We start from the raw sequence: 57,671 nt of genomic DNA, 5'->3' as shown, positions 1-57,671 counted from the left end.
CGTTCATGCGCAGTAGACGGTCAGAACTCATGATGGTGGTCGACTCACGCAGCAGCAAACCTTCAGCAGCCAGTCCTTCACGCAGGTACTCAGGATCCTGCCGACCGCCGAAGTTAACCACCAGCGTTCGACTGCGAATGCGGCGGGTACGTCCCTCGTTCTCGACCCAGACCACATACTCGTCACCGTCCTTGATCACTTCGGTAACAGTCGTACTGTGCCAAAGCGTGACGCCATAACGCTGGACAATAAAGTCCAGCATCAGCTTCGAGGCTTCGGCCAGCAACTCACCGATGTCGGACAGCTGCGGTGCGCTATGGGCCTGACGACGGATACGCCAATAGATCGGCGAGTGCTCCAGCGGACCGAATACGTCAATCAGCGCAGGGTCGCGCAGACAGTCAAGGAAGACGTCCCCCACCGAATTGGCCGTGATTCGATAATCACCGAGACTCCCCGGCCCAGGGGCGGCACTGGAATCGACGATGATCAATCCCTCACGAGCAAGGTCCGGCAACGTTCCGTTTTTCAACGCATTAAACAGCAGCCCCATACCCGCAGGCCCTGCCCCCGCTATAACGCAACCGCAGATAGTTTCCAGATAGTCTCCAAGCATGGTGAGGCTCCTTCAAGTGATAGAGACGTAAACGCGATGCAACCAGGACTGAGTCCAGCAATCGAGCAGGCGAGAGCCTGTTATTGGCAGAGGAATATGTCAGGCACACAACTGCAGACCCCGAGCTGAATAGCCGGGGCTGGGATTTCTTATCGGGTGCAGAAATCTGGCGGAAGGCGTGATCGATATCGAAGGGCCACGCTACCGCAGAGGATTTACACGGGGTGGAGAAAGAGAGGCTATTGGCAAGGAATGGACGCAGGGATACACGTCCTGAAGGTGGAGGAGATAATTTCAAACATCCGGCAAAGTGTCAATTTCACGGCAAACCTTTACACCCAGCTATTTTTTATATAACTGACTGATTAATAAAATAATTATTTTTTGACGACATTAAACAGCTCTTTCACAAGCCACCTATGAATTTTTACACTCGTTTGACCCGGTCGATTCATGGAGATCCGGCCTGCCGAAGCCTGATCTCCAGCCCCGGCGCGCTGACCGGTAAACGTCCGATCAGCGGCGTGCTCCGCCTGTCTTCAAGGGAGAACTATCTGAAAGCGCGGGAATCAATGTCACAGGACGTAAAAAAAGCTTAATGGGTGCAGAGGCCGCAGACATGAACGTTGCAAAAAACAATCGCTCGAGTATCGCTGAAATCGACTATTCCCGTGAAACCCTGTTCGGCCCGATCCCCATGCAGGCTACCTGCAGGGTAAGGCTGACCACAGTTGAACAGAATGGCCAGAGCTTGCGGGAGCTGACAATTCTGGGCGAAGTTCCAGACTATCTGCTCAAATCTGCAGCCATCCGGGTAGCTCTGGAAGGAAGAATTGAGGCGGGTCCGATACGGGATTGCTGCGAAGCGAACAGTAATAGTGAAGAACCGTTCAAGTTACTGTTCGAAAATGAACATCGTCGGGCGATACATTAAGTTATCGTACAACTTGGATGTTCATGCATTGAAGTTGGCATAAGGATATATGCCGATAAGCGTCAGGCTATTAACACGTTGCAAAACATTACATCGTGTAACGCCACGAGACTCAACGTTCATGCCTACTAATGAACAGCCGACTCCCGCGCCGATCGGGTTGATGGGTATGTCCATCGTTTAACCGATACAACCCCACACATGCGAAAGCCGCCTATCGAGTCCCCTCAGGGTCTACCATGGCGGCTTTATCAGACGTTTTTTTCAGTTCAATCAAACAGCAATGCGGGCCTTGCCATGGTGGTGCCGGGTGTGTGCAAGGTCGTAGCGCAGCTCTGCTACCAGTTCGGATATATCACGGGTGGTGTTGAGGCGATCCAGGGAAATCCCGGTCACCAGCAATTCAACCTTTTCCGAATTAGGATCAATGATCTGCACGGTCATGGAATCCGGGGATACGCTACACGTGCAGCGCAGGGGTAAAAACGCACTCTCGATGATGCTTCTCAACTCGAGTGTGGAAAGTCTGTAGGCGATCATGTCCCTCTCCTTGTTAAATCGCGCGTGGCTGAATTCCTGCCACGATGGACACAGTGATACATCAATGTTTATTTTTGATTGCCGCCAAACAAACGTCGCCATTTAATTGAAGGCATGTTTACTTATACGCTTTGCACCACGTTGAAGCAACGGGCATTTCTGCGCCCTTTTTCAATCCTTTTCATGGACGCTTATATAAACAACCAGAAGAAACGGTTCACTTAACAATATTCATCACTTTGTTTACATGATTGGTATCAATAAAGTGCCAAAACAGTCCCTCGATACCCTCCCGCCAGCCGCTTTTGGCGACTGACGGTCAGTGTCAGGCTTCAGTCGTCATGACGGGGCAGTCGCAGATGAATCAATGCCACTCGTCCACCCTGCTTGTCCCGGCGCTCATCGATGGCGTAGGGCCGGAACCCCAGCTTCGGATAGAACAACAGACCCGGCACATTATGGTTGTAGCACGATGCTGTCATTTCGCTAGCTTCATGCTTGTCGAATGCCAATTCCATCATGCAACCGATCAGGTAACGCCCTACCCCGCGCGAACGCGCTTTAGGAGCAATGATCACATTGCCCAGCGAACAGCGTCCGCGAAAATCGCTACGAGCGAAATTGGCGTACCCCACGACCTCGCCATCCATTTCGATGACCGTCGAATCGGAATGATTGTGCAACGCGTCCAGCAACTGCGGAGGCGTCAGCGGCCAGATAGCGCGGGGGAACATGTAAAACAGCTCGTCGACATTCTGCGGCAGTGCACAGATGGCAGGGATGTCTTTTTCTTCCAGTGGGCGGTTCAAGAACATTGGGCAGAGACCTCTTGAAGATGGAAATAACAAGCGTGTGAACACTATATGCGAACTATCGCTCCGTGCACGTCTGCCCATGACAAAAATCCGGCACTGCTCGATCCGTTTTGATCATTTATCCCGTTGTTATGCTTTTAAAGGATGTGCGATTTGAAATGTCCTGTAGGAGCTGCCGAACGCTGCGAAGCATCTACCCTGACACACCGAAATCGCAGCCTTCGGCAGCTTCTACAGATCATTGATTGGGTGCGGGATAACGTTCTATAAGAACCAGAAAGATCGCTTATATAGAAAGCATTAGTCAGTCGATGCCGTTAATAGCCGTGTTCAAGAAAGTCGCGCAACGCTTTGATGCACCACTAAATCCCCACTCATGCAGAACGCCTGTAACAAATAGCGCATCCTTGCAGAATGCATGATTCAAAAATCCTTAAATAACTTAAACCATTGAATTATATGAAATTTAATTAAATGATTTTCTGGCATAACCACTGCAACGCTTTAAGGGACGCTGTAACAAAATCCTTCACGGAGCAGAAAAATAATGATTTCATCCCCGGACACTTTCAACTCTGCCGCGCAAGAATCGACAAACCACTCAGGTGTTTCCTGGGGGGCGATCTTTGCAGGTGCCGCTGGCGCCGCTGCGCTTTCCTTAATTCTCATACTACTGGGCTTCGGCTTGGGTTTCTCGGCAGTATCGCCGTGGGCCAACGAAGGCATCAGCGCCAAGGGCCTTGGTATTTCAACGGTCATCTGGCTGGCGTTTACCCAAATCATTGCTTCTGGTCTGGGCGGCTATATCGCTGGCCGTCTCCGCGTGAAGTGGGCAAATCTGCACGGTGATGAAGTGTATTTCCGCGACACAGCCCATGGTTTCCTGTCTTGGGCCGTGGCAACGCTGGTCGCTGCAACACTCATCGCCAGTTCGGTCAGCAGCATTATTGGCGGCGGCGTTCAAGCCGGTGCCAGTGTGGCGTCCGGTGCTGCGGGTGCAGTGACTCAAGTAGCAGGCAGCGCGGCGAGCAATAGCAACGCCGGCAGCCAGGACTACGGCTACTACATCGACAGCCTGTTCCGTGATGATCGCCCTGCTGCGGTGAGTGATGACGCTGCCCATGGCGTGGTCCTGCGCATCTTCAGCCGCACGCTGAGCAATGACGGTCAGATCAGCCCTGAAGACCGCACTTATCTGGCCCAGATGATTGCCCAACGCACCAACCTTAGCCAGGCAGATGCCGAACGTCGCGTTGATCAGGTTTATGGTCAGGCTCGCAAGGCCGTAGAAGACGCCAAAGTAGCTGCTAAAGAAGCGGCCGACACCGCTGCGAAAGTCGCCGCGATGACTGCACTGTGGACCTTCGTCTCGCTGCTGTGCGGTGCCTTCTTCGCCAGCTTCGCTGCCATTTATGGCGGTCGTCGTCGCGACGCAGTGACTTACCTCGACGAACGTCCTTACACCACTACAACAACGGCTCTTTAAGCCAAGGAGAACGACTATGCCTTCCATCCTTCTATGGTTACTCGGTGTCCCAATCCCGGTCATCATCCTGATTGCGATCCTGATGTAACGGATCGGGTCCAGGCCGCCTCCCCTTACGGGCAGGCGGCTTTTTTATGGGCGTCGTTCAGCGCCTGCGCAGGAATGGCAACCCGACCAGTGTCAGCGCCACACCCACTATTGCACCGGTACTCAAAGGATTGCCGAATTGCAGCCAGGCCCAGACCATCGTCGCGGGAGGGGTCAGAAACAACGCGCCACTGACGCTTTGCATGTTGAATCGCTTGAGGCACAGCCAGTAGAAGCCATAGCCACCAAGGGTTGAGCAGACCACCAGCCATAGCACGGCGCCGCCGAAGCCAGTGGACAGCACCGGAGTAATCCCACCCTCAAGGATCGACAATACAGCGAAGACCGGCAACGCCGCGCAGATCTGTATGAACAATGAAGTCATGGCAGGCACCGTGACGGGCGAGGTCTTCTTTTGATCTGTCTTTTTTTGATAGATCGTTGCCGCCGTCAACGACAGGACGGCCAGCGCCGGCAAACCGTAGGCCCACAGTGGCGCGTCGGACAGCTCGACACTCGCCCCACTGGCAATCAGCATGCCGGCGATGCACAACGCCACCCCAAGCCATTGCCAGCCACGCGTACGCTGTCCGGGGACGAGCCCCGCAGACAGTACAATGCTCAGTGGCAGCAAATTGGCGATCAGCGAACTGGTGCCCGGCGCCACGCCTAACTCAATGGACAAGGCAATCGCCGCGATGAAACCGGCGATAGCCAACAGCCCTACCAGCATCTGTTGACGCACGATGGCCCAAGTCAGTTCACGCAACGAGCCTAATACCCACGGAAACAGCAACAGCGCCGCCAGTACGAATCGCCAGAACGTTACCAACATCACCCCGCTGTGCTCCGAGGCAGAGCGATAGCCGATGAATCCCGAACTCCAGCTCAGCACCATGGCGGCCAACAGCACACCGCTTATCCATCTGGATCCGGAGACCGATGGGGTCCTTGACATGCTGGCCTCATCAACCATTTCAACCGTCTGCCCATTCATTGAACATCCCCTATTGCGCTGAATGAGTGTGATGTTAAGAATGGGGGCGTACTTCAATCAAACGAAATGATCAGCATCACTGATGCAGGATTTATAAATCATGCAAAGCACGCTGGATATTGATCTTCTGCGTACCTTTCAAGCGGTCGTGCGCTTCGAGCAGTTCCTCGCCGCGGCGACTTTTCTCAATCGCAGTCCTTCGGCGGTGAGCCTGCATATTCGCCGCCTGGAAGAGATCGCCGGTGGCCGCTTGCTGGAAAGGGATAACCAGACCGTCAACCTGACCTCGCTGGGCCGTCGGTTTGCCTTGCAAAGCGCCGAGCTACTCCATGTCCATGATCGACTGCTGGCCGGTTTCGCGAGCCCGACGATCAGCGGTCGAGTGCGACTGGGCATTTCCGAAGAATATGCAGCGGCCCTGTTACACAGCACGCTGAGCCCGTTGACCAGTGGCTACCCGCAGATAGAACTGGAAGTTGAAACCGCGTCCAGCGGTCGGCTGAACGAACAACTGCAGCGTGGCCAACTGGATCTGGCGCTGGTGGTGGTACCGGTGCATGCCGTGAGCGCTGATCGGCCATTGCACACCTTTGGCACCACCGAGCCCGTCTGGGTGGCCGCTCCGGGCTATCAACTGGCCCCTGACAAGCCAGCCCCGCTGGCCCTGCACGGCGAGGGCTGCCCTTACCGGAACGTCGCGGTCAATGCCCTGAATGAAATTGGCAGAGCCTGGCGTACGGTGGTGATGTCGGCGAGCTCCAGCGCTCTGGAGACGGCTATTTGCGCTGGAATGGCAATCGGCATCATTGACCGCGGGCGGGTCAGTGCGCAGATGCGCATTCTCGGTCGGGATGAAGGCTTGCCACCCCTTCCGCTACACGAACGGCAACTGGTCAAAGCTCCAGGAGTTTCAAGCGCAGCCTGCGACATCATGGTCGGCCTGATCGACGATCACTTCCGTCCATGAAACCCGACCGGCTGCGCCCGCAATATTCTGTAACCGATCTATCAATCGGTATCATGACAACGTCGTTACAGTCAGCCTTTCGCTTGAAAAGTCGGGGGAAGTAATCCATGGCCATGTTTTCTCTGGCTCGCATTCGGGCGCGCTGGCTTACCTGGACCTGCATGCTGATGTTCATCATCGGTTTGCCAGTGGGTTGCTCCGTCCTGCAACACACCGAGCGCGAACTGGTTTTCCGCATCGAACCCGGCACCGCCAGCTGGTACAGCGGGTTACCGGCCAATGTGCAGGAGCTGGAACTCAAAGCTCCGCAATTCGGCCTGTCGCAAAGCATTCACGGCTGGTGGTGGCCTGCCAATCGCAAAGATGCGCCGGCCGTTCTTTACTTGCACGGATCACGCTGGAACCTGACCGGCCAACTGTTTCGTATTGAAGAGTTGCACGCTCTGGGTTTCTCGGTGCTGGCGATCGACTACCGGGGTTTCGGCGAAAGCCGTGGTCCGCTGCCGTCAGAAAGCACCGTCTACGAAGATGCCCGCATCGCCTGGGAGCGCCTCAAGCTGCTGCAACCGGATGCCAGTCGTCGCCTGATTTACGGCCATTCGCTGGGCGGTGCAGTCGCCGTGGATCTGGCTGCCGAACTCGGTCGCGATACTCAGGATGGCACGCAACCCGCGCAGGCTCGCGGGCTGATCATTGAGTCGACCTTCACCACCCTGGCCGACGTCGCCACCGCGGTGGCGACTAACTACACCTCACTGCCAGTGCGCTGGTTGCTGTCGCAGAAATTCGACTCCGTCGACAAGATCGCCGACATTCATATGCCCGTGTTGATCGTGCATGGCATGGACGACCGCTATGTGCCGCCGCGCTTTAGCGAGGAATTGTTTGCCGCTGCGCAGGAACCGAAGAAGCTATTGCTGGTGCCGGGCGGTACTCATAACAACAGCATGCGCGTGGGCCGACAGGCATACAGCCAGGCTATTCAGGCATTGCTCAAGTCCAGTGTTGCCCCTGCGAACGCAGCGACGTCGGAAAATAGAACGCAGCAAGAGCAGCCTGCTCAAGCCAGCAATTTGCGCAGCAGTAACGCATCGTGAACGGCGTGCCCGCTGGCGGTGTTGTCGAAGACGCACCAGGTTTCCAGGCCAGCGTCGGCGGCGGTCTTTAATTTCACCGCCAGCTCCTGCAAACAGGCCGGTTCATAGGCGCTGTGATAGATGCGCGGCGAACCGTGGAGTCGCCAATACTGAACACCCGGCCAGCCGCCCGGCGCATTTGCACCGACAATGGGTGATGGGTCCGCCGCCACCTGGCCGACATGAAAATCCCTGAGCAGCAACCCGGCATCCTGCCAGCTGGCATGGCGGGGCTCTATCACCAGGCTGCCTTCATAGCCTTTGCGCAGGGCCTCAAAGAAGGCCGTTGCGGTTGTCGGGTCATAAGTCAGCGAGGGCGGCAATTGCACGAGAATACAACCCAGCTTGTCCTTCAGATGCAGGCACTGAGTCAGGAACTGCTCAAGCAGATGCTCACAGCCCTGAAGACGATGCTCGTGGGTGATGGATTTGGGCATTTTCACTGAAAACCGAAAACCGGCAGGCACGCTTTCAGCCCAGCGCTGCCAGGTTTGCGGGCGGTGCGGACGGTAAAAGGAGCTGTTGATCTCGACGGCAGATAGCGATGTGGCGTAGCGCTGCAAGTGCGTGCCCTCTGCGCCGAATTCGGACCAGTGCTCGCGGGGCAAACTCCAGCCCGCGCAACCAACCTGAATCAATACAACACCTCGCCCGCTTCGCGCATGAATATTTCGACGGTCTTCGGCCCTACTCCGTCGAACTCACCAAGACGCTTTTCGAATCCGGCGCGACTGTCACTGCGGCCATGGATTTCGCCCATCTTTCCGGAATACTCCTCAATGAGTTTTTTGCTCAGCGCCGTCAAACGTGTCGCGGTAGTTTCGTCATAACGGACGTAGTGCGCCTCACCGAGCATCGCGACCAACTGCCGATGTGACTGACTGGCCAGTTTGCGCGGCGAGTCGCAACCATGCTGATCGACAATGACCCGATAAGCCTGCGCCGCGATATCAGCCTGAATGCGCTTGCCCATCAGGAAGCTGGCGATAAACCATTTGAACAGGGCGACTTCACCACCGCTCTTCAAGTCGATCGCCAGGTCATGGGCCGTGATGACTTTACTCGCCACGGTACGTATCAGCTTGGCGTATCAGAAGCATCAACCCCAGCTACATCGGGATCATCGGGCTCGACTTCGTTGATATCGGCCTTACGCACATCATTGTCAGAAGTGGACCTTCCATCTGACTCGCTCGGGCTGGGATTCGGTCCTGGAGTCTGGGCGGCCTGGCTGTCTACAGGGTTTGTACTCATGATATTCCTCGCAAGGTCTTTTAATGAATGACCCGCTTTGGAAACGAGACCCGCTCACGAGTTCGGTTTATTGGATGATTGGTCCTGGCCTGATGAACCTTAGCCACGCTGAACCGCGATGCATTTGATCTCAAGCAGCAGCCCCGGAACAGCCAGCTCAGATACACCGATGGCGGTCCAGGCGCACAAACCGCGGGGGAACAGACGCTCTTTGACGTCACGAAATACGGCCATGTGCTCGCTCATCGACACGTGATAAGTGGTCATCTCCACGACGTCCTCAAAGCTGCAACCGCCTTCGGCAAGCACAGTGCGCAGGTTTTCCCAGCAGGCAATGAACTGCTGCTCAGGATCGGAAATAACCTCAAGATCCGGCGTGCGCCCGACCTGCCCCGCACAGTACAGCGTGCCTTGAACCTTCACCGCCGGAACGTAACCTGCGCGCTCGACGATATTGCCCATGGAAGGTGGAACAATGATTTCGCGGTCTGGCATGGGGTTACCTGTGGAGAGTTTTGCTGAGAAAGAGGGATTAAACGGGTCAGGGTAATCACCAGGCAGCGCGCAGTACAAACAGAACGTTGTGGGAGCAGAGCTTGCTAGCGATGAACGATTAGCCAATTGCCTGATACACCGAGGTGCCTGAATCACGGGCACGCAAGGCTCCCACTTCAATCACTGATGACGTGGGACCGGCTTCAGCCGGGAAGGCCGTATTTCTGCAGATAAAGATTCAGCGCCTGTCCCGGCCTCTTCCCGGCTGAAGCCGGTCCCACGTCGTCACATCAGACTGTAGGCAAACACAGGATCTCCCACTGAGACCGCAGCCGCCCTACGTCAGCCACCACCACAACAGCAACGTACCCACCAGCCCCACCACTGACACGATGGTCTGCAGCACCGACCAGACCCAGATCGTCTGCTTCAGTTGAAGGCCAAAATACTCGCGGACCATCCAGAAACCCGCGTCGTTGACGTGGCAGAAGAACACCGAGCCAGCACCAATCGCCAGGGCCACCAACGAACTTTGCGTTGCTGCCAGCCCCGCCATCATCGGCGCAAGAATGCCCGCCGTGGTGGTCGTCGCGACAGTCGCGGATCCGGTGGCCTGACGTAAGGCCACGGCAATCAGCCAGGCCAGCAGCAGATACGGGATATGTGCGCCCTCTGCGACCTTACTGATGGTCTGGCTCACACCGGCATCCAGCAAGGTCTGCTTGAGACCACCGCCCGCCCCGATGGTCAGCAGCAGAACTGCAATCGGTGCCAGACTTTTGCGCAGCGTACCGTTCACATGTTCGCGAGTCAGGCCGTTGGCCCAGCCCAGGCAAATGACCGCCGCTATTACCGCAATGCTCAACGCCACCAACGGTTCGCCGAGAAACTTCAGGGTCAGCGCCAGGGAGTTATGCGGGCCCATCAATATCTTGGCCAGCGTGCTGCCCAGCATCAGAATCACCGGCAGCAGAATAATGAGCAATGAAATGCCGAATCCCGGCTGGCGTGTGACGTCAGATTTGGTCGAAAACAGCTCACCCAGCTCAGCCGGTTCCTTGATGTCCATGCGCCTGGACAACCAGTTGCCATACAGCGGCCCGGCGAGAATCACTGCCGGAACGGCAATGCAGAATCCCAGCAGCATCGTCAGCCCTAGATCGGCATGTAAGGCACTGACCGCAATCAACGGCCCTGGATGCGGCGGCATCAATGCATGCAAAGTGGTCATGCCTGCAAGGGCCGGAATCGCGATTTTCAGTAAAGGCTGATCGGAACGCCGGGCCATGACAAAAATGATCGGCACCATCAGCACCAGCCCGACCTCAAAAAACAACGGCAGGCCGATGACCATTGCCACCAGCGCCATCACCCAAGGCAATGACCTGCCCTTGCCAAACTCCAGCAATGTAGTCGCGATTCGGTCGGCAGCCCCGGATTCGGCCATCAAGGCGCCGAGCATCGCACCCAGGGCGATAATCAATCCGGCCTCCCCCAAAATCCCCCCCGCCCCTTTGCTAAAAGCCTTGGCGACTTCCTCAGCAGGCAGGCCAGCACCGATTCCGGCGATGAACGTGCCGATGAGAATCGAAAGAAAAGGAGGGAGTTTTGTGGCGCTGATCAAGACAATGATCGTAGCAATTGCAATCAGACAGCAGACAATCAGGCGGGTGTCGTGCACCAGCCAGGCAGCAGAAGATACATCCAAGGCGCTCTTCCTTATCGTTGATTTCTGCAAGCGCGATCCAGCAGAAACATTTAGTTGTAATTACACAACACGATACCGGAACAGCCGACGCGCAAATATGAAGTTTGTGACAGTTTCACCGCTCCCCTCCCGGCCAGCCCCTTGATCTAGACGCTCGCTAACCCCGGCACCTGGGATTGCGCATACTCGATCAGCACCTCGCGCAATGCCTGAGCAGCGGCCGACAACTTGTGATCGGCGAGCATCATCAGGCCAATCGGGCGTTCAATCGTCGGCCCCACTAGCGCAATGCAATGCGCGCCCAGTTCATGCATCTGCTGAATACACAATGAAGGCACTGCGCTGACGCCCAGACCGCTGGCAACCATGCGGCCAATGGTTGACAACTGATGGCTTTCGAACGCAACAGACAACTTGCCATGCTGCGCTTGTAAATGATGCTCAAGCAGCAAACGCACGGCCGATGGGCGCTGCAAGGCGATGAAGTCTTCCTGCAAAAGCGCTTGCCAGGTGACTTCCTTACGTTGTGCCAATGGTGAATCCTGCGGCACCACTGCAACGAAGCGGTCGGTATAGAACGGCGTGAAGACCAGTGAGTTGCTGGACTCGGGTTCAAAACCGATGCCCAGTTCAACCCGCCGATGACGGACCATTTCCAGCACTTCTTCGTTAATCAGGTCATGAACGGCTACATTGACTCGTGGGTAGCGACTGCGGAACACCTTGAGCGCGCCGGGCAGCAAGTTACCGGCAAACGACGGCATGGCGGCCACCGATACTTTTCCCAATTGCAAGGTGAAGCGCTGGCGCAGCAATTCTTCAGCGTTGTCCCAGTCAGCCAGCAGTTGCCGGGCCAGCGGCAGCAGGGTTTCACCTTCGGGCGTAAGGCTGACCGTTCGCGTGGTGCGGCTGAGCAACTGCCCACCCAGGTCATCCTCCAGACTTTTAATGGTCAGGCTCAGCGCAGGTTGCGAAACATGGAGCCGCTCACCCGCCTGGGCAAAGCTTAAATGCTGTGCGACGGCCAGAAACGCCCTTAACTGTTTGACGTTCATATATTTGCTTTTCTTATTAATCGATCAGAAAAACAAAATTAACAAATCACTGCCTCCGAGAGAAGATGTCGCAACGCTCCCCGACGGCCGGACCGTCGACCACAACTATAAAAGGCGGATCATCATGGCTGGACTCGACAAGCGAGTGGCGACTTATCAGGAAGCCCTCGCCGGGCTGACCGACAACATGACGGTGTTATGCGGTGGCTTCGGCCTATGTGGCATACCCGAAAATCTTATTGCTGAAATCAAACGCATGGGCGTCAAGGGCCTGACTGTTGTTTCCAACAACTGCGGTGTCGATGGCTTTGGTCTGGGCATACTCCTCGAAGATCGCCAGATTCGTAAGATGGTCTCCTCCTACGTAGGCGAAAACGCGCTGTTCGAACGCCAGTTACTCAGCGGAGAGCTGGAAGTCGAACTCACCCCCCAAGGTACTCTCGCCGAAAAAATGCGCGCAGGCGGTGCGGGTATCCCGGCGTTCTATACCGCGACGGGCTATGGCACGCCGGTGGCCGAAGGCAAGGAAACTCGCCAGTTCAATGGCCGCAACGTCATCCTTGAGGAAGCCATTACTGGCGACTTCGCCATCGTCAAAGGCTGGAAAGCCGACCATTTCGGCAATGTGATCTATCGTCATACCGCACAGAACTTCAATCCGGTGGTGGCAACCGCGGGCAAGATAACGGTGGTCGAAGTCGAAGAGATCGTTGAACCGGGTGTGCTGTTGCCTTCGCAGATCCATACGCCGGGTATTTATGTTGACCGGGTCATTCTCGGCACTTTCGAGAAGCGTATCGAGCAGCGCACCGTCAGAAAAGCCTGACGTCATTCTGCTTCCGAATGCTGTCTTGTACAGCCAACGGCATAAAACAACAAAGAGATCAGACCATGGCACTGTCCCGCGAACAAATGGCTCAACGGGTTGCACGCGAACTTAAAGATGGCTACTACGTGAACCTCGGCATCGGCATTCCGACGCTGGTGGCCAACTATGTCCCCACCGACATCGACGTCATGCTTCAGTCGGAAAACGGCCTGCTGGGCATGGGCGAATTCCCCACCGAAGAAACCATTGATGCCGACATGATCAACGCCGGCAAGCAGACCGTGACGGCCCGCGTCGGCGCATCGATTTTTGACTCATCCCAATCCTTCGCAATGATCCGTGGCGGCCATGTGGACCTCACCGTTCTGGGCGCTTTCGAAGTCGATGTGGAAGGCAATATCGCGTCGTGGATGATCCCCGGCAAACTGGTCAAAGGCATGGGCGGTGCCATGGATCTGGTGGCCGGTGCCGACAATATCATCGTCACCATGACCCACGCGTCCAAGGACGGCGAGTCGAAACTACTCCCCCGTTGCAGCCTGCCACTGACCGGCGCTGGCTGCATTCGCAAGGTGCTGACTGACCTGGCCTACCTGGAAATCGAAAACGGTGCTTTTATTCTGCGCGAACGTGCACCGGGCGTAAGCGTTGAAGAAATCATCGCCAAGACCGCCGGTAAATTGATCGTGCCTGATGATGTGGTCGAGATGCATTTCTGACTGGGATCAATAGTCCCTTGTAGGAGCTGCCGAAGGCTGCGATAGCAGTGTGTCAGAGATGCCGTTTTCGCAGCCTTCGGCAGCTCCTACAAAAGCCACGCGTTACAGATTCAACCCCAATAATAAATACAAGAGGACAACCCCTGTGGCCGCCGATATCGAAGATAGCCGCTCAGCCCGCTTTGCCCTGCGTTGCGCCAAATGGGCGGAACGCTGGTTTCCTGACTCCTGGGTGTTTGCTGCACTGGCGGTAGTCATCGTCACGGTGGCGACCCTGGCCATAGGCGCCAGGCCTGCCGACGCCGCCAAAGCCTTCGGTGACGGGTTCTGGAGCTTGATTCCCTTCACCATGCAAATGGCCTTCGTGGTCATCGGCGGTTACGTGGTGGCCAGCTCGCCTCCTGCGGTAAAGCTCATTGACCGGCTGGCACGCATCCCCAAAAACGGTCGTTCGGCAGTGGCCTGGGTTGCGCTGATTTCCATGGTCGCCTCGCTGCTCAACTGGGGCCTGTCCCTGGTATTCGGCGGTTTGCTGGTCCGCGCCCTCGCCCGCCGTACCGACCTGCGCATGGACTATCGCGCAGCGGGTGCGGCGGCCTATCTGGGGCTCGGCGCCGTGTGGGCGTTGGGTCTGTCATCCTCCGCGGCACAGTTGCAAGCCAACCCCGGCAGCCTGCCGCCGTCTATTCTGGCTATCACTGGTGTTATCCCGTTCACCGAAACCATTTTCCTCTGGCAGTCCGGCGTGCTGCTGGCGGCGCTGGTCGTGGTATCGCTGGTAGTGGCTTATGCAACGGCTCCGGGCCCGAACAGCGCTAAAGATGCCCAAGCCTGCGGCGTCGATCCGTCGTTCAGCATGCCCGCGTTACCTGCACGTACCCGCCCGGGCGAATGGCTGGAATACAGTCCACTGCTGATCATTCTGATGGTGCTGCTGGCGTCCGGATGGATCTTCAACGAGTTTTCCACCAAGCCGGCCATTACCGCGATTTCCGGTCTGAATACGTATAACTTCCTGTTCATCATGGTCGGCGCGCTGCTGCACTGGCGTCCACGCAGCTTTCTTGATGCAGTGACTCGGGCAGTGCCCACCACCACGGGTGTGCTGATCCAGTTCCCGCTGTACGGTTCGATCGCAGCATTGATGACAACCGTAAAGGGTACGGACGCACAGACCCTGGCGCATCACATCTCGACGTTCTTCACCAGCATCGCGTCCCACGACACCTACGCGCTGCTGATGGGCGTGTACTCGGCAGTCCTGGGTTTCTTCATCCCGTCGGGCGGCGGCAAGTGGATCATAGAAGCGCCGTATGTGATGCAAGTGGCCAACGACCTCGAGTATCACCTGGGCTGGGCCGTGCAGATCTACAACGCCGCCGAAGCGCTGCCGAACCTGATCAACCCGTTCTACATGCTGCCGCTGCTGGGCGTACTGGGTTTGAAGGCCCGGGACTTGATCGGCTTCTCGTTCGTGCAATTGCTGGTGCACACACCGCTGGTGTTGTTCCTGCTGTGGATTCTGGGCTCGACCCTGGCGTACATACCGCCGATGCATCCGTAAACCTGTTTACAGCCGTTTGAATTGAAGAGCATTTGCTGCAGGGGCTGACCTGGCTCTATGTGGGAGCCGGGCTTGCCCGCGATGCAGGCGATGCGGTGTATCAGAAAGATCGCCATCGCAGCCTTCGGCAGCTCCTGGTTCGTGTTTGCCTAAGACATTTGAATTCAGGCTGAACAACTACCGTCATAATCCAGTACGGCAACCTTGGCCAACAGCTCACGCAACTCACAGGACTGCTGCTGGCCCAGGGACTTTTCGAAACACTGCTGGGCTTGTTCCCACAGCGCCTGGGACTCCAGCAGTTTGTCGACGCCGGACTGCGTCAAGCGCACGCGTCGGCTGCGTTTGTCTTGCGGGTCGACATCCACCGAGATCAGCCCCTCTCGCTCCAGTGGCTTGAGGTTTTGCGCCAGCGCCGAGCGATCAATCACCAGAATCGCCGCCAGCTCAGTCACTGCCGGTGCCTGATTGCGCGCCACCTGCATCAGAATCGAACGCTGTGTCGAGCGCAGACCGCAGGGCGCCAGAACCGCGTCGTACAACTGGGAAATACGCCGGGTCGCCTTGCGCAGGCTGGTTGCATGACACAGCACTCGCGGTGCAATCCGAAGGCTGTCGGGGATCTGCAACGCAACGACTGGCGTCGGACTCTGGCTCATATAGGTTCCTGCAGATACGTCTATCAAGGAGCTGCCTTGGGCAATGCTGGCATATCCCCGTGCTCAGCAACAGCCAACACCCACGCGTTCACGGCATCAGGCTCGCTCATGAATCCCGTCCAGCCGTCCACGGCCTATGACCGCACCGTCGATGGCTTTGAGCAACTGATTGCGATTGGGTGGACTGTCGAAGTGCAGCTGTCGATCCAGTGCCAGCAGTTGAAAGCTGTATCGATGCGGACCATGACCGATAAGAGGCTGCGGACCGATGTAGGTCGCGCCGCCAAACGTGTTACGTCCCAAGGTGAGCAGGCCACGTGACGCGCTGCTTAACGCCCCGACAGGCAGCCCGTTGAGCTGCGGCGAAATGCCGACGGCAATCGCATGCACGAACGCAAAGGGTATTGGCGCATCAGCATCCTCAATGATCAGCACCAACTCTTTTGTGCCGGTCGGCAGCCCTTCCCACGAAAGTGGCGGCGAAAGATTACCGCCCTTGGCCGAGCCGACATGGGACAGCGGAATCTGCGCCATGGAGGCGAACGCCGGGCTGTGCACGTCGATAACCACCGGCGAAAACGCTACGGCCTTGTGGTTCCAGATCAGCTTGTTTTCGGTGGCACCGCGGCCGCGCAACGCACGCCCCAGAAGACGGCTGAGCATCCTGACGATCCTTCTCTGAATATGAAACAGGACGATAGCCCGCCGAGGGGATTTAAAAAAGTCATTCGCGCTGGTTCAACGAGAAAGGAGATGCGGCACATAAAGGAAACCGGAGCAATCGGCACTGTGGGAGAAACCATGTTTGCCCGCAAGCTGACTGACGACGTGGGACCGGCTTTAGCCGGGAAGGGGCTGGGACAGACGATGAATCTTCATCGGCAGAAATACCGCCTTCCCGGCTAAAGCCGGTCCCACGTCATCAGTGATTCCTGTGTGAGCGTCTCCAGTTGTTCTGGCCTCTTCCCGACTAAAACCGCTCTCACGAGGCTGTGTGAAAACTACGGCGGTAGTGCTTTCAGGCGACAGGGTCGCCGATATTGGTTTCGAGGATATCCAGCGTCAACGGAACGATGACTTTTTGATCACTGATAAGTGGCTCTTTGAGCTTGCAGCAAGAAACATAGGCCCACCAATCCTGACCGAACGTCACCGAGTTATTGATCCCTACAGTGTTCCCATTGGGCGCAATGATCGAAATATTGTCCATCACACCCGTTTTTAAAACACTTGAAGTCAGCGCGCGCCCATCGCACAGGACCTTCCATTCGACAGATGAACTCCCGGAAGGAGCGACATAATAATCAATGGACTGCTGACTCATGGTCAGCGAGCTGTATTGCGATCGTTTCTCGGTGACAAGATCATTAAAAAAACCTTTAAAATCAATAAACATGTCATGTTGAGCTTTAATCTGATAGCTGGTGTGCCCGTCGTCAAACTGGCGACAAATAAACCAGAATTGCTGACGAGGGGTTGCCGCAGTGCCGCCTCGGGGCATCGTGGTCGCACTCAGGTATCTTTGTTCTTCAGTGCCCTGAAAATAAACCTGTCGCTCCATTGCTTGCCAATCGTAGTCAGGTATGGCCGCGGCGTCAGACGAGCCTAAACTGGACGTGATTTTTGAGAAATCAAAATAAGCGGTTCTGTTTTTATAGTAAAGCCGCACGGTGGCCCTGAACGACAACTCGTTAATTATAGTAGCCATCACGATTCTCCTTGTTAATCGTGCACTAACAAGTCTTGAGTCTAATACCGTCTACTCAACCGGAAAACTGTCAGAAATGACAGTTTTGGAAACATCTTAGCGTTAATGAATTGCCGTTTAATTCGCTTTGCTATAAAGCGTTCTTTGACGTGTGTATCAGCGCCTCCAGGCCACATCAAGCTTCATGGTGCGGCCTGCGTTTATTGATTGAAGACGCCCATCAGCGCTTTCCGGTCAACCACGCACCGGCGTCAGCACCGGTTTACCCGCAAAAAACGCCTGCAGGTTATCCGCCACCCTCTGCACTGTCGCTTCGGATGCCTCCGGCGACAAGCCGCCTACATGCGGCGTCAGTACCACGTTGTCGAGCGCCTTCAGGGCCTCGGGAACCCGCGGTTCATCGTCAAAGACATCCAGCGCCGCACCGGCAATTCGCCGCTGCTGCAGGGCATCAACCAATGCAGCAGTATCAATTACACTGGCCCGGGCGATGTTGACCACGAAGCCCTGCGGACCCAGAGCATCAAGGGCCTGACTGTCGATCAGGTGCTGAGTGCCGCCGCCACCCGGCGTGGCGATAATCAGAAAGTCCGAGACACGGGCCAGTTCGAGCGGGGTTGCGCAATAGTCGAAATCCACATCGGTGCGCTGCCTGCGATTGTGATAATTCACGAGCATGCCAAAACCCGCTGCACGTCGGGCGATGGCCAGGCCGACCGAGCCAAGCCCGAGAATGCCGAGGCGCTTGCCCTCGAACGAAGGGCGCGTGACCTTGCGCCACTCGCCGCGACGCACCGACGCGTCCGCCTGAGGGATATCCCGCACGATGGATAACAACAGCGACATCGCATGATCGGCCACCGTCGGTGCATTGACCCCCGCGCCGTTAGTGACCGGGATACCCCGTGCTTCAGCTGCAGCCAGGTCAACGTGCTCATAGCCTGCGCCCAGTACGCAGATGATCTGCAAATGCGGCAGCGCGGCAATTTCATCTGCGTAAAGCCCCAGCGGTCCTCGGGTCAGCACTACAGTGATCTCCTCACTGCGTGTGGCAATGGCTTCAGCTCGCGTTGCGGGGGTCGGCGCCAGAATCAGTCGATAACCGTTGTTTTCGAGGATGGGTAGGTACTCGTTGACGCTCTCGACCAGCACCAGAACTGTGGTTGTCATGCAGGGCTCCGGAAACGATGGAAAAAACGGACAGTAACCTGAGTCAGGATCTCACTCCAGCACTGTCAACGGCATGCCGACTTCGATGATGCCCGGTCCGTCATTGACCATGTTCTGCCCGAACCAGACATCCCCTTCCCGCTCTCGATAGGTCTTCAGGGTGGTCAATGGTTCGCGATCCCCGTTGCGCTCGCCGGTGGCGGGATCGATGGTGGTGAGGATGCAACGCGTGCATCCCTTGAGCAGGCGAAACTCGATGTCGCCAATCCGAATACGCTTCCAGCCATCTTCAGCAAACGCCTCAGCCCCCTCCACCACCAGGTTTGGCCGGAAGCGCAACATTTCCTGTGGACGGCCGATCTTCGCCGAAAGATCGTCGAGAGATGCCTGACCGATCAGCAACAGCGGGAAGCCGTCGGCGAACCCGACCCGCTTTTCGTCCACACCAAGACCGCCGGGCAACATGCGCGCGCGGTCAGCCGGGACATGCACCATGCGGGTCGGTTTGCCAATGAAATCGCTGACCCAGCGAGCGGCCTCGTCACCGGCATCCGGGACGCGCAACGTATCGCGCCACACCGTAACGCCGCGCAAAGACTGTTCGATATTTTGCGGGACAGGAATATCCAGTGCCGCAAAGCCTGGTGCCTGGAGGGTCACGCCACCTTCGGCGCTCAACAGCGCTGACAGTTGCGACATGTGAGGCAAGGCGCGCTGGGTCAGAAAACGCCCGCTGGCTTCGTCCACCAGCATCCAGCGTCGATCCCCGGTCATTCCCAACTCGTCAAAGGACGCCTGCTGAAGGACTTCAGCCTTGCCGGATTTGAGAGGGAAACGATAGAGCGCGCTGAGATGCAACATGGCCTGTTCCTTGTACGGCTGAAATCGCCAGAATCATGAAGGCCACAAGCTTATACGAACTTGTCCGTTGCGAGACATGGCAATGCAAGCCAGTGCGCAGATCAATGCTGCGCCTGGCTCGCTCGTCGGGTTGGGTCGTCGTTGAACTGCGATCAGCCCTGAGCCTCGTTCAGCCCTGAGCCTTGTTCAACCCTGAACCATGATCAAACGTTCACGAACCACGTCGACCAGTTTGTCGGGCTGGAACTTGGAGAGGAAGTTGTCGCAGCCAACTTTCTTCACCATGGATTCGTTGAAGCTGCCGGACAGCGAGGTATGCAACACCACATACAATTCGCGCAAACGTGGATCGTTACGGATTTCAGTGGTCAGGCGGTAACCATCCATTTCCGGCATTTCCGCGTCGGTAAACACCATCAACAGTTTCTCGGTCATGACTTCACCGCTGTCGGCCCAGGCTTTGAGCATATTCAATGCTTTAAGACCGTCGCTGGCCACATGCAGCTTCAGGCCCAACTGAGACAGGGTGTCACGCAATTGGCTGAGTGCGACCTTGGAGTCATCCACCAACAGGATTTCACGGCCTACCGCAGCGGCAAGCACAGGGTCCTCAAGTTTTTCGCTGGATACCTTGGCGTTGTACGGCACGATTTCGGCGAGAACTTTTTCCACGTCGATGACTTCAACCAGTTGATCGTCGACTTTACTGATTGCTGTCAGGTAATGCTGACGGCCAGCGCTGGCAGGCGGTGGCATGATTGCATCCCAGTTCATGTTGACGATGCGATCAACACCTCCCACCAGGAAGGCCTGAACCGAGCGATTGTATTCGGTCACGATAATGGTGCTGTTCGGCCCCGGTACCAGCGGCTTCATCCCGATGGCCTGGGACAGGTCGATCACCGGCAGAGTCTGGCCGCGCAGGTTGACCACGCCACACACAAACGAGTGACGTTGTGGCATCAACGTCAGTTTAGGCAGTTGCAGAACTTCCTGAACCTTGAAAACGTTGATCGCAAACAGCTGCCGACCCGCCAGGCGAAACATGAGGATTTCAAGGCGGTTCTCGCCCACCAGTTGTGTGCGTTGATCTACTGAGTCGAGAATGCCAGCCATTTCTTGCTCCTGAAGCGTGGGTCACAGTGAGTCTGCGAAGTTGTTATCGGCTGAAAACAGCGGGACTTAAAGGCGATGAAAGGTTAAATACACATTTGATATCACTTTAACATCATGATTTACTGATCTGCGAATGACAGACGTTTATTCCGACCAGTAACAGCCCTTTATCGCTTCTTCCGCAGGCGACGGGCCTTCCGCACCCTAGGGGTAACCCCTAGACCCCCTCGGGGCGGACCTGATTTGCGCGTCTCGACTTAGCCATTAATGTGACACCATTCTCATATTTTGAATGGAGTTGAGTTCTTGGTTGCGTCGCGGCCCACCTCAAAAAGCCTGCCGTCTCTATTCGCCGCAGGCGGCGAATGCATTGCCGCGCCCGCTCCAACCGCCTCTCTCGCCAGCGTTACTCATTCAATCGAAACATTCGCCACACCCCTTTCCATTTCGAAACAATCAGAAGCGGCCTACAGACTTTCACTTCACATCCACATTAACGTTCCGCAGTGCGCGCCGGGTACTACACTGGAGCGATCCATGATCTATGGAGATACCCATGCTGAACGGTAAAGAGTGGCAACAGACCCACCCCGATTTCTTTGATGAATCCCAATTGCTGCTGGGCACCTGCCAGGAATGCCTCGCGCACCTGGAAATGATTAGCAATGATCAGGATGCCGTCGAGTGCCTGCTCCGCACTCTGTTCAAACTCTCCGAAACCGCTGATAACGCGCTGATCCCGAGCACTGCCGATTTCGCTCGTCAGTTACGCGGCATGCTGAGTGTCGCCTACCCGACTATCCGCCTGACCGACGATGCCCTTCAGACGCTTGAAAACTGCCTGACTCTTCTGGCCTGGCAACTCGAGTTGATCGATCCTCATACCGGGCAATTGCTGCTGGATGACACCGAGCAAAAAGAACTGCTGGGGCAGCTTGCCTATACCTGCGGCCTGGAAGCGTCCGAACCGGTTCAGGAACAACTCCGGTCATGACCTGAGACGCGGGCCTATGACTGGCCCCGACGCGCCGATGGATGACGAGTAACAGCACGCCTATCCCATAAAAAGCCTCGTCGCTGCACTGTAAAAACACAGCATGCCTGGACTGTTCGTGGCCATTCCGCGCGCGTCAGTGCAATAAGGCCTGCCAGCCTTGTCAACTACCCGGTGTAAAGTCAGGCAGCTCGTTCAAAGTTTGAACATTGAGGTAAGATCACGACCCGAAGCATTATTGACGCAATCGTGGCGGCACAGGATGTGCGATAAGACCTGCAAGACGAGACAAAAATAATGAATCAAGGCAGTCAACATTCAGTGACGTGCCCAACATTGACCTGGCATCCTCAATGGCAGGTTGTTCCGCAGTGACCACCCGATGGCTCCATCGCTATGCACGCCCGTACCAGTATTTCCAGATATCGGTTGCCGAATAACAGAAGCATTCTCTGGCTGAATGCCATTCTGTGCATCGGTGCAGCAATCGGTAATTGTGCGCTATATCTGACGTCCGACGATTTCCCTGTCGCCCTGCTGCTGCTTAATCTCGTGACCTTCGCCAGCGTCTGGCAGGCCCGGTTGCGCTATGGCCGTTCGATTCGTTTTCAGCCGCAGGAACTGGCCGATCACATGTTGCAGGTTCAGGAGAACGAACGGCATCGCCTGAGCCGCGAACTGCATGACGACATTGGCCAGATGCTCACTGCTGCAAAGCTGCAATCGGAATGGCTGCGCCGCCGTCTGCCTGCCGAACTGCTCGAACACAGCGCGCAACTCAACAACACCCTTGACGAAACCCTGGCCAAGGTCCGCGATGTATCGGCGATCCTGCACCCTCGCCAGCTCACCAGCCTGGGCCTGGAAGCCAGTATTCGCGGGCATCTGCTGCGCACGCTGGCGGACAGTCAGGTGCGCTGGAGCCTGGAGTGCAAGCAGCAACTGTCCGGCATTCCGGAAGAGATGACGGTTGCTGCGTTTCGCATAACCCAGGAAGCGGTGACCAATATGTTGCGCCACGCCCAGGCGAACAATCTGCTGGTTCGCCTGCGACGCCTGCCGCAAGGTCTGGAACTGCATATCAGCGACGACGGCGTCGGCTTTTCACCCGCAGCGGACCCGGCCCGTGAGGGGCAGCGAGGCATGGCCGGCATGGCTGAGCGGGTGGCTCTTCTCAACGGTACATGGACGATACGCAGCGAACCCGGCGACGGCACGCGTATCGATGTGCTGTTGCCCTGGATACCGCGCGCTCATGAACGAGCAAACATAGACAAGAAGGCTAGATGACCTGCACATTGCTGTTGATTGACGATCACTCATTGATCAGAGCTGGCGTTCGCGCGCTGGTAGCCGACATTCCGGGCTATTCGGTGATTGGCGAGGCTTGCGACGGCGCGCAACTGAGCGCACTGGCTACCGAGTTGAACCCCGACATCATCCTGCTGGATATCTCCATGAAGGATGTCGACGGCCTCGACGCCCTGAAAGAATTGCGGAGTACCTTGCCGGACAGCAAGGTGCTGATCCTGTCCATGCACAGCGACCCGACGCGGATCATGCGCGCGCTGGAAGCGGGTGCCCACGGATACTTGCTCAAGGACGCCGCAGCGACTGAACTGGAGCAGGCGTTACTGGCGTTGAGCAGTGGTGAACGTTACCTGAGCCCGGCGATTGCCCATACGGTGATCAATCAGGCGTTGATCAGTGTTCAGGCGCGCAAGCACGAAACGCCACAAAACCATAATCTGACGGCTCGGCAGCTGGAGATTCTGCGCTTGATCGTGCGTGGCAAGTCGACTCGGGAAATTGCCGGTGGGCTGGGGCTGAGTATCAAGACCGTGGAAACCCACCGGGCTCAGGTCATGAAGCGTCTGCAGATCCATGACGTGGCCGGGCTGGTTCTGTTTTGTGTGCGGGAAGGGATTATCAGTCTGGATGATTGATGGTTGCTTTTAGGTGTCTGCACGTCTTTCTTGTCTTGTGTGCATATCCATTACCGCAGTTATGGCTTCACTTGGTTACGCTTTTACAGCGCGTCACTTTTGAACATCCGGAAGCCGGCCCAGACAAAAGTAACCAAAACGCTCATGCCCCCCCACTTGGTGCCTCGCCTGAGCTCGGCATGCCCGCCCGCAGATCCTGAACCGTGGGCCGCCGCAACGGGCCATCCATGGCCCAATGCGGCTAACCCGGCGTCCTGCCACTCTTCAACTCAAGAGCGCCCCACGGTTCAGAATCTGCGTTCGGCCAGCGTGGTTTAACGGGGCGCTTAAGATCAAAATCAAAAGCGCGGCGGCCTGATAGCCGACCTGTTTGTGTAAATTTACCGACCTTCTGGAGCACGCCCTACGCCCCTGACACAACGCTGTCGCGCAGCAAACTCGGTTCATGTGGGAGCGGTGCTTGCCCGCGATAAAAGCGACGCGGTCTGAAGGATACACCGCGGTGTTCTTATCGCGGGCAAGCACCGCTCCCACAAAAAACCGCGTGTATCCAGGATCTGCTTTAGATTTTGATCTTAAGCGCCCCGTTAAACCACGCCGGCCGGAATTGGATATTGCTGCGTGGGGCAATGTCGGATTACGGGCATGCCGAGCCCAGGCGAGGCACCAAGTGGTGGGGCATGAGCGTTTTGGTTACTTTTGTCTGGGCCGGCTTCCGGATGTTCAAAAGTGACGCGCTGTAAAAGCGCAACCAATATCAGCCATCACCACAAAACGGATATGTACACAAACAATACTTAAGCAGACACCCGAGGCACCTGCCCAAACAACTCAGACCCCACTGGCAAGTGAACCTTCAAAGCCGCCTGCCGCGCCGAGAAACGCAGGTTCTCCCCGGACAGTGGCTCACCATCCAGATTGATGTCCAGCCCCTGCGCCGACTTGAGTTCGACCCATGGCAGCCGCGCGCGGATGAACATATTGTCGATACCCAATCCGCCTTCCAGCAAACTTCTGAGCGTGCCAACCACTTCCTGCGGCGCTGGCAGAATACTGATGTCCAGCAAACCGTCATCGACCAGCGCCGATGGACACAACACATGCCCGCCGCCCGCCTGACGCCCGTTACCGATGCCCAGCGCGAGCAAGTCGCCGCTCCAGTGGAAATCAGGTCCGCTCAGCTCCCCATAGGCAGAGCTCAGCTCGCTGAACCGCGTCAGGCCGGTGAAAAGGTAAGCCGCGCCACCCAACACCTTTTTCAAATCCTCAGACGTATTAGCTGTCACCTGGCTGCCAAAGCCGCCGGTAGCCATGTTCAAAAACACCTTGCCGTTCACCTCACCCAGGTCCACCGGGCGGGCAGGCACGTCCAGCAGATCGAGTGCAGCATCCGGCTCCAGCGGAACACCGGCAGCCCGGGCGAAGTCATTGGCAGTGCCCAGCGGCATAATGGTCAGCTCAGCGTCGGTGTCAGCATTGGCCAGCGCTTCGGTGACGTCGCGCAGGGTTCCATCACCGCCGCCCGCAATAATTTGCGTATGCCCTGCTGCCAGCGCCTCACTGACAAGCCGTTGAGCATCGCCGCCCTCCCACGTCAGACGGACGTCGAGTTCCCAGCCCTCGCCACGCTTTCGGGTCACGGCTTCACGCACTTCTTCGTTGAGTGCCTGCTTGCCATGCAAAATCAAAAATGCCCGTCGTGTCATTGCTACTCGCTCCCCTGAGTTCATGCGCACTATGTTGACCGCAACAGACAGAAAAAAGCCCGTCTGAAACGAATAATTTTTTAACGCCTCCAGCGAGACTGGCGATCCCCCCGGAAACGTTAGATCGAATCGAGGATTCTGGATCTTGCGACGGTGGGTATAGCTTCTGAGTGGAAAAAAATCGAAAGAGAAATCAAATCCGTGCCATGACTTTACTTATCTCTTGAGCTTTACTGCCGATATACCCTCGTATGAGGGGAATACCCACGTTAGTTGGGAATAGTACTCACACCACTAAAGTATTAGGTCTACACCCGTTTTGTAATAACGGTAAAAATCAGCATCACATGACGTGCAGAAGCCAAATTAATGGCTATATTCACCAAGCATGTCAGGAAAGGACATTTTATTGACTTCAACTTGAAAGCGCTTCGTATCTGGATCGCAGCTAAGTAGTCACGGACCGATGAAGTGAGGAAGCGTCATGCGATTGCAGCCTGTTAACAGCCTCCTGCAAACCAGAACCAGTTTGATCGTGTATTTTCTTTTCGGTATTCGTCTTGCCCACGGGATCACCAGCATCCTGCCAGGCGTGCTGGTATTCCTTTTTTCCAGAGAAAGCCTTTCTGATGTACCGCAGAGTTACTTCGCGGTATTGGGATTCTATGGGCTGCTGTGCGTCCTGATATTCCAGACCCTCGGCGTTTACTCCGAAGCGCTGTTCAGCAACGCGCTGCGCTTCCGCCTGATTATCGTGGCGTGGTCCGCCGCGTTTTGCCTGCTGCTGTTCCTGCACAAGACCCTGGCGTTCTTCGACTACCTCACCGACGATCATCTGGTGATGTGGTACATCGCCAGTCTTGCGCTGTTCTGCATCGAGCGACTGTTCATGCTGGTGCTGTTCAGGCACCTGATGCAAAAAGGCTTCTTCCTGCAGAACGCGATCATTCTGGGGGCCACTGAGAACGGCAAGCGGCTGGCCGAGTACCTGCTGGACAATCAGGATATTCGCTCTGGAGTCAGCGGCTTCATCGACGACCGGATCGGGCGGCTGCCCAAGACCATGGCCGGGCTGCCGCTGTTGGGTAACAGCGACGATCTGGAACGTCTGATTCGCGAAGAAAAGGTCACCCAGGTGCTGGTCGCCCTGCCCTGGTCGGCGGAAAACCGCATGGACTACATCATCCGTGAACTGCGCAGGTTGCCGGTCAATGTGCTGCTGGTGCCGGATATGGTCGCCTTCCGCCACGCGCACAACCGGATCACCGAAGTCGCCAACCTGCCGATGTTCAACGCCTCGGATGTTCCCCTTTCCGGCTGGTCCCCTTTCTTCAAGCGGCTGGAAGACATGCTGCTGTCGAGCCTGGCGCTGGTGTTGTTGTCGCCGGTCATGCTCGCCATCGCCATTGCCATCAAGCTGGACTCACGCGGCCCGGTCTTCTTCTGGCAAAACCGCTATGGCTACAACAACCGCATGATCAAGGTCTGCAAATTCCGCTCGATGTATCACCACCAGAGTGATGCAACCGCAGCGCAACAAACCACCCGGGATGACGCAAGGGTCACACGGGTCGGGCGTTTCATACGCAAAACCAGCCTGGATGAATTGCCTCAGCTGTTCAATGTGATTGCAGGCAGCATGTCCATGGTAGGACCGCGCCCCCATGCAACGGCCACCAAAGCGGCCGGGATTCTCTTCGAGCAAGCGGTGAAGGAGTACACGTCACGCCATAGGGTCAAGCCGGGCATAACCGGCCTGGCGCAAATCAATGGCTATCGTGGTGAAACAGACACCGTGGAAAAGATCGAAAAGCGCGTGGAGTTCGATCTGGAGTACATCGAAAACTGGTCCGTCTGGTTCGACATCTACATCCTTTTGCGCACTGTTCCTGCAGTGCTCTTCACTCGCGAGGCTTATTGATGAGCATCCTCATCCCCTGCATTATCGCCGGCGGTGCCGGTACCCGGCTGTGGCCGGTTTCGCGCGAAGCCATGCCCAAGCCTTTCATGCGCCTTCGTGACGGCGAAAGCCTGCTGCAGAAAACATTCAATCGGGCCGTTGGCCTGCCTGAGGTCGGGCGACTGCTGACCGTGACCAGTCGCGAAGTGTATTTCCGTACGGTTGACGACTACCGCCAGCTCAACAAAACCAAGGTAAAACTGGATTTCATCCTCGAACCCTTCGGTCGTAATACGGGCCCCGCGCTGGCAGCCGCTGCGCTGCACGTGTCCAGGTTATATGGCGACGATGCGCAATTGCTGGTCTTGCCTGCCGATCACCTGATCGCCGATGTGGCGGCATTTGCCAAAGCGGTCCAGGCCGCCCAGGTGCTGGCGGATGATGGCTGGCTGGTCACGTTCGGCATTCTGCCCAGCAAGGCGGAAACGGGTTTCGGTTATATCGAAAAAGGCCAGTCGCTCAACAGTGATGGCTATCAGGTTGCACGCTTTGTCGAGAAGCCGGATGCGGCCACTGCCCAGGCTTATCTGGACGGCGGGCTGCATCTGTGGAACGCCGGCATGTTCTGCATGCGTGCCGACAGCCTGCTCCATCAATTCGCCAAGCACGCGCCGGAAGTCCTCGAAACAGTCAAAGCCTGCCTGGAACTGAGTTCTAGCAAGGAAGGCAATAACGAGTTGCAGATCGAACTGGACAGCGAATCGTTCGCCAAAGCGCCGGATATTTCCATCGACTATGCCTTGATGGAGCGCTCGCAAAAGGTCGCGGTGGTGCCCTGCGAACTGGGCTGGAACGACATCGGCTCGTGGCAGGCCGTACGTGAACTGGTGCCGGCCGATGCTCAGGGCAACCAGTGCAACGGGCCGACCGTGCTGCATGACGTGAGCAATTGCTACATCGACTCCAAGCGTATGGTCGGCGGCGTTGGCCTTAATGACCTGATCATCATCGACACCCCGGATGCACTGCTGATCGCGGACGGCACACGCAGTCAGGATGTGAAGTTCGTCGCTCAGGAGCTCAAACGCCAGGGCCACGATGCCTATCGCCTGCACCGCACCGTCACCCGCCCCTGGGGCACTTACACCGTGCTCGAAGAAGGCAAGCGTTTCAAAATCAAACGCATCGTGGTTCGCCCGCAAGCCTCGCTGTCGCTGCAGATGCACCACCATCGCAGTGAACACTGGATAGTGGTCAGCGGCATGGCGCGCGTTACCAACGGTGAGCGGGAATTCATGCTCGACACCAACGAGTCGACGTTCATCAAACCGGGCCATACCCACCGGCTGGTCAACCCGGGGGTGATTGATCTGGTAATGATCGAAGTGCAGAGCGGCGAGTATCTGGGGGAAGACGACATCGTGCGCTTCACCGACGTCTATGGCCGGGTAGCGGCGCCAACCCCGACGTCCTGACCCTGCAGGATTTCATTAATCAAATGGTTGTAACTGACGATATATCTGCTTGTGCGGCACGCACTATGCAACACGGATGACAGCGGTCACCCGCCGACATGATGGTTTACCCGCAACGGGAGTTGTATTCATGCAAGACAGGAGTTTGGGGGCGGTCAGACACATTTTGCTGGTGCTGGGCCTGTTAGTGGTCAGCGCCTGCAGCACCCCGGCACGCGTGGGTTTACCCGACGACCCCGCACAGATTGAAGCCGGTAAAGCCGCAGGACGCGCGCTCGCCGGTAAGCCTTTGCCACCGCAACGCGTGCGCCCCGGTGACACCTTGCGGATCGTGCGCAACACCGGCGAAGCACCGTCAATTTCCGCTTTTACAGCGAACTCCATCTACGAACTGACCCTGTTTCAGGTGCTCAACGACGGCACGTTCAGTTATCCGTATATCGGCTCGGTGCAGGCTGCCGGCATGACCTTGCCGCAATTGACCGAACATTTGCAGAGCAAGCTGCAGGACGTCTATCGCGAAACTGCGATGACCATCAACATCTCGCAATCGCCCGGTAATACCGTGTTCGTCGGTGGCGCGGTGCGTAATTCGGCAGCCCTCTCCGCCACGGTTGCCACCACGCTGGTTCAGGCGATTGTCGGTGCCGGAGGCGTTGCCAATGACGGGGACGCGACGATGGTCGCCCTGCTTCGTCAGGAAGACAACGGCCTCTACAAGACTTACTTTTTCGACTTCAGCAAGCTGCTCTGGGCAGACAACGACGGCCCCCGTGGCCCGGTGCTGTTACAGCGCGGCGATGTGGTGTTCGTGCCCAAGTCAACAGTGGGTGACAAGGCCGACGGCGTAAATCTGTATTTCAACCAACTGATCCCTTTCGCCAAGTCACTGGGTTTCGGCGTGAATTACAACCTGCGCAGCGAAAACTAAAAGTCAGGGAAAAGACATGATCAATATCCGTTCACTGCGCGACCTGCTGCGCCTGTTCTTCATTTTCAAACATGAAGTTCGACTGACCGTCATGGTGACCTTCATCATCATAGTGCTCGGTGCTTTTTTACTGCCCAACCGGTACGAATCAACCGCACTGCTGCTGGTAAAACCCGGTCGCGACAGTAGCACCGTGCCCATCGAGTTCGCCGACCGTCAGGCCATCGTGATTCCCAGCGCCCAGCGCGATCCGATTCTCGACGAAGAACGCATGCTGACCGGTCGGCCGATCATGCGTACGGTTGCCGAAAAATACCTGGCTGAAATCTCCAAAGCCGAACAGGAGCAAGGTGCTCTGGCCTCGATAAAGAACCTGCTCAAGGATACTGTGGGTTCGGTCATTGCCGTGTTTCGAGGTGCATTGCAGCTTATTGGTCTGGTCGAGAAGCGCTCGCCGGAGGAGCGTCTGGCTGAAGACCTGTCGAAGAACTTCAAAGTCAGCCATGACCCTGGCTCGGCGGTGATGGAGCTGACCTTTTCCTGGAATGACCCGAAGGTCGCCAAGGATGTTCTGGAGGCCTGGATTTCCGAGTACGAACAGCAACGTACCCGGGTACTCGGCCGCGTCAGTCTTTATCAATTCTACGAAACCGAAGTCAAATCCACTCAGGCGCGGATTCTCAGTTACAAGAAGCAAATCCAGACGTACCTCAATCAACTGGGTGCGGTGAGCATTGCCCAGCGCCTGGCGGACACTTCGCAGGGCCTTAATGACCTGACTACAGAGCGCAACAACACTCTGCGCTCGATTGCTTCCACCAAGGCGGGCCTGGACAAGCTGCAAGAGCAACTCAGGCAGCAGTCGAAAACAGTCAGTGCCGGTCGCGAACTGAGCCTCAACCCCAACCGTCAGGATTTGCAAAACCGTATCAACGGCAAGGAAGTCGAGCGTCAGGAACTGCTGCGTTCCTTCAAGGAATCGGCGCCACCGGTTCGCGCGCTGAATCAGGAAATCAGTAACCTCAAAGCATTGCTGACCCAGCAGGATGCAACCATCCAGCGCTCGGAAAGCATCACCCCTAACCCCATCTACAACCGGATGCAAAACGTGCTGGCCGACCAGCAGGCCAGCTACGCCCGCCTGCAAACCCAGTTGACGCAGCAAAACCTGCAACTGGCGCAATGGGAAAAAAGCCGTCAACTGGCGCTGAATCTGGAGCCGGAGATGTCTCGCCTGCAGGGCGAGCTCGACGCCGCCGAGAAGAGCTTCGCCCTGTACAGCAGCAGCCTTGAGAAAGCGCGGATCGACCGCGAGCTGGATCGCAGCCAGATCAGCAACATTGCCGTCATCGAGCAGGCCACTTACAACCCCAGCCGGGTCTTCCCGAAAAGCTTGTTGATGTTGCTTATGGCTTTCCCGTTGAGCGTCGGGGTGGGCCTGGTGGCGATGTACTTCTTCTACCTGCTGGATCAACGGATCCACGACGGTGACAAGATCGAGACCCGTTTTGGAGTGCCGGTCTGGACCAGCCTCCAGGAACTGGGCAATGCAGAAGACTCGCGCAATACGGCGTTCGCGGCCAGCCTGCACAGGCTGTACGGAACCCTGCCGTTGCGTCAGGTGGCAGAGAAAGGCCTGGCACTGGGGTTTACCTCATCCCACGAAGGCGAAGGTGTCAGCTTCGTCATCGGTCATCTTGCCAGCCTGCTGCAGGAACAAGGTTACAGGGTGCGTACCGAAGGTGCTGGCCCGACGGTGCCGGGTGAAATATTGCTGATTGATGCTTCAAGCATTTTCAGCAACCAGAATGCCTTTGCTCTGTTGCGTGATTCCGACCTGATCCTGCTGATCGTCAAGGCGGAGGAAACCACCGTGCCAATGCTGGAAAACGTACTGGCAACGCTGCATACCGCGTTCAAGAAAGTCGACGGCATCATCATCAACCGCCGCCGTTACAAGGTGCCAAAACGCGTGATGGATTACCTCAAACGCTTCCAGAACCGAGGCTGACATGCACATTGCCCTACTCGCGCCACTACCGCCCGAGCAGAACGGCATCGCCGACTACGCCGGGCACCTCAAGCATGCGCTGGAGCAACTTGGCGTACGGGTCAGCACGCCGCTTGCGGGCGTCGGCAACGACCAGGCGCGCGCCGTTCAACGGGTGGCTGAAACCGATTGGCAAGGCATTGATCTGGTCCATGCGGAAATCGGCGGCGGCCGACTCGCAGAGTTTCATGCCTTGCGCGCCTTGCGCCAACGCTTCCCGCGGCTACCGCTGACGGCGACCGTTCATGATCCGGAGCGGCTGGTCTGGCGCCGGGCAAAACTGCCCTGGCCACTGTCACTGGCGAGTTCGCTGCCCTCGCCGCTGCCGGAAGTCGCCACGGTCCTTGCCGACCCGTTGTGTCTACGCGAAGAACGCCAACTGGCGCGCAGCATGACCCGGTTAGTGACGCTGACTCAGGCGGGAGGCCTGGCATTGCGCCAGCGCATGGGCTTGCGCGAAGAACAAATGGCAGTCATTGCCCATGGCAATCTCCCCATCACGCCCGTGTCGCTGCCGCCGCTGCACACCATGCGCTTGCTGTACTTCGGTTTCATCTACCGCGGCAAGGGTATCGAAGACTTGCTGGATGCCATGGCCGACCTGTTTACCCGTCAGCCACAGTTACGCTCGCGGGTGCGCCTGACCCTGGCCGGCGGCAGCGAGCCGGAGATGGCCTTTGGTCCGTCCGGCAGCTACCTGGACCAGTTGCGCCTGCGCATTAAACAGCTCGGACTGACCGACGTGATCGACTGGAATCTGGACCTTCCAGCCGAGACCATCGCCGATGTCATTCAGGCTCACCACGTCATGGTCTTGCCGTACCGCGAATCCAGCAAACTGAAGCTGCTGGGTAATTTGCGCGGCACCAGTGGCGCGCTGTCGTGGGCCGTGGCCTGCGGGCGCGGAGTGATCACCTCCGATGCTCGCTCGTTTGCCGAAGAAGTCTCCCACGGTAACGGCATGATTTTCCCTCAAGGTAATGTCGCGGCCCTGAGCGCGGCCTTGAATGAAGTCTGCGCGGTGCCGGAACGGGCCACGCAATGGGCCGCACAGGCCCGAGTCCTTGGGCAGCAGCGAGTCTGGAGCCAGACCGCCGAGCGCTTCCGTCAGTTGTTCCAACATGCATGCGAGGCCGACTGAGATGAAATCTGCAGCGGGTTTGTGGTTGGCCAGTGCGCTGGCCTGTTCGGCGCTGGTGTCTGACTGGCTACCTGATGCTCAGGCGGCAACCGTCCTGCGTGCACCACGCGCAGTGGTCTGGCAGGACTTTCTGGGCGTCAACGCGCAGTTCCAGTATTTTTCACCCGCCATGTACCAGCAACAGATGGATCAGCTGGATGCACTGGGCCTCAACTGGGTGCGCCTGACCATTCACTGGCCGATCATCGAGCCCGAGCAGAATCAGTTCGACCTGGTTGATCTGGACGGTGCGATGGCGACCATGAACACCCACCACTACAACATCCTCGCGTATCTGGTCGGCTCTGCGCCTTATGTCAGCAGCGCTCCTGAGGGAGTGCCCAGCCGCGACCAATACCCGCCCCGGGATTTCAACGTGTTTGCCGCACGCATGACCTCGCTGGCCCAGCGTTATCCGCAGGTCGACAACTGGCAGGTCTGGAACGAGCCCAACATCATCTGGTTGCCCAAAGAAGACCCGGTGGCCTACGACACCCTGCTGACGACAACGGCCGATGCCATCCGCAAAGCCGAACCGGACAAGACCATTGTCACTGCGGGCATGGCCTACTACAGCCAGATGCACAGCACGTCCGGCTACATGCTGCAAACCCTGCTGGATCGCGGCTTGGGTAAACGCAACATTGTTGCCGCCTATCACCCGTACTCAGAGTTTCCGGAAGGCGACTCGCCCCCGGACCGGGATTTTCTGGTCAAAGCCAACGCCATGAATAACCTGCTGCACAGCAACGGCGTCGAGCAGGTGTGGGCCACCGAATGGGGCTGGTCGAGCTACAACGGACCGGTGGAAATGCAGGCGATCATCGGTGTGCAAGGCCAGGCCGATTACACCCTGCGCCGCCTGGCACTGATGAGCGCGCTGGATTACCAACGGATTTTCCTGTTCAACCTCAGTGATCTGGACGAACGCGCCAGCGCCCGGGATCAGGCTTATGGCCTGTTGGATCTACAAGGCAATCCGAAACCGGTCTACAACGCCCTGAAGAACTTCCTGACCATCACCGGCCCGCGCCTGGAACCTGCCGATCCGCCGGGCGTCAGCGCAGTTCCCGCCGATCTGTATGCCGTGCCCTGGACCCGCAGCGACGGTAAACGGCTGCTGATGTTCTGGAGTGCCACGGGCACGACCCTGACGTTTCCGGCGATCAAATCCGCGGTCATTCACGATCCGTTGAGCGGCACACGTACCGAAGTGGGCAGTACCGACAATACTCAGGCCCAAGGCGTCAGCGTGGCCCTCAAGCCGACCCTGCAAATTCTGGAATGGAAACCCTGAGCGATGCGAATTCTCTGGACACTACCCTACATGCCCTGGCCCACCACCAGCGGCGGCAAGACGCGGGAATATCACCTGTTGCGCAATCTGGCTGCACGCGGCCACCAGATCACTTTGCTGGTGCAATCCAAGACAGACGTCGATCAAAGCGCCCGTGACGCACTGGAGCCCTGGCTGGAACGCCTGATCGTCCTGCCGCGGCGTCCGCTCAAAAGCGTCAAGACGCTGATGGCGATCGCCGTGGCGCCAGCGCCCATGCTGGCCTGTATCAACGGCTATGCGCCACGCCTGAGCGAGGTCTTCGAAGGATTGCTGGAAGAGCATTGGGATGTGATCCAGCTTCAGCACACCTACGGCTTCGAACCCCTCGAAAAGCCGCTGAGAAGATCCGGCAAGCCGTTCGTGATGACCGAACACAACGTTGAATCGGCCATGGGCGCTACCAGCTACGACCGACTGCCGCGCTGGGCAAACCTGTTCGCCAGCTATGATCGCTGGCGTTATCGCCACTGGGAAAGCCGGGTGTTCCGTCAGGCCGATCAATTGATCGCGGTGACGGAAGACGATGCCAAGGAAATTTCCCGACTCAGCGGCAAGGCCACCGCAGTGGTCGTCAACAGCGTCGACTGCGGTTACTACGCCCAGGTCAAGCCGGACCCTTACAGCAACCGCCTGCTGTTCATCGGCAATTACGAATACGGCCCCAATGTGGATGCCATTGAATGGGCCCTGAGCGAAATCATGCCGAAAGTCTGGCAGCACGCGCCCACCCTGCGCTTCGTGGTGTGCGGCTTCGCCCTGCCCGACTCATGGCGCGATCGCTGGCCCGATCCACGCATCGAGTTTCAGGGCTTTGTCCCGGACCTGCGAGCCTTGCAGAACAATACCGCGATATTTTTCGCGCCGCTGCGTCAGGGCGGTGGTTCCAAGCTCAAGGTGCTGGAAGCCATGGCCGCCGGGTTGCCGGTGGTCACCACCGACCAGGGCAGCTCGGGGCTTGCCGTGGTCAATGGCGAGCACTATCTGGGCAGCGAAGACCCACTGGAACTGGCGCGAATCATCACCGAGGCGATTGAACAACCCGCACGTCTGGCCCAGATCGGCGAAGCCGGTCGCAAGTACGTGCAAACCCACCATGACTGGTCGGTATCTGCCGCTCAACTGGAGCGCATTTACACGCGACTCACACCCGCCAAAGTCAAAGCCGAACAGGAGCCGCGCCCATGCGTATAGGACTTGATTACCGGCCGGCGACCGGCTACCCCAACAGCGGCATCGGTCGCCAGAACATCGCCCTCGAAGAGGCTGCGCGCGCTAACCCCGACACTCAGGTGCAACTGTTCAGCGTGGCGCCTTTCGACCACCCGATCCGCCGACTGGCCTACTGTCCGAAATGGTCAACCCCCCTCAACGGCATCCACCGACTGCCGGAACGCCTGCGTTTTGAAGGGTTGTTTTTGCCCAAGGCCCTGCGCGACGCGGAAGTACAGGTGTACATCTGCAACATGAATATGGGCCTGCCCCTGGGCCGCAAACCGGAGGGCATGCGTTACGTGCTGCAATTGCAGGACCTGTTCCAGCTGACGTTGAAGAACAGCCACGGCTCACAGCTCAAGGCACGGATTTACGGCATCACCGATCGGCTGTCTATCGCCCACTCGCTGAAGGTCGCAGATCGCATCTGGACGCCGTCGCAATTCACCGCCGATGAATGCATCCGCCTGTTTCCCGAGACCCGAGACAAATTGCGCGTGTTGCCCGCGCTGGTCAGCGGCTGGAGCGAAGCGCCTTCGGACCTGCAAGGCTGGACGCTGCCGGAGCGCTACTGGTTGTGCGTCGGCACCCGTGAACCGCGCAAGAACATGGGATGGTTCATTGATGCCTGGCAAAGCGCCCGTCGCCAGTTCGACAACGTGCCGGACCTGATCCTGATCGGCGCACCGGAACACTTGCCTCCCGCCCAGCAAGCGCTGCCCGGCCTGCACTTCCTGAGCGATATCACTGATGCCGAACTGCATGCTATTTACGCCAGGGCCGATCGCATGTGGCAGCCCTCCTACGCCGAAGGTTTTGGCCTGCCGGTAGTGGAAGCGCTGGGTGTCGGCACCCCCGTAGCCGTGGCCAGCGGTTCATCACTGGATGAAATAACCCCGCCCGGCAGCCCACGCTTTTCACCCACTGACACCGGAGCGCTGATCAACCTCATGGGTACGTTGGCCAACACTGAAAAGGAAGACCCTGAAGTACTCAAGACCTGGGCTGCCGGGTATGGACCCAAAGCTTTCAACCAGCGCTTCGATGAGCTGATCGAGGAGTTGCGCTGATGCCATTGGCAATGCCCGTCGGCTTGCTCTTCGGTCTGTTGTTTGGCGCGATGTTCTGGCTGCTGCCTGCGTTCAAAGTGCTGGCGGCGATGATCGGCGTGGTCGCCATCGCCACGGTGATTCGTCGTCCCCTGCGTGGCTTGCTGCTGTTCGGCATGCTGGCCACGTTTCTGCCGTATTCCACGGTGAATGTCGGGTTTCGCACGACTGTTTCCGAAGCACTGCTGATGCTGGTCTGGGCGGCTTATCTGGCGCACCGGATGTTCACTGACCCGCCGCGACTTCCACCGTTGCTGCGTACGGAACGGCTGCTGATTGCGCTGATGCTGTACAGCGCCCTGCCGTTTATCGTCGGGCAACTGACCATCACTGCACTGGGCAACGGACCGATCAACTGGGTGCGCTGGCTGTTCAATCTGTCGGCGCTGTTTCTGGTGCCGCGCTTGCTGGATCAGCAGAAATACCGGGAGCAAATGATCTGCGCATTGCTGCTCGGCACACTGTTGCTTTTGCTGCTGTCGATCCCGGTGTTTCTGAAAGCACGCACCGCCGTCGCCATGATCCCGGTCCTTGGCGTCCTTGGCTATGGCGGTGTGGACGTGCTGAACGAAAGCCTGCTCTCGCTGGCCGACCGAATGGGCACACCCTGGATGCACCCCAATGTCGCAGGCGGCGCCATGGCGCTGATTGTGCCGCTGGCGTTCTGCATTGGCATGACCCGCAGCGGCTGGCCGAGATCACTGGGTTTTGCCGTCGCGATTCTGGGCAGCATCGGCCTGTTGCTGACCGGTTCTCGCGGAGCCTTGGTCAGCCTGGCGCTGGTCATGATGTGGATGGCCCGCAAACGAGTGCCTTTCATTGGCCGCGTCCTCATGGGCGGCGTCGTTGCCGGGACACTGCTGTTGATGTTCTATCCGCCGTTGCAGGAACGGATTTTCACCCTGTTCACCAACGACGACACCAGCACCGCGATTCGCTTCCTGGAGTACAGCCACTTCCCCGACGCCATGGCCAAATTCCCCATGGGCATTGGCTTCAAGATAGATCCGCCGGTCCCCGGTGCGACGCTGTTCGGGATCTCCAACCTGTGGCTGAACTTCATCTACAAGATGGGCATTCCCGGCATGTTGCTGTTCATTGCAGTCACCGTCAGTTGGTGGCGTGAAACCCGTCCCGAAGACGGTTTCATCACCCTCACCCATGACAACGCGATCTGGCTTGGCACCACCACCGGCCTGCTGGCCGCGTTGACCAGCGGCCTGTTCGACCATTATTTCAGTTTCACCAGCGTGCTCATCGCCGTGTTCTGGCTGATGATGGGTATCAATCTGCATGAGGCAAAACGCTTGAAAAGCCAGGCGGCCCTCGTTCGACACGCCTTACCGGAGCAGGAATTCAAATCATGAAACACCGTCTGATGCACTCCCACGACCTGCACCTCGCCTTGCCTGAGTACGCGCGCAAAATGGGCGTGGAACTTGAAGAGCTGCAAAGCGCTTATGAATGGATGATGAGCCACGACGTGTGCTTTGAAACCACGATCAAGGGCCGCACGCTGTCATTCATCAGCTACCTGAATATCGAGCCGCGTATCGAACATCCGCTGGCCCGACGCTTTTATCGCTTGCTGGCCACGGAAATGCCCGGAGCGCTGATTCCTCTGTACGGGATCAACTGGCCCACCCTGCGCGACCGCATGCTGCGCACCTGGGAACAGGCTTACAACATTCTGATCTGCAAGATTCCCAGCCACACTTTGCGCTTGACCTGGCTGCGCATTGGCGGGGCCAAAATCGGCAAGGGCTCCAGCGTATGGCGCAACACCGAAATCCTTGGCGTCGACAGTCTGCGCATCGGTGAAGACACCACCATCGGCTGGCATTGTCAGCTGGATGCGCGAGGCGGTCTGATCATCGGCGACCATGTCACGGTCGCGTCCCACGTGCTGATCATCGCAGGCGGTCATGACCTGCAGGCACCGGAATTCTGGGCGGTGGGCGGGCCAGTGCGCATTCATGACTACGCCTGGATCTGCAGCCGCGCGCTGCTCTCTTTCGGCGCCGACATTGGTGAAGGTGCAGTCGTCGGCGGTGCTGCCGTGGTCTCCAAACCCATCCCGCCCTACGCCATCGTCAGCGGCCCGAACGCCGAAATAAAAGGTGAACGTGCCCGTGGCCTCAACTACAAAGTGGGCGGCAAAGGCCTGTTCGCTTTGTTCCATTAAGGCTGACCCATGTTGGGTTCAACACTGTGGCTGACCCTCGCCACGCTGACTGGACTGACTGCCGGGTTTGCCCGTGAGTGGCTGCTGGTCGCTGCCTGGGGTGCGGGCGCACAAAGTGATGCGTTTCTGGTCTCGATGTTTCTCCCGGAAGCCTTGCGCATGGCCCTGGCCGCCGGATTGTTGAGCGCGGCTGCGTTGCCGTTGTATCAGCAGCGTGACCCGATCGCCCAACAGCGTTGGCTGAATGCCCTGGCGCCACGATTGCTGCTGTGTGGTCTGATGCTGGCGCTGCTGCTGAATCTCGGCGCACCGCTGTGGGTGCGGGGCGTCGGGCCCGGACTGGATGCCAGTGGTTATGCGCTGGCGGGCAGCAGCCTGCAATGGCTGGCATGGTGCGCGCCGGGCTTTTTGTTGCATGCGCTGCTGTGTGTGCCGCTGCAGGCGCGCTCGCGTTTCGTCATGGCCGGGCTGGGTTCGTTACTGTTCAATCTGCCACCGGTGATCTATCTCGCCGCTGCCAGCCATGCCGCCACACCGGTCGGCCTGGCACTGTCTTGCGTGCTGGGCAGTTTGTTGATGCCCGGCACGTTGCTGCCGACGTTGTACCGGATGGGCTGGAAACCGTTGCAATGGCAAGCCGAGCCCGGCGTGGGTCGGGAATTGCTGCAACGCATAGGTCCGTTGCTGAGCAGTAACCTCGCCAGCCAGGGCCTGGCCTTGCTGGAGCGCATGGTCGCTTCGCTGCTGGGCGAAGGCGCGGTGACCTGGATCAACCTGGCCCGCAAGTTGATCAACCTGCCGCTGATTGCGTTGATGAGTCTCAATCAGGTGCTACTGGGTTTGATGAGTGGCAGTGCCGCCGATCAGCGTCTGGTGCTGCTGCGCAAGGGCTTGAGCAGCGCCACCTTACTAACCCTGCCCGCCATCGCCGGTCTGATCGGCGCATCCGGTGCGCTGGTGGTGTTGCTGCTGCCAACCCTGGCCCACGACGGGCCGCTGCCGGAACTGCTCGCCTGGTTCGCCGTGCCCCTCATGTTCGGTGCCTGGAATGCCTTGCTTGCACGTTACGCCTACGCGGCAGGCGATACCCGCATGCCGTTGAACTGCGAGCTGATCGGCAACCTGTGCAACGCCCTGCTGCTGGGTGTCCTGCCGTTTTTCCTCGGTCTGATCGGCATCGCCATTGCGGCATTGATCGGCGCAATCATCACCGGCCTGCTGCTGATGCGCCGCCAACAATTGCTGACCTTTGTACCCTGGCAAAGCCAGTGGGCGCTGGGTGCAGCCGCCATGCTGATCGCGGCGCTGATGCTGCACCCGATCAGCAACACGTGGCTGCAACTGGGGTTGAGTTGTGCGTATGGGGCGGTCTTGTTGATTGGCCTTGCGGTATGGCTGAGGCCTTGGCGCAACTGACCCTTTTGACAGGATGCTTTTGTGGGAGCCGGGCTTGCCCGCGATACATGAGACGAGGTTGGAAGACACACTGCGTTATCGTTTATCGTCCTGTCCGGATGCGGCTCGGCCAAGGCACCGCTCACAGATATTGGTACTCACCTGTAGGAGTGAGCTTGCTCGCGATGAACGATGAACGATGACACGGTATAGCTGACAAACCGAGTCGTCTGCATCGCGGGCAAGCCTCGCTCCCACAGGTTTGCAGGCCAACATAGAATCTCCCACCGGTCTGATCTCAGCACTTGTGCAATTGTGAGGATTTGCATTTCAATGACTGATCATCCACGGCCGCCCAGCCGCTTTGCCTTTCAGCGCATGAGGGTTGGTTTTGGTGGGCACGACGGGCTTGCTCGGCACGCAGCAACTGCAGCCACTGGGGTGGCGCTTGCTGTCCTGATACTCGGCAACGGTTTTCGGTGCGTGGGCGCTGCGTTCGTTGGTCTCGATGGCGCGGCGTTTGTTGCCTGAAACCGTGCTCAAACCCGGCGCAGACAAAATCACCCGCATGCTTGATGCGCCGCATTCCGGGCAGGTGCATGGCGCACCGCTTTCGGCCATGGGCTTGAGCGCAGTGAAGTCCCCACAGCTGGGGCAATCGAATTCGTATAGGGGCATGGGCAGATTCCTGAGAACAATGAGGTCTCCGGTAGGAGCCAACTTGTTGGCGAGGCGGTGTGTCAGATGCCAGGCCTCGCCAACAAGTTGGCTCCTACCGGACTTCGTCAAACCTACAAATCGTAGGCAATCGGCAAATCAACCAACCCATCAATGAATTTGGTCGGGCCGTTGGCGTTGGGGTTGATGTCGAACTGGAAGATCTCGGTCGGCAGCCACAACGTCGCGCAGGCATTTGGAATATCGACAATGCCGCTGATATGTCCCTGCACTGGCGCCGAGCCAAGCAACGCGTAACCCTGAGCCGGTGAATAGCCGAACTTGGTCATGTAATTGATGGCATTCAGGCACGCCTGGCGATACGCAATATTGACGTCCAGGTAATGCTGCTGGCCTGATTCGTCCACCGAGATGCCTTCGAAGATCAGGTATTTGTTGTAAGTGGGCACGATAGGACTCGGTTTGAACACCGGATTCTTGATGCCGTATTTCTCCATGCCACCCTTGATGAGCTCGACGCGCATGTGCACCCAGCCAGCCATTTCGATGGCGCCGCAGAAGGTGATTTCGCCGTCGCCCTGACTGAAGTGCAGATCGCCCACTGACAGGCCTGCGCCGTCTACATACACCGGGAAGAACACTTTCGAGCCTCGGGACAAATCCTTGATGTCGCAATTGCCGCCGTGTTCACGAGGCGGCACGGTCCGAGCACCGGTCGCGGCCGCCATATCCCGGGCCGGGCCTTTGAGCTTGCCCAGGTGCGCAGTTTTCGCATGGGGCGGGTTGGCCAGTGGCGGCACGCGGGTCGGGTTGGTGTCGATCAGTTCCTGCTCGCGCTTGTTCCACTCGGCAAGCATCTTGTGATCCGGCAGACAACCGATCAGGCCCGGGTGAATCAGCCCGGCGAACTCCACGCCGGGAATGTGCCGGGAGCTGGTCATCATGCCCTTGAAGTCCCAGATGGCCTTCTGTGCCGACGGGAAATGATCAGTGAGAAAGCCACCGCCATTCTGCCGGGAGAAAAATCCGTTGAATCCCCACTGGGAATCCGCCCGCGCGCCGATGTCCAGCAAGTCCACGATCAGCAGATCGCCCGGCTCGGCGCCATGCACACCAATCGGCCCGGACAGGTAATGCACGGTGGACAAGTCCACGTCGCGCACGTCGCTGGCGTCGTCATCGTTCTTGATCGCGCCAGCGGTCCAGTCATAGGTTTCAAGGATGAAGTCATCCCCCGGCTTGACCCACGCGGCCATCGGAATGTCCGGGTGCCAGCGATTGTGGATGTTTTCGTTTTCGGTGGCTGGCTGGTTGAGGTCGACTTTGATCAGCGTTTCGGTCATGGCGTTTCTCCTTCAGGAAAGATGGCTCAGTCGAGGGCAAGGTGGAGCGCCACCCCGGCCGCTCCCACATGGGAATGGGGTGTAAATGTGGGAGCGGTGCTTGCCCGCGATAAGGCCGGACAAAAATTCACAGCGAACTAAACCGACAAATACCGACTGATCGTCGCTTCATCGACATTGGCCCGGGTCTCTTCAATCACGAATCGGCCTTTCTCGATCACAAGGAATCGGTCAGCGATTTCCAGGGTGAACGACAGCACTTGCTCGGAGACCACAATGGTCAGGTTGCGCAACGTGCGGATCTCTTTCAGGTTGCGGGCGATGTCTTTGATGATCGACGGCTGGATACCTTCGGTTGGCTCATCGAGCAACAAGACCTTGGGGTTGGTCGCCAGCGCTCGGGCAATCGCCAGTTGCTGTTGCTGTCCCCCGGACAGGTTGCCGCCACGTCGGCCGCGCATGTCGTAGAGCACCGGGAACAACGCGTACAAGTCTTCCGGCACGATGCCGCGAGCCGATGCCGGCAAGCCGGTCTGAATGTTTTCCAGCACGCTCATGGCCGGGAAAATCATTCGTCCCTGCGGCACATACGCCATGCCGTGCTCAACCCGCGCATGGGTTTCCATGGCCGACACGTCCACACCCTCGACCTGCACCTGCCCGCCCCATTGCGGCAGAATGCCCATCAGACTCTTGAACAACGTGGTCTTGCCCATGCCGTTGCGGCCCATGACCGCAACGATTTCCTGCTTCTCGACACTGAGGTCCAGGCCATGAAGGATCTGGCTCTGGCCATAACCACACGCCAGCTGATTGATCTTGAACATGCCGCGCTCCTGATTAGTGGCCCAGATAAACTTCAATGACTTTCGGGTTGTTCTGCACCGACTCCATGCTGCCTTCAGCCAGCACCTTGCCCTGATGCAGCACCGTGACCTTGTGGGCGATGCTTTTGACGAACTCCATGTCGTGTTCGATAACCAGCACCGAACGGCCCTGACTGATGCGATTGAGCAGCTCGGCGGTCTGCGAACGCTCGCTGACGCTCATCCCGGCAACCGGCTCGTCGAGCATCAGCAATTGCGGGTCCTGCATGAGCAACATGCCGATTTCCAGCCACTGCTTCTGGCCGTGGGAGAGCAAGCCCGCCTGCTGCTCAAGCAGATCACCAAGGAAGATGTCCGCGGCGACTTCCCTGACCCGCGCAACCACTTCTCCAGAGCGCTTGAAAAACAGCGCACCGAACACCGAGCGCCCTGCCGGAAAAGACATTTCCAGGTTTTCGAACACGCTCAAGTTGTCGTAGATCGACGGGGTCTGGAATTTACGACCGACCCCGGCACGGACAATGTCGTACTCGTGCATTTTGGTCAGTTCCCGGCCCTCGAACTGGATGCTGCCGCCCGTAGCGCGGGTCTTGCCGCAGATCAGATCCAGCACCGTGGTCTTGCCCGCACCGTTGGGGCCGATCACCACTCGCACTTCGTTGCGGTCGATGTACAGATTGAGGTCGTCCACCGCCTTGAAGCCGTCGAAAGACACCGTCAACCCTTCAATCGCCAGCACCGGTTTGTTCATTTGAAAGCCAGTCGGGCTGTTCATGGCTGAGTCTCCAGTGGCGTGACGCTGGCTTTCGGCATGGCCTGTACCGGTGTGATATGCGGCTTTTCAAGCACCGGCGCAGGTTTGCCGCGTACTCCGGCCAGCCATTTGCGGCCATGGCTTTCCCACAAACCGGCCAGACCATTGGGGAAGTACATGACGACCGCGATGAACAGGCCACCCATCAGATACAGCCAGAGCTCAGGGAAAGATTCGGAAAAGTAGGTCTTGCCGTAGTTGACCAGCAGCGAGCCATACACCGCGCCGAGCAAGGACATACGCCCGCCCACGGCAGCAAAGATCACCATTTCGATGGAGGGCACGATGCCCACGAAGGACGGCGACATGAAGCCCACCTGCAAGGCGAACATCGCCCCGCCAATGGCCGAGAACGCTGCCGCTACGCAGAACACGAATATCTTGAAACTAGCCACGTCATAGCCGGAAAAACGCACCCGTTCTTCCTTGTCGCGCATGGCCATCAGCAGTCGACCGAGCTTGGAGGCGAGGATGAATTTGCCGATCAGAATGCAGACCTGCAGCAGCCCGGCATTGATGAAGTACAAGGCCAGTTTTGCGCCGTCGCCACGGATGTCCCAACCCAGCAGGGTCTTCAGGTCGGTGATGCCGTTGACGCCGCCGGTCAGCCCTTGCTGGCCGATGATCAGCACCGTGAGAATGAGTGCAATGGCCTGGGTCACGATGGAAAAATACACGTCGCCCACCCGGCGTTTGAACATCGCCAGACCGATCACCAGGGCGAGAATCACCGGCACGCCGATCACGGCAATGACCGTGAACGTGAAGCTGTGAAACGGCACCCACAACCACGGCAGTTCGGTGATCTGGTTCCAGTCCATAAAATCCGGAATGCCGGGGGTGGACTGGATCTTGGTGCTTTCCGGGTCCGATGCTTCCAGCTTGAGAAACATCGCCATGCAGTAACCGCCAAGACCGAAGAACACGCCTTGGCCGAGACTGAGAATCCCGCCGTAGCCCCAGCACAACACCAGGCCGACAGCGACAAAAGCGTAGGTCAGGTATTTGCCGACCATGTTCAGCCGGAAGGCGTCCAGCGTCAGCGGGAACACCACCATAATCAGCGCGGCCAGGATCAGCAGGCCAACCACGCCTTGCTTGCCGCCGAGCATTTTGTTCAGAGCATTCATAGGGCCGCCTTATTTTCGTGCACTTTCATTTACGGACCTTGCTGGAAAACAACCCTTGCGGGCGCATCAGCAGAATCAGGATCACGGCTGACAGGGTCAGGACCTTGGCCATGGAACCGCTCATGAAGAATTCGGAAATCGACTGGGTTTGAGCGATGGCAAATGCCGAGGCGATGGTGCCAAACAGGCTCTGCGCACCACCGAAAACCACCACCAGAAAGGTGTCGACGATGTAAAGCGAACCCGCAGTTGGCCCGGTGGAGCCAATGGTGGTGAACGCGGCACCGGCTACACCGGCGACACCGCAGCCGAGCGCAAACGTCATGCGGTCGACCTTGCGGGTATTGATCCCCACCGCCCGGCTCATGATCCGGTTCTGCACCGTGGCGCGAACGTGCAGGCCCCAACGGGTGCGGTACAGCATCAGAAAAATCATCGCAGTGAGGAGGATGGTCAGGCCCATGACGAACAGGCCATTACGCGGAATCTCGATAGCATCGCTGAGGCTGACCGAGCCCATCAGCCATTCAGGCGGCGTGGCGCTGACTTCCCGGGCACCGAAGATCGAACGAAAGGCTTGCTGCATCACCAGCGACAAACCCCATGTAGCGAGCAAGGTATCCAGAGGACGATGGTACAAACGGCTGATCATCACCGATTCGACCACCCAGCCGATGGCACCGGCCACCACGAACGACAACGCGATGGCGAAGAAAAAGTAGTAAGGCTGCATGGACGGCATGTACTGCAACGTCAGGCTGGACATCACGTAAGTGGTGTACGCACCGATGGTGAGGAACTCACCGTGGGCCATGTTGATGACGCCCATCTGGCCAAAAATAATCGCCAGCCCCAGGGCCATCAGCAGCAGTACACAGAACACGGATAACCCGTTGAACCCCTGCATGGCCGCGATGGCACCAAATTCCGATAGCCACTGCATGGTGGTCCCTCCCTAGGGATTTGATGATTTCGAGATAAGTGGTTGGGGACCACAGCGGCAAGTGGTGAGCTGCAAGCTGCAAGCTAGAAGCGGGTCTTCGTCGTTTCTGCTTTCTCTTGCAGCTTGAAGCTAGCCGCTACCGCGCAGCGGCTACTGATAACCCTTCGGAAACGGATTCGGCTCGATCAGGTCTGATTCGTAGATCACCTTGAACTGGCCGTCGCTCTGTACTTCACCGATGCGGGTCTTGCTCCACAGGTGGTGGTTTTCGTGAACTTTGACGTAGCCTTCAGGTGCGGTTTTCAGCTCGATGCCAGGCGACGCGGCGACCACTTTGTCGATGTCGAAGCTGCCGGCTTTCTCTACCGCAGCCTTCCACAACCATGGGCCCAGATAAGCGGCCTGGGTCACGTCGCCCATCACCGAGTCCTTGCCGTATTTGGCTTTGAAGGCGTCCACAAACGCTTTGTTGTTGGGGTTGTCGAGGCTTTGGAAGTACTTCATGGAGGCATAGAAGCCCTTCATGTTTTCGCCGCCGATGCCCAGCAATTCGTCTTCGGTCACCGACAGGGTCAGCAGGTTCTGTTTCTCAGCCGTGACACCCGCCGCTTTCATCTGTTTGTAGAAGGCAACGTTGGAGCCACCGACCACAGCGGCAAATACCACGTCAGGTTTTTTCAGCTTGACCTTGTTGATCAGCGAACCGAATTGAGTGTTGCCCAGCGGGTAGTAGTCCTCGCCGACCACAGTGCCTTTGAGCACGTTTTCAATGTGCTTGCGGGCGATCTTCATGGAGGTACGCGGCCAGATGTAGTCCGAGCCGATCAGGTAGAAGGTCTTGGCGCCTTTGGTCTTGGCGATCCAGTCCAGGCTGGCAAGGATTTGCTGGGTGGCTTCCTGACCGGTGTAAATCACGTTTTTCGACTGTTCCAGGCCCTCATAAAAGGTCGGGTAGTACAGCAGGCCATTTTCTTTTTCGAATACCGGCAACACGGCTTTGCGCGAGGCCGAGGTCCAGCAGCCGAACACTGCTGCAACCTTGTCGCCGACCAATAGCTTCTTGGCTTTTTCGGCGAAGGTCGGCCAGTCAGACGCGCCGTCTTCCTGCACGACTTTGATCTGCCGGCCGAGGATGCCGCCCGAGGCGTTGATCTGGTCAATGGCCAGACGCTCGGCCTGGATTGAACCAGTCTCGGAAATCGCCATGGTGCCGGTGGCCGAGTGCAGTTGGCCGACGGTCACTTCGGTGGCGGTCACCGCAAGTCCGGTGGTGTTGGCGTCATCGGCCATCGCCGCTTGTCCGAACACCCCTGCCGCCATCAGCGAAAGCGCAGCAGCGCCCAGCGTCAATCGACGTGGCAAAAACCTTTTGGCGCCTGTCAGTCGTGAATCCATGTTCCCGCTCCTGTGCTTGTGGGCTCCCACAGTCCGCAAGGCACCGTGGCGAGGTAGCGGCAAGCATGAAGTCGGCGAACAAAACCCGGTATACGCACCATGACGTACCGGGCTACGTCATTTGACGTAGGGTCGGATTGCGTAAAAAAGTGGATGATTGCGCGGGCTTGTGCGGGATATAAACGATAACGCGGTGAGCCGTTGAGCTACGTCTCATGTATCGTCGGAATGCCGCCCAGACCAAGCACCGCTCCCACAGGCTTTGCACCATTCTGCAGGACTGGTTTCAGGCGGGATGGAGTCATTCCAGACGACTAATTTTCAGCAGGTTTACGCAGAACCTGTGAGAGCGGTGCTTGCCCGCGATACATGAGACGTAGCTCAACGGCATACGGCGTTATCGTTTATCGCGCCAAAGTCAGGGACAACGGAGGTTCAACTCACAGGCACGGAAGTTGCTGTCGGCAATTCAATAACCTTTCAGGAAATCAACCGTGCGACCCTCCGGCTCCCAACGCATCGTCAAGGTACGTCGCGATTACAACAGCCTGGTCGCCGACGAGACCATGGAGGATTACGCCTTACGTTTCACCCCGAAATCCTTCCGCAAATGGTCGGAATTTCGCATCGCCAATACCGCCGTCGGGGCGATTTCGTTTTTGGCGCTGGAGGCCATCGGCGGTGCGCTGGTGATGAGTTACGGCTTCACCAACACGTTATGGGCTATCCTCGCCACGGCGCTGGTAATCTTTCTGACCGGCCTGCCCATCAGCTATTACGCGGCCCGCTACGGCGTGGACATGGATTTACTGACCCGCGGCGCAGGTTTTGGCTATATCGGCTCGACCATTACCTCGCTGATCTACGCCAGCTTCACCTTCCTGTTCTTTGCCCTCGAAGCGGCAATCATGGCCCTGGCCATCGAGCTGTATTTCCAGATCCCGCTGGCCATGGCCTACGTCATCTGCTCAATCATCATCATTCCGCTGGTGGCGTACGGCATCACTCTGATCAGCCGTTTGCAGATGTGGTCGCAGCCGTTATGGCTGACCTTGCTACTGGTGCCGTACATCTTCGTTATCTGGAAAAACCCCGAAGCGCTCACTGACCTGACCACCTTTGCCGGGCGCGAGGGCGAAGGTGGCACCTTCAACCTGCTGTTCTTTGGTGCAGCGTTCAGCGTCGCGCTGTCGTTGGTGACGCAAATCGGCGAACAGGTCGACTATTTACGCTTTCTTCCGGAAAAGACCCGCAAGAATCGCAAACGCTGGTGGGCCGCACTGTTGATGGCAGGTCCCGGCTGGATCATCCCCGGTGCGCTGAAAATCATGGCCGGTGCCTTTCTGGCCTTCCTCGCCCTGCAACACGAAATCCCCATCGAGCGGGCCGCCGAACCAACGCAGATGTATCTGGTGGCGTTTCGTTACGTGTTCAGCTCCCCGGAATGGGCCCTGGCGGCCATGGTGCTGTTCGTGATCATTTCCCAGATCAAGATCAACCTGACCAATGCCTACGCCGGTTCTCTGGCCTGGTCGAACTTCTTTGCCCGCGTTACCCACAGCCATCCGGGCCGTGTGGTGTGGCTGGTGTTCAACGTCGCCATCGCCCTGATCCTCATGGAGCTGGGAGTGTTCGACGCCATCGAACAAGTGCTGGGCCTGTACGCCAACGTCGCGATTGCCTGGATCGGCACACTGGTGGCAGATCTGGTGATCAATAAGCCGCTGGGTTTCTCCCCGAAACACATCGAATTCAAGCGGGCGCACCTGTACGACATCAATCCCGTCGGCGTCGGCGCCATGTCGATTGCCTCGCTGCTGTCGATCTGTGCCCATTTCGGGGCATTCGGCGAACTGGCTCAGGCCGCCCCGCCGCTGATCTCTCTGACCACCGCGTTGATTGCCGCACCGTTGATCGCCTGGTGGACCCAAGGCAAGTACTACATCGCCCGCACCAGCGACCCGCTGCAACTCTTCCCCCTGGGCCAACAGACCAGCCTGCGTTGTGGCCTGTGCAGCAACGAATTCGAGACGCCGGACATGGCGTACTGCCCGGCCTACAGCTCGCCCATCTGCTCGTTGTGCTGTTCGCTGGACGCCCGCTGCGCCGACCAGTGCAAGAGCCGCGCGCGGCTGTCGATGCAGTTCGAAGACGTGATCAGCAAACTGCTGCCGAAACTACCGTTGCAATACCTGCATACCCGCCTGGCGCAATACCTCGGCTTGCTGACCGTTTTGCTGCTGATCATTTCCGGGGCGCTGGCGGTGATCTACGGCCAGGTTTCCCACAGCCTGATTGACCAGTCCCCTGCCGTGCATCACACGCTGTTTCTCGCCTTTCTCAAGGCGTTTTTCACACTCTGCGTGTTTGCCGGCATTCTGGCCTGGTGGGTGGTATTGACCCGGGAAAGCCGTCGCGTCGCGCTGGAAGAATCGGACCGCCAGACAGCCTTGCTCATGCAGGAAATCGACGCCCACGACAAAACTGACCAGGCGTTGCAAAAAGCCAAGGAAGCGTCCGAAGCAGCCAACGCCGCCAAGAGTCGTTATGTCACGGGCCTGTCCCACGAACTGCGCACCCCACTGAACAGCATTCTCGGCTTCACCCAGATCCTCCAACGCGACCCGGCAACCCCGGCCCATCAGCAAGACCCGCTGGCGACCATCCTGCGCAGCAGCTCGCACTTGCTGTCGTTGATCGACGGCTTACTCGATGTCGCCAAAATCGAGGCCGGTAAGTTACGCCTTGAACCGTCGGAAATTCTCTTTCAGGAATTCCTTCACGATCTGGAACAAATGTTTGCCCCGACAGCGCGGGAAAAAGGCCTGACCTTCCGGCTCGATGTGGAAGGCCGCATGCCAGCGGTGGTCCGCGGCGACGAAAAGCGCGTGCGGCAAATCCTCATCAACTTGCTGGGCAACGCAGTGAATTTCACCGACAGCGGCGAAGTCTGCCTGCTGGTCAGCTACCGCCGGGAAACGGCGATTTTTGACATCATCGACACCGGCATCGGTATTGCTCCCGAGCAGATCGACCGCATCTTCCAGCCCTTCGAACGCGGCGGTCTGGTACGTCAGGACAACGGCGTCGGCCTGGGACTGACCATCACCCGCATGCTCACCTCGTTGATGGGCGGCGCGTTGTCCGTCACCAGCCAGCCCGACGAAGGCACACGCTTTCAGGTCCGGCTGTTTCTGTCCGAAGTGCGCGTGCCCAAAGCGGTAATCCATGTGGATCACGACGTCATGGGTTATGAGGGGGAGCGGCGGCTGATTCTGGTGGTGGACGATCACATTGAGCATCGCAAAGTCATCAGCGGCATGCTCACGCCGTTGGGCTTTGAAGTGGCCCAGGCGGCGAATGGTCAGGAAGCGATTCGTCAGGTGTCACTGCTGCACCCGGACCTGATTCTCATGGACCTCTCGATGCCCGACATGGACGGTTGGGAGACCAGCCGCCTGATCCGCCGCAACGCCCTGTCTTTGGCACCGATCATCATTATTTCCGCCAACGCCAACCCGTTTGCCGATGACAAGGAGCGCAGCCTGCCGGATGTCTGCAACGACTATCTCGCCAAGCCGGTACACATCCAGCAACTGCTGGACCGCATTCAACACCACTTGCAACTGCAGTGGTTACGTCGTTTGCGCGCGGTGTCTGTGCTCAAAGCGCCGTGGACCCTGCCGCCCCGTCAGGACTTGCTGGATCTGTACGAGCTGTGCGGCCTGGGTTATGTGCGTGGCATCCAGGCCAAACTCGATGCCATCGAGCGAGAAAGCGTCACCAGCGCCAGCTTCATCGCCGACCTGCGAACCCTTGCCAAAGGCTTTCGTCTGGATGAACTCAGCCTGCAACTGAAGGAGGCCCTCAATGAACGCCCCGATACAACCTGCTGACAACGGCGTGATTCTGATCGTCGACGACACCCCGGATAATCTCGCGCTGCTCTCCGACGCGCTGGATGAGGCCGGTTACATGGTGCTGGTGGCGCTGGACGGCAGCAGCGCCCTGAACCGCATTCAACGCCGACGCCCGGACCTGATCTTGCTCGATGCCATGATGCCCGGCCTGGACGGCTTCGAAACCTGTCGCCGGATCAAGGCGCAGCCGGAAAGCGCAAACATTCCGATCCTGTTCATGACCGCCCTCACCGACAGCGAACACGTCGTCAAAGGCTTCGAAGCCGGAGCCATCGACTACGTGACCAAACCCATCGTCTGCGACGAAGTCCTGGCCCGGGTCGCCTCCCATCTGCGCACCGCACGCATCCTGCAATCTGCCCGCAACGCATCACAATCCGCCAGCCTGGGCTTCGACGACAAACCCGCCTACGGCAAACTCTCCAGCCGCTTCCAGCTCACCGAACGAGAAATCGAAGTACTGCGCTGGGTGTCCTGCGGCAAGACCAACAAAGACATCGGCGACATCCTGCAACTCAGCCCGCGCACGGTGAACAAGCATCTGGAACATATCTACATAAAGCTGGGCGTCGAGACGCGTACGGCGGCGACTTCGGTGGCGCTGGCGGCGATGACGGATCGGGTTTGATTGCCAGTAAATGTCTGTTTACCTGTCCTCTATCAATTGGCAGGCAGAACGGAAGTCCAGCTTGTTCTTTTTCCTGTTCATGGCCTGCTCAACCACTTTTGTCGCGCGTTGCAGTTCCGGGCTGGGTTTGGCCCATTGGTCTGGAGGAATAGGCGCTGACCACTCGCGGACTTTTTCCGGGATATCCGGAGTGCCTGCTCTATGACCCCATTCGGCGATCATATAGGGCATTTTCCAGAAGCTGAGTACACGCCAGATGTACCAACGGCGTAGGGGCCAGCGGGTACGTGGGGAGAAACCAATCTCAGCACGGCGCTCATCGCTGAAGCTGCAGTGCAGACCCCCTTCTTCCTCTTTCAAGAGTTTTTCGACTTCCCAGGTGTGCAGGCCCTCATAAGGACGAAGCTCATATTCCGTATAGGCGCGGCCATGGGAAAGACGTTGCCACACATCGTATTCGTCCTCGGGCACGCCATGTTCCATATATTGCCGAATGGCTTCCCAGGTCCCTATGGCGTGGGCCTGGCTGGGTTTGCCAAGCAACAAAGGCTGTACCATTTCCGTCTTTTCATTTTCCAGCGCAAGACCAAAGGTAAAGAAGACCGTGGCCCCGTATTGGCTAACCATCTCCCCTTGCGACACCCAGGCCGTTACCTTTTCCCAAGGCACTATCAGGACTTCGTGGGTATCGCTGCTGACATAGCAGACTTCTCGACGCTGACGATTGAAGCGTAATGGGTACTGTCTTGCTTGTTCTCGGGTTTGGGAAATTATGGTATGGACAAAAATCCCCACCATTAGACATACCCCCGGCAGATAATAGGTCCAAACAACTTGAAGTCCCAAAATTAAAATTCTGGAGAACATGTTGCTGGGGCTCTCCACGCCAAAAAAATAAATAAACGTCGCAATCCAAACAGGTATTCCAACCAGAATAATGATTGCAATCCAAATAACCCAAGCAAGTAACTTTGCCTGCCACACCATGCCTCTATTATCTCCACCTACTTGAAGGTATACATCGTTCACTTCCGAGAAATCATGAATACTCACCGGCAACTGGCCGGTATAAACCGGTAAGGGAGCCAGATACAGGGTTTCCTCGAAAGCCGTCTTGCGAACTTCACCGACTTTGGGTCGCAAGGTATCTAAATCATGATCCGATGGCGGTGGGTGGTCGGCTTTGCGTTTAAACAGTTTACCTAGCATTAGGCTTTACCAGATCAATATCCCTAAGCAGCCAGGGCTCTGAGGGCTTAAGTTGCCTCGACTCTTCTGTTTCTGCTTTATAGGCGAAAGTGCCGATTCGCTCCTGCCAACGGTTCTCGATCAACCTGCGATGCAGATCCACCACGTAAAAGGTAGAGCGGTGAGTAATAGTGCGGTGCTCTTCAAGCTCATAGCTGACCGCCAAGGCCAGCCCGAAGTAATCCGTCATCAACGGGCGCAGATCCAGACACAAAACCAGCGCCGCATCAGGACGATCAACACGCCTAAACTGGCTGACCAGTACCTCGGTGCATTTCGACCAATAAACAGGATTTTGCAGCCCCCGTGAAAGGCCCGGCTCCTTCTGGCGCTGATGAGCTTCGATCCAAACGTTGCGACGATCCAGGTCCGCACTGCGGATGCCCGGAAACGTCAGGCGCAACTCGACACTGTGCCGGGTACGCACCAGCTGGCATAAGGGTTGCTGAACGATCCCGGCCAGCTTCCCCCAGCTTTCATCGAGAGTCAGGCCAAGATTCTCCCGCCCCCAGATACTGCCTCTAACCCACTTTTTCAGTGAGTCGAGATTGAAGTAGTTGTACAACGCCTCCCCGGAAAGCTGAAGGCCGGTGGCAGCGATACCGATCAAATTTGCTCTGGCTGCAATGCCGACCAGCGAAGAACTGTGCTGCGCCCAAGACAGCGCACGCAACTTTGCAGGCTCACGCATGATTCTTCGGGTTATAGAGGCGGTGTGTTTAAGCGCCCACCCATTCGTCCCAACCAATACTATGTCGCCACTCATTTGCAACGAGGTCGCAGCAAGTTTTTTGCCGTCACCTTCTGCTAATGCGTTTGACCATTGTTTAGTATGCTTACCGAAATCGGCAGATGCCGCAGCCACCCCGAAACCAAAAGCGCCCAAACCGGTGAATGCAGACCACTTACCCAAGCGACTCAAGGTATCGAGCTTGCCACTTGCACTGTACCTCTGGCTGATATGGGCTTGCAGCACGTTAATCGATATGCCTTGAATCGCTGCAAAACCAGCAGATGACATGGTAATCCCTGCATCTGTTAAATCAATTAGGTCTCTCCACCCGAGGTCTTCTTTCGATGAGATCTTTGAGTAAACCTCAATAAATTTAATTGTTTGAATCAAAAACAGCACCGCTGCAATCTGATCCCCCTTCGACGTCAACAACCCACGTATCGGCTCCTTAAAGGTCCCAGTCCTTCGATAGTCACTGACAGTACGCTGCATCTCCTCCAAAAGTTGGGGATCCATATTGCCGAGCGCCAGCCCGAACTTTCCTGCTCCACCACCAGGCGTCAGTGCCAGACTCAGGCGCTCCTCAATAGGAGCCAGTTGGTACTGGAGAGCACCAATATGCTCATTAATACGCTTGCGAGAACCCAAAGGATCTGCATCATTAGTTTTGTGCCTGAGCATTTCGCGACGTTCTTTATATAGCTCCTTCATCTCTTTTCGAAGGGTCAGTGCTGCGCGGCGATCGCGATCAAATTGATCGTACTCGGAGGTGGAAGCGATGCGAAGCTGCAGTCCACTGGAAGCATAGGCACTGAGTAAGCGCAAGCGGGCTACGGAACCGATTTTACGAATAAAACTGTTTGGGTCGATTGACCCATTGCTGTGGAAATCTCTTCGAATAAGATCAAATTGATGGGCCATTTTCATCTGTCGCGCCGGATCATAGGCATTACCTAACAAACTCCTCAAACCCGTAAATTGAGTATTCAGATTGTCGTAGTTAGGCAACCGCTGGCGCATCAGGCTGTTGAACTGATTGGCCAGCAAATCCAGGTCGCGAACCACCGCTGGAGCGTCGCTGAGCTTGATGCTGAAGTTAATCAGCTCGGCGAGCTTTTTCTGCACGTCGGTTTGGTTTGCCAGATTCAAGGTGTCGAGACCCGGGATCTGGACCAGCGGGTTTTTCTCCAGGTAGTAGTGCAGTTGCCGAACTGACGCCTCATCGTCACAGATCGCCGCCACGCAGTTGAACTCCCGCTCCAACCGGTGCTGGATTTGCTCGCTCTGGCGGAAATCGTAATACCACGCGGCGCGATGGAAGTGACCTTCGACAATCATCTTGAGGCGGTCGGCACGGACTCGCTTGAGCTGGCCGTGCCAATGACTCAGTAATGTCTGCTGCTTGAGCATGAAGCTTTGCATCGCCTCACGATGCACCAGTTGATCGATACCCCGCTCGCCGATTTCCTTGCCACCCAGCGCATGCCACGTATCCATTTCCAGGTCGGTGATTGCAGGTTGATGGGTTTCCCAACGTAGCTGCCCGAGACTGTCACGGAGTTCAACCGTGGCCTTGGCCAACGGATTGCTTTGCGCCTGATTGCGCCAGCTTTGCTCGTCACCAAAGATTGCCGGACCGCGATAGTCGCGCTTCACACGCAGGTATTCGTAGAGCTTTTCCCGCTCCGCGTCGTTAGTGTCTTCGATCAGTGCTTCGTACCGCGGGTCGGTACTGCCCAGCTTCTCCAGACGCTTCTGATTCACCTCATACATGGCCTGGATGTAAGCGCCCGTCAGGTATCGATGCTGAGTGTTTTCATCCTCGCTCCACTGGCCAATCCAGTCAGCCAGTTTGAGTTGTGCCGCCGCCAGATCGAGCATGATGCCGATATCATCGCGAACCACCATAAATAGAAAATCATGTTTGTGTGCCGCATTGACCTGGCTTGTCAGTTCTTCAATCCAGGTGCTGCGAAACAATGCCTCATGCTCCCAACTGTAAGGGATGCTCTCATCCGGGTTTGCGCCATCAGGCAAGTCTTGATTGGGCAGGGTTTCAGCAGTTTCGGCGAGCCATTGGCGTGCCTGCTTTTCATTCAGCAGATGTTTTCCCGCATCTGCGCATTGCACCTTTTCAAGGCTGACGCGCTGCATGAAGTGTTCCCGCTCAGGCAATTGTCCGATGACCTGAGAGCACTTATATGCCGTCCACTGAAACTCTGAATACGCTACAAACAGCGTGCTATTCCGAGGGAATACCAACTCGGGTTCGCCGATCGAGTGAGTTCGGATATCGGCGCTGACCTCTGCTCCTTTCCATAGAAGTTTGCTTAACGAGCCTTGTTCTATTCGGTACTCATGCAGGTAGCCGCTGGCGTCATCGACGATGTACAAGTAGCCGTCGCGTAGCAGGCGGATACCGGTTCTTCGGCTTTGCAAGTGGTGCGGTATAGAAAAGCTTCGGGGTGGCTGCAGGTTTTCCACAAGGCCGTACCGAAGGGGCAAAAACTGGAGGGTGCGCTTCATCAATGGGCACATGCCACCTGCGTCAAGTTCATCGACGTGTTGCGCGTTGGCCGTCAGGTTTGCCAGATGACCGCGAGGGGTCTGGAGGTCAGTCATTGGGTACTCCGCTGCGCCGCCAGGGTGGCTGCTCGATCGACACGCTGATGAGGTGTCAGGTCAGATTTTCTGTTCAGCAGCTCCACGATATCCGGATGGGATTGAAGCCCTTCATCGCCCAAAAAACCGAACACGTTGGCGTACAGCCATATTTCTCGCCGGGTTCGAAAACCGCGTTCAATGGCTGATGCAACAAGCTGGTGAATACGTTCAAGGCGTTGCTCTGGAGATAAGTCAGCCAGGTACTCCGGGAAGAAACGGCTCATATGCGAATAGAGCTGATTGACAGACACGCGATAGGCAACCGTCTGGAGGGCAGCCCATTGCTCGTCGTTGGGTATGAACGACTCAACAGGCCGTAATGACGGTCTTTCTCCCGGGCGCGGGTATTGCCGCCATCCTGGTAAGGGGTACTGAGTGACCAATACCGTTTGACAGGGTCCGAAGAGCTCCGCGTCCGGATGGTGTTCCGGGGCAAAAATCGCATGCGCCACATCAGGAGAGGAAATACGCAAATACATATCGTCATGCTCTGCAGGACGAATACTGGTCAACCAGCGCATGTGCGCTAACAGGTCGTCCCACGAACCATCACTGACAAGCAGGTATCCCCAGCTACCGGCCGTGTTGGCCAGAAACTGCTGAAGTATCGGGTTCTGATCATCGCGTATGCGAACGAGACAAGGGGAAAGCTGACTGATACAAGCCCATCGAGTACCGTTGTAGAGCACATGAGCTTCCGGGGCCGGGGACCACTCATACAGACTGCGAAGGAGGTTTTCGACCTGAATGGCATCCAGAAGGAGGCCGACAGGCTTATCCCAAGTGAAGTCATCCGGCAGCGTAATGGCGGACGTCACTGATTGACCGTGCATGGCAAACCCTTGGCCAAAGAAAGCGCAGGACTTTGCCGTTTAACGGACCGGGAGTCAGTCGGGGATATGCGAGAGGTGTTGTGGGATATTTCAGATGCGAACGAAGGCTCTGTCTTGATAGGCAGGTGAATCTGGATTCCTTTGGTAAGGAGCCGTCATCGCTGGCTCTCGTACACTCGGCAAGCGCCTATCAAAAAAATAGCAATCTGATTTGAAATGCTTTTCTGTAGCAACTGTGTTCTCAAGCCAGATGCGCGCCAGCCTGCAAGGCTTCGCGCATCCTTGCGTTGAGCATGGTAACCAGTTTACGAGCAGCGGCCACGAGGGCCACTTTCTTGGGTTTACCATTGGCGACCAAGCGTTGGTAAAAGGGTTTT

General features: G+C 57.5%; 50 protein-coding genes (1 of these 50 running past the window's edge). 23 read left to right on the top strand and 27 right to left on the bottom strand.

Annotation, left to right across the window (positions count from 1 at the left end):
- On the bottom strand, nt 1-616 hold the beginning of the coding sequence (locus CKW31_RS12970) for a pyridine nucleotide-disulfide oxidoreductase (protein ID WP_095095350.1). Its footprint begins 806 nt before the window's first position; the window shows 616 of its 1,422 coding nt (coding positions 1-616); its start codon is at nt 614-616; its stop codon lies beyond the left edge, outside the window.
- A gap of 619 nt (nt 617-1,235) precedes the next feature.
- Here CKW31_RS12970 and CKW31_RS12965 point away from each other — a divergent pair.
- The gene (locus CKW31_RS12965; RefSeq protein WP_141230150.1) at nt 1,236-1,550 is read left to right on the top strand and encodes a hypothetical protein; all 315 of its coding nucleotides are present in this window, start codon (nt 1,236-1,238) and stop codon (nt 1,548-1,550) included.
- A gap of 273 nt (nt 1,551-1,823) precedes the next feature.
- Here the strand turns inward: CKW31_RS12965 and CKW31_RS12960 are convergent, their stop codons facing one another.
- Both CKW31_RS12960 and CKW31_RS12955 read right to left on the bottom strand, forming a co-directional pair.
- Nucleotides 1,824-2,090 (bottom strand): DUF1652 domain-containing protein, encoded by a 267-nt coding sequence (locus CKW31_RS12960; RefSeq protein ID WP_095095345.1) that lies wholly within the window; start codon nt 2,088-2,090, stop codon nt 1,824-1,826.
- A gap of 332 nt (nt 2,091-2,422) precedes the next feature.
- A complete protein-coding gene (locus CKW31_RS12955; protein ID WP_095095342.1) occupies nt 2,423-2,905 on the bottom strand; it encodes a GNAT family N-acetyltransferase in 483 nt (160 codons plus the stop codon).
- Between the two features lie 547 nt (nt 2,906-3,452).
- On the opposite strand from CKW31_RS12955, the gene CKW31_RS12950 reads away from it, so the two are divergent.
- Nucleotides 3,453-4,391 (top strand): hypothetical protein, encoded by a 939-nt coding sequence (locus tag CKW31_RS12950; protein ID WP_095095339.1) that lies wholly within the window; start codon nt 3,453-3,455, stop codon nt 4,389-4,391.
- A gap of 145 nt (nt 4,392-4,536) precedes the next feature.
- On the opposite strand, the gene CKW31_RS12945 is transcribed toward CKW31_RS12950, so the two are convergent.
- Nucleotides 4,537-5,436, bottom strand: a complete 900-nt coding sequence (locus CKW31_RS12945) for a DMT family transporter (protein WP_095096038.1) — start codon at nt 5,434-5,436, stop codon at nt 4,537-4,539.
- Between the two features lie 139 nt (nt 5,437-5,575).
- Between CKW31_RS12945 and CKW31_RS12940 the strand changes: the two genes are divergently transcribed.
- Both CKW31_RS12940 and CKW31_RS12935 read left to right on the top strand, forming a co-directional pair.
- Nucleotides 5,576-6,442 (top strand): LysR substrate-binding domain-containing protein, encoded by an 867-nt coding sequence (locus tag CKW31_RS12940; RefSeq protein ID WP_095095336.1) that lies wholly within the window; start codon nt 5,576-5,578, stop codon nt 6,440-6,442.
- A gap of 107 nt (nt 6,443-6,549) precedes the next feature.
- The gene (locus CKW31_RS12935) at nt 6,550-7,539 is read left to right on the top strand and encodes an alpha/beta hydrolase (protein WP_176469877.1); all 990 of its coding nucleotides are present in this window, start codon (nt 6,550-6,552) and stop codon (nt 7,537-7,539) included.
- On the opposite strand, the gene CKW31_RS12930 is transcribed toward CKW31_RS12935, so the two are convergent.
- The 6 genes from CKW31_RS12930 to CKW31_RS12910 form a co-directional block, all read right to left on the bottom strand.
- The gene (locus tag CKW31_RS12930) at nt 7,503-8,213 is read right to left on the bottom strand and encodes a DUF72 domain-containing protein (RefSeq protein WP_095096029.1); all 711 of its coding nucleotides are present in this window, start codon (nt 8,211-8,213) and stop codon (nt 7,503-7,505) included. The genes CKW31_RS12935 and CKW31_RS12930 overlap by 37 nt on opposite strands.
- Nucleotides 8,213-8,647: a DNA methylase gene (locus CKW31_RS12925; RefSeq protein WP_256582594.1), complete on the bottom strand. Its 435-nt coding sequence runs from the start codon at nt 8,645-8,647 to the stop codon at nt 8,213-8,215. Before CKW31_RS12925 ends, CKW31_RS12930 begins: the two co-directional genes overlap by 1 nt.
- Before the next feature lie 8 nt (nt 8,648-8,655).
- On the bottom strand, nt 8,656-8,832 hold the full coding sequence (locus tag CKW31_RS29835) for a hypothetical protein (RefSeq protein ID WP_176469876.1): 177 nt from the start codon (nt 8,830-8,832) through the stop codon (nt 8,656-8,658).
- A 99-nt stretch (nt 8,833-8,931) separates the two neighbouring features.
- Complete coding sequence (locus tag CKW31_RS12920) at nt 8,932-9,327, bottom strand: RidA family protein (protein WP_095095333.1); 396 nt, start codon at nt 9,325-9,327, stop codon at nt 8,932-8,934.
- Between the two features lie 337 nt (nt 9,328-9,664).
- Complete coding sequence (locus CKW31_RS12915; RefSeq protein ID WP_095095331.1) at nt 9,665-11,035, bottom strand: gluconate:H+ symporter; 1,371 nt, start codon at nt 11,033-11,035, stop codon at nt 9,665-9,667.
- A 146-nt stretch (nt 11,036-11,181) separates the two neighbouring features.
- Nucleotides 11,182-12,090 (bottom strand): LysR family transcriptional regulator, encoded by a 909-nt coding sequence (locus CKW31_RS12910; protein ID WP_095095328.1) that lies wholly within the window; start codon nt 12,088-12,090, stop codon nt 11,182-11,184.
- A gap of 124 nt (nt 12,091-12,214) precedes the next feature.
- On the opposite strand from CKW31_RS12910, the gene CKW31_RS12905 reads away from it, so the two are divergent.
- The 3 genes from CKW31_RS12905 to CKW31_RS12895 all read left to right on the top strand — a co-directional run bounded on the left by CKW31_RS12905 (nt 12,215) and on the right by CKW31_RS12895 (nt 15,202).
- The gene (locus CKW31_RS12905) at nt 12,215-12,916 is read left to right on the top strand and encodes a CoA transferase subunit A (protein ID WP_027902715.1); all 702 of its coding nucleotides are present in this window, start codon (nt 12,215-12,217) and stop codon (nt 12,914-12,916) included.
- A gap of 65 nt (nt 12,917-12,981) precedes the next feature.
- Nucleotides 12,982-13,638, top strand: a complete 657-nt coding sequence (locus CKW31_RS12900) for a CoA transferase subunit B (protein ID WP_095095322.1) — start codon at nt 12,982-12,984, stop codon at nt 13,636-13,638.
- Nucleotides 13,639-13,783: 145 nt separating this feature from the next.
- Nucleotides 13,784-15,202, top strand: coding sequence for a short-chain fatty acid transporter (locus CKW31_RS12895; RefSeq protein ID WP_095095319.1), 1,419 nt, complete (start codon nt 13,784-13,786; stop codon nt 15,200-15,202).
- Between the two features lie 164 nt (nt 15,203-15,366).
- On the opposite strand, the gene CKW31_RS12890 is transcribed toward CKW31_RS12895, so the two are convergent.
- The 6 genes from CKW31_RS12890 to CKW31_RS12865 all read right to left on the bottom strand — a co-directional run bounded on the left by CKW31_RS12890 (nt 15,367) and on the right by CKW31_RS12865 (nt 20,716).
- A complete protein-coding gene (locus tag CKW31_RS12890) occupies nt 15,367-15,861 on the bottom strand; it encodes a MarR family winged helix-turn-helix transcriptional regulator (protein ID WP_095095313.1) in 495 nt (164 codons plus the stop codon).
- Between the two features lie 96 nt (nt 15,862-15,957).
- Nucleotides 15,958-16,524 (bottom strand): YbhB/YbcL family Raf kinase inhibitor-like protein, encoded by a 567-nt coding sequence (locus tag CKW31_RS12885; RefSeq protein ID WP_095095309.1) that lies wholly within the window; start codon nt 16,522-16,524, stop codon nt 15,958-15,960.
- 355 nt (nt 16,525-16,879) lie between these two features.
- Nucleotides 16,880-17,569: a hypothetical protein gene (locus CKW31_RS12880; protein WP_095095305.1), complete on the bottom strand. Its 690-nt coding sequence runs from the start codon at nt 17,567-17,569 to the stop codon at nt 16,880-16,882.
- 234 nt (nt 17,570-17,803) lie between these two features.
- On the bottom strand, nt 17,804-18,739 hold the full coding sequence (locus CKW31_RS12875) for a 2-hydroxyacid dehydrogenase (RefSeq protein WP_095095302.1): 936 nt from the start codon (nt 18,737-18,739) through the stop codon (nt 17,804-17,806).
- A 51-nt stretch (nt 18,740-18,790) separates the two neighbouring features.
- Nucleotides 18,791-19,600 (bottom strand): MOSC domain-containing protein, encoded by an 810-nt coding sequence (locus CKW31_RS12870; protein ID WP_095095298.1) that lies wholly within the window; start codon nt 19,598-19,600, stop codon nt 18,791-18,793.
- 186 nt (nt 19,601-19,786) lie between these two features.
- Nucleotides 19,787-20,716: a chemotaxis protein CheV gene (locus tag CKW31_RS12865; protein WP_027898954.1), complete on the bottom strand. Its 930-nt coding sequence runs from the start codon at nt 20,714-20,716 to the stop codon at nt 19,787-19,789.
- Nucleotides 20,717-21,272: 556 nt separating this feature from the next.
- Here CKW31_RS12865 and CKW31_RS12860 point away from each other — a divergent pair.
- From CKW31_RS12860 to CKW31_RS12850, 3 genes are all read left to right on the top strand, one after another.
- Complete coding sequence (locus tag CKW31_RS12860) at nt 21,273-21,710, top strand: hypothetical protein (protein ID WP_095095293.1); 438 nt, start codon at nt 21,273-21,275, stop codon at nt 21,708-21,710.
- A 396-nt stretch (nt 21,711-22,106) separates the two neighbouring features.
- A complete protein-coding gene (locus CKW31_RS12855; RefSeq protein WP_095095290.1) occupies nt 22,107-23,000 on the top strand; it encodes a sensor histidine kinase in 894 nt (297 codons plus the stop codon).
- Nucleotides 22,997-23,656, top strand: coding sequence for a response regulator transcription factor (locus CKW31_RS12850; RefSeq protein WP_095095287.1), 660 nt, complete (start codon nt 22,997-22,999; stop codon nt 23,654-23,656). The genes CKW31_RS12855 and CKW31_RS12850 overlap by 4 nt, the downstream gene beginning before the upstream one ends.
- A 797-nt stretch (nt 23,657-24,453) precedes the next feature.
- On the opposite strand, the gene yegS is transcribed toward CKW31_RS12850, so the two are convergent.
- Nucleotides 24,454-25,362, bottom strand: a complete 909-nt coding sequence (gene yegS, locus CKW31_RS12845) for a lipid kinase YegS (protein ID WP_095095284.1) — start codon at nt 25,360-25,362, stop codon at nt 24,454-24,456.
- 484 nt (nt 25,363-25,846) lie between these two features.
- Between yegS and CKW31_RS12840 the strand changes: the two genes are divergently transcribed.
- The 11 genes from CKW31_RS12840 (at nt 25,847) to CKW31_RS12790 (ending at nt 40,159) form a co-directional block, all read left to right on the top strand.
- Nucleotides 25,847-27,283, top strand: coding sequence for an undecaprenyl-phosphate glucose phosphotransferase (locus tag CKW31_RS12840; protein WP_095095281.1), 1,437 nt, complete (start codon nt 25,847-25,849; stop codon nt 27,281-27,283).
- The gene (locus CKW31_RS12835; protein ID WP_095095278.1) at nt 27,283-28,737 is read left to right on the top strand and encodes a mannose-1-phosphate guanylyltransferase/mannose-6-phosphate isomerase; all 1,455 of its coding nucleotides are present in this window, start codon (nt 27,283-27,285) and stop codon (nt 28,735-28,737) included. Before CKW31_RS12840 ends, CKW31_RS12835 begins: the two co-directional genes overlap by 1 nt.
- A 130-nt stretch (nt 28,738-28,867) precedes the next feature.
- The gene (locus CKW31_RS12830) at nt 28,868-29,668 is read left to right on the top strand and encodes a polysaccharide biosynthesis/export family protein (RefSeq protein ID WP_095095276.1); all 801 of its coding nucleotides are present in this window, start codon (nt 28,868-28,870) and stop codon (nt 29,666-29,668) included.
- 16 nt (nt 29,669-29,684) lie between these two features.
- Nucleotides 29,685-31,679, top strand: a complete 1,995-nt coding sequence (locus CKW31_RS12825) for an exopolysaccharide transport family protein (protein ID WP_095095273.1) — start codon at nt 29,685-29,687, stop codon at nt 31,677-31,679.
- Nucleotide 31,680: 1 nt separating this feature from the next.
- Complete coding sequence (locus CKW31_RS12820; protein WP_095095270.1) at nt 31,681-32,859, top strand: glycosyltransferase; 1,179 nt, start codon at nt 31,681-31,683, stop codon at nt 32,857-32,859.
- Nucleotide 32,860: 1 nt separating this feature from the next.
- Nucleotides 32,861-34,195 carry a cellulase family glycosylhydrolase gene (locus tag CKW31_RS12815; RefSeq protein WP_256582591.1) on the top strand — a complete coding sequence of 445 codons (1,335 nt, stop codon included), beginning with the start codon at nt 32,861-32,863 and terminating at the stop codon, nt 34,193-34,195.
- Between the two features lie 3 nt (nt 34,196-34,198).
- Nucleotides 34,199-35,428, top strand: coding sequence for a glycosyltransferase family 4 protein (locus CKW31_RS12810; protein ID WP_095095263.1), 1,230 nt, complete (start codon nt 34,199-34,201; stop codon nt 35,426-35,428).
- Nucleotides 35,419-36,519, top strand: coding sequence for a glycosyltransferase family 1 protein (locus CKW31_RS12805; protein WP_095095260.1), 1,101 nt, complete (start codon nt 35,419-35,421; stop codon nt 36,517-36,519). Before CKW31_RS12810 ends, CKW31_RS12805 begins: the two co-directional genes overlap by 10 nt.
- The gene (locus CKW31_RS12800) at nt 36,519-37,925 is read left to right on the top strand and encodes an O-antigen ligase (RefSeq protein ID WP_095095257.1); all 1,407 of its coding nucleotides are present in this window, start codon (nt 36,519-36,521) and stop codon (nt 37,923-37,925) included. Before CKW31_RS12805 ends, CKW31_RS12800 begins: the two co-directional genes overlap by 1 nt.
- The gene (locus CKW31_RS12795; protein WP_095095253.1) at nt 37,922-38,743 is read left to right on the top strand and encodes an acyltransferase; all 822 of its coding nucleotides are present in this window, start codon (nt 37,922-37,924) and stop codon (nt 38,741-38,743) included. The genes CKW31_RS12800 and CKW31_RS12795 overlap by 4 nt, the downstream gene beginning before the upstream one ends.
- Before the next feature lie 9 nt (nt 38,744-38,752).
- Nucleotides 38,753-40,159 carry a lipid II flippase MurJ gene (locus CKW31_RS12790; protein WP_095095250.1) on the top strand — a complete coding sequence of 469 codons (1,407 nt, stop codon included), beginning with the start codon at nt 38,753-38,755 and terminating at the stop codon, nt 40,157-40,159.
- A gap of 309 nt (nt 40,160-40,468) precedes the next feature.
- Here CKW31_RS12790 and CKW31_RS12785 read toward each other — a convergent pair whose 3' ends face one another.
- From CKW31_RS12785 to urtA, 7 genes are all read right to left on the bottom strand, one after another.
- Entirely contained in the window at nt 40,469-40,816 is a 348-nt protein-coding gene (locus tag CKW31_RS12785; protein WP_095095247.1) for a zinc ribbon domain-containing protein, read from the bottom strand.
- Between the two features lie 113 nt (nt 40,817-40,929).
- Nucleotides 40,930-42,159, bottom strand: coding sequence for a formamidase (gene fmdA, locus CKW31_RS12780; RefSeq protein ID WP_027898416.1), 1,230 nt, complete (start codon nt 42,157-42,159; stop codon nt 40,930-40,932).
- Between the two features lie 137 nt (nt 42,160-42,296).
- Nucleotides 42,297-42,986, bottom strand: coding sequence for an urea ABC transporter ATP-binding subunit UrtE (gene urtE, locus CKW31_RS12775; protein WP_095095244.1), 690 nt, complete (start codon nt 42,984-42,986; stop codon nt 42,297-42,299).
- Nucleotides 42,987-42,999: 13 nt separating this feature from the next.
- The gene (gene urtD / locus CKW31_RS12770) at nt 43,000-43,761 is read right to left on the bottom strand and encodes an urea ABC transporter ATP-binding protein UrtD (protein WP_095095241.1); all 762 of its coding nucleotides are present in this window, start codon (nt 43,759-43,761) and stop codon (nt 43,000-43,002) included.
- A complete protein-coding gene (gene urtC, locus CKW31_RS12765; RefSeq protein ID WP_095095238.1) occupies nt 43,758-44,930 on the bottom strand; it encodes an urea ABC transporter permease subunit UrtC in 1,173 nt (390 codons plus the stop codon). The genes urtD and urtC overlap by 4 nt, the downstream gene beginning before the upstream one ends.
- Before the next feature lie 25 nt (nt 44,931-44,955).
- Nucleotides 44,956-45,873 (bottom strand): urea ABC transporter permease subunit UrtB, encoded by a 918-nt coding sequence (gene urtB, locus CKW31_RS12760; RefSeq protein WP_176469875.1) that lies wholly within the window; start codon nt 45,871-45,873, stop codon nt 44,956-44,958.
- Nucleotides 45,874-46,023: 150 nt separating this feature from the next.
- On the bottom strand, nt 46,024-47,268 hold the full coding sequence (gene urtA / locus CKW31_RS12755) for an urea ABC transporter substrate-binding protein (protein ID WP_095095236.1): 1,245 nt from the start codon (nt 47,266-47,268) through the stop codon (nt 46,024-46,026).
- A 494-nt stretch (nt 47,269-47,762) separates the two neighbouring features.
- Between urtA and CKW31_RS12750 the strand changes: the two genes are divergently transcribed.
- Both CKW31_RS12750 and CKW31_RS12745 read left to right on the top strand, forming a co-directional pair.
- Nucleotides 47,763-51,164 (top strand): ATP-binding protein, encoded by a 3,402-nt coding sequence (locus tag CKW31_RS12750; protein WP_095095233.1) that lies wholly within the window; start codon nt 47,763-47,765, stop codon nt 51,162-51,164.
- The gene (locus tag CKW31_RS12745; RefSeq protein WP_095095230.1) at nt 51,139-51,816 is read left to right on the top strand and encodes a response regulator; all 678 of its coding nucleotides are present in this window, start codon (nt 51,139-51,141) and stop codon (nt 51,814-51,816) included. The genes CKW31_RS12750 and CKW31_RS12745 overlap by 26 nt, the downstream gene beginning before the upstream one ends.
- 18 nt (nt 51,817-51,834) lie before the next feature.
- On the opposite strand, the gene CKW31_RS12740 is transcribed toward CKW31_RS12745, so the two are convergent.
- From CKW31_RS12740 to CKW31_RS12730, 3 genes are read right to left on the bottom strand one after another with little or no spacing between them, the layout of a single operon-like run.
- On the bottom strand, nt 51,835-53,025 hold the full coding sequence (locus CKW31_RS12740; protein WP_095095227.1) for a DUF6708 domain-containing protein: 1,191 nt from the start codon (nt 53,023-53,025) through the stop codon (nt 51,835-51,837).
- Entirely contained in the window at nt 53,015-56,419 is a 3,405-nt protein-coding gene (locus CKW31_RS12735) for a toxin VasX (RefSeq protein WP_095095224.1), read from the bottom strand. Before CKW31_RS12735 ends, CKW31_RS12740 begins: the two co-directional genes overlap by 11 nt.
- Entirely contained in the window at nt 56,416-57,294 is an 879-nt protein-coding gene (locus tag CKW31_RS12730; protein WP_095095221.1) for a DUF4123 domain-containing protein, read from the bottom strand. Before CKW31_RS12730 ends, CKW31_RS12735 begins: the two co-directional genes overlap by 4 nt.
- Nucleotides 57,295-57,671 lie beyond the last annotated feature (377 nt).

The organism is Pseudomonas sp. Irchel 3A5, from assembly GCF_900187575.1.
In the GTDB taxonomy this organism is placed as follows: domain Bacteria; phylum Pseudomonadota; class Gammaproteobacteria; order Pseudomonadales; family Pseudomonadaceae; genus Aquipseudomonas; species Aquipseudomonas folii.
Note: the sequence above shows the minus strand (reverse complement) of the source record. Positions and strands in the feature narration are given on the sequence as shown.

Bases quoted from the DNA above. Each gene is read 5' to 3' on its own strand.
- CKW31_RS12965 (WP_141230150.1), top strand. From the start codon at position 1,236: ATGAACGTTGCAAAAAACAATCGCTCGAGTATCGCTGAAATCGACTAT.
- CKW31_RS12960 (WP_095095345.1), bottom strand. From the start codon at position 2,090: ATGATCGCCTACAGACTTTCCACACTCGAGTTGAGAAGCATCATCGAG.
- CKW31_RS12955 (WP_095095342.1), bottom strand. From the start codon at position 2,905: ATGTTCTTGAACCGCCCACTGGAAGAAAAAGACATCCCTGCCATCTGT.
- CKW31_RS12950 (WP_095095339.1), top strand. From the start codon at position 3,453: ATGATTTCATCCCCGGACACTTTCAACTCTGCCGCGCAAGAATCGACA.
- CKW31_RS12945 (WP_095096038.1), bottom strand. From the start codon at position 5,436: ATGTCAAGGACCCCATCGGTCTCCGGATCCAGATGGATAAGCGGTGTG.
- CKW31_RS12940 (WP_095095336.1), top strand. From the start codon at position 5,576: ATGCAAAGCACGCTGGATATTGATCTTCTGCGTACCTTTCAAGCGGTC.
- CKW31_RS12935 (WP_176469877.1), top strand. From the start codon at position 6,550: ATGGCCATGTTTTCTCTGGCTCGCATTCGGGCGCGCTGGCTTACCTGG.
- CKW31_RS29835 (WP_176469876.1), bottom strand. From the start codon at position 8,832: ATGAGTACAAACCCTGTAGACAGCCAGGCCGCCCAGACTCCAGGACCG.
- CKW31_RS12920 (WP_095095333.1), bottom strand. From the start codon at position 9,327: ATGCCAGACCGCGAAATCATTGTTCCACCTTCCATGGGCAATATCGTC.
- CKW31_RS12910 (WP_095095328.1), bottom strand. From the start codon at position 12,090: ATGAACGTCAAACAGTTAAGGGCGTTTCTGGCCGTCGCACAGCATTTA.
- CKW31_RS12905 (WP_027902715.1), top strand. From the start codon at position 12,215: ATGGCTGGACTCGACAAGCGAGTGGCGACTTATCAGGAAGCCCTCGCC.
- CKW31_RS12900 (WP_095095322.1), top strand. From the start codon at position 12,982: ATGGCACTGTCCCGCGAACAAATGGCTCAACGGGTTGCACGCGAACTT.
- CKW31_RS12890 (WP_095095313.1), bottom strand. From the start codon at position 15,861: ATGAGCCAGAGTCCGACGCCAGTCGTTGCGTTGCAGATCCCCGACAGC.
- CKW31_RS12885 (WP_095095309.1), bottom strand. From the start codon at position 16,524: ATGCTCAGCCGTCTTCTGGGGCGTGCGTTGCGCGGCCGCGGTGCCACC.
- CKW31_RS12880 (WP_095095305.1), bottom strand. From the start codon at position 17,569: ATGGCTACTATAATTAACGAGTTGTCGTTCAGGGCCACCGTGCGGCTT.
- CKW31_RS12875 (WP_095095302.1), bottom strand. From the start codon at position 18,739: ATGACAACCACAGTTCTGGTGCTGGTCGAGAGCGTCAACGAGTACCTA.
- CKW31_RS12870 (WP_095095298.1), bottom strand. From the start codon at position 19,600: ATGTTGCATCTCAGCGCGCTCTATCGTTTCCCTCTCAAATCCGGCAAG.
- CKW31_RS12865 (WP_027898954.1), bottom strand. From the start codon at position 20,716: ATGGCTGGCATTCTCGACTCAGTAGATCAACGCACACAACTGGTGGGC.
- CKW31_RS12860 (WP_095095293.1), top strand. From the start codon at position 21,273: ATGCTGAACGGTAAAGAGTGGCAACAGACCCACCCCGATTTCTTTGAT.
- CKW31_RS12855 (WP_095095290.1), top strand. From the start codon at position 22,107: ATGCACGCCCGTACCAGTATTTCCAGATATCGGTTGCCGAATAACAGA.
- CKW31_RS12850 (WP_095095287.1), top strand. From the start codon at position 22,997: ATGACCTGCACATTGCTGTTGATTGACGATCACTCATTGATCAGAGCT.
- yegS (WP_095095284.1), bottom strand. From the start codon at position 25,362: ATGACACGACGGGCATTTTTGATTTTGCATGGCAAGCAGGCACTCAAC.
- CKW31_RS12840 (WP_095095281.1), top strand. From the start codon at position 25,847: ATGCGATTGCAGCCTGTTAACAGCCTCCTGCAAACCAGAACCAGTTTG.
- CKW31_RS12835 (WP_095095278.1), top strand. From the start codon at position 27,283: ATGAGCATCCTCATCCCCTGCATTATCGCCGGCGGTGCCGGTACCCGG.
- CKW31_RS12830 (WP_095095276.1), top strand. From the start codon at position 28,868: ATGCAAGACAGGAGTTTGGGGGCGGTCAGACACATTTTGCTGGTGCTG.
- CKW31_RS12825 (WP_095095273.1), top strand. From the start codon at position 29,685: ATGATCAATATCCGTTCACTGCGCGACCTGCTGCGCCTGTTCTTCATT.
- CKW31_RS12820 (WP_095095270.1), top strand. From the start codon at position 31,681: ATGCACATTGCCCTACTCGCGCCACTACCGCCCGAGCAGAACGGCATC.
- CKW31_RS12815 (WP_256582591.1), top strand. From the start codon at position 32,861: ATGAAATCTGCAGCGGGTTTGTGGTTGGCCAGTGCGCTGGCCTGTTCG.
- CKW31_RS12810 (WP_095095263.1), top strand. From the start codon at position 34,199: ATGCGAATTCTCTGGACACTACCCTACATGCCCTGGCCCACCACCAGC.
- CKW31_RS12805 (WP_095095260.1), top strand. From the start codon at position 35,419: ATGCGTATAGGACTTGATTACCGGCCGGCGACCGGCTACCCCAACAGC.
- CKW31_RS12800 (WP_095095257.1), top strand. From the start codon at position 36,519: ATGCCATTGGCAATGCCCGTCGGCTTGCTCTTCGGTCTGTTGTTTGGC.
- CKW31_RS12795 (WP_095095253.1), top strand. From the start codon at position 37,922: ATGAAACACCGTCTGATGCACTCCCACGACCTGCACCTCGCCTTGCCT.
- CKW31_RS12790 (WP_095095250.1), top strand. From the start codon at position 38,753: ATGTTGGGTTCAACACTGTGGCTGACCCTCGCCACGCTGACTGGACTG.
- CKW31_RS12785 (WP_095095247.1), bottom strand. From the start codon at position 40,816: ATGCCCCTATACGAATTCGATTGCCCCAGCTGTGGGGACTTCACTGCG.
- fmdA (WP_027898416.1), bottom strand. From the start codon at position 42,159: ATGACCGAAACGCTGATCAAAGTCGACCTCAACCAGCCAGCCACCGAA.
- urtE (WP_095095244.1), bottom strand. From the start codon at position 42,986: ATGTTCAAGATCAATCAGCTGGCGTGTGGTTATGGCCAGAGCCAGATC.
- urtD (WP_095095241.1), bottom strand. From the start codon at position 43,761: ATGAACAGCCCGACTGGCTTTCAAATGAACAAACCGGTGCTGGCGATT.
- urtC (WP_095095238.1), bottom strand. From the start codon at position 44,930: ATGAATGCTCTGAACAAAATGCTCGGCGGCAAGCAAGGCGTGGTTGGC.
- urtB (WP_176469875.1), bottom strand. From the start codon at position 45,873: ATGCAGTGGCTATCGGAATTTGGTGCCATCGCGGCCATGCAGGGGTTC.
- urtA (WP_095095236.1), bottom strand. From the start codon at position 47,268: ATGGATTCACGACTGACAGGCGCCAAAAGGTTTTTGCCACGTCGATTG.
- CKW31_RS12745 (WP_095095230.1), top strand. From the start codon at position 51,139: ATGAACGCCCCGATACAACCTGCTGACAACGGCGTGATTCTGATCGTC.
- CKW31_RS12740 (WP_095095227.1), bottom strand. From the start codon at position 53,025: ATGCTAGGTAAACTGTTTAAACGCAAAGCCGACCACCCACCGCCATCG.
- CKW31_RS12735 (WP_095095224.1), bottom strand. From the start codon at position 56,419: ATGACTGACCTCCAGACCCCTCGCGGTCATCTGGCAAACCTGACGGCC.
- CKW31_RS12730 (WP_095095221.1), bottom strand. From the start codon at position 57,294: ATGCACGGTCAATCAGTGACGTCCGCCATTACGCTGCCGGATGACTTC.